Origin of the sequence: Pseudomonas sp. FP1742 (assembly GCF_030687145.1) — a bacterium.
GTDB lineage: Bacteria > Pseudomonadota > Gammaproteobacteria > Pseudomonadales > Pseudomonadaceae > Aquipseudomonas > Aquipseudomonas frederiksbergensis_D.
The window spans coordinates 6,460,468-6,518,138 of the sequence record NZ_CP117460.1 but is presented as its reverse complement, the minus strand read 5'-3'; the positions used below and the strand labels follow the sequence as shown (position 1 = coordinate 6,518,138).

Here is a 57,671-nt window from a genome sequence, read left to right as displayed (position 1 = left end):
TTGGTGGTCGGGACATTGTGGTGGGTCAGCTACCGCGCCAACCAGGCGTATATCGCGCAAGTCGATCAGAAAGTCGCGCCCCTGGGCCAGACGGTGCAGAACCTCAGCCCGGCACAGCGGGACGTGCTCGCTGTACTGCCGTTGCTCGACGCGGTGAAACATTTGGCCGGTGACGCGCCGAACTGGGCTGAAGGCCTTGGCCTGTATCAGGGCGACATGCTTGAAGCCGAGTCCGCCAGCGTCTATCGCAAGCTGTTGATCGCCGTCTTCGCGCCACGCTTGCTCACGCGTATCGAAGAGCAACTGCATGGCGGCGGCAATTCGGATTTCCTTTATGAGGGCTTGAAGGCCTACCTGATGCTGGCGGACAACGAGCATTACGATGCCGACTTCATCAAGGCATGGATCACCCTGGACTGGGACCGCAGCCTGCCGCGCGACTTGCCGGCCGAGCAACGTCTGGCCCTTGGCGAGCACTTGCAGGCGCTGTTCGAGCGCCATCCGCCCACCGCGCGTCTCGACCCGCGCCTGATCGATGACTTGCGCAGACAATTGCAACAGCTGCCAGTGGCCCAGCGTGTCTATGACCGGATCAAGCGGCAGAAACTGCCGGACGGTATCCCGGACTTTCGCCTCAATGAAGCGGCCGGGCGCGATGCTGCGCTGGTGTTCAGCCGCAAGAGTGGCAAACCCCTGGGTGAACCCTTGAGCGGCTTCTTCACGGCCAAGGGTTACCGCCAGGGCTTTTTGCTCGCCAGCCTGAACCAGACCGGTACCCTGGCCGAGGAACAGTGGGTGCTCGGTCACGACCAGGCAGAACAACAGAACGTCGCCAGCCTGGCTGCCGACGTACGCCGTTTGTACTTCCAGGATTTCCAGCGTCAGTGGGACGCCTTGCTGGCTGATATCGACTTCGTGCCGATCACCAGCGTGGCCCAGGCCGCCGATGTGCTGCGGGTGATTTCCGGGCCGACTTCGCCGCTGAAAAAACTGCTGGTGGCGGTGGCGAAGGAAACCGACCTGCAACAGGAAGAACGCCTGCTGGCCGCCAAGGGCGGGTCGGTGGAAGGCGGGGTCGACAAGCTCAAGGAGCGCCTGGGCACCTTGCTCGGCCAGGAGCAGGCGACGCAAAACACAGCGGAGGCCAGTGACGATCCCGTCACCGCGCACTTTGCCGAACTCAACGGTATCGTCAGCAAGAACGAAGGCGAGCCGGCGGCCATCGATGGCCTGTTGGCCGACATGAACGCCCTGTATGTGCAGGTCAGCGCCATGGTCGGCGCCAGCGGCGAGGCCTTGCTCGGCGAAGCCAAGAACCAGGCCGCGGCTGCCGCGACACGGGTCAGTCTCAACGCCGAGCGTCAACCGGCGTTGGTGCAGGGCCTGGTCAAGTCGGTAGTCAACTCCACCACCAACAGCATGATGGGCGGGGTACGCAATCAACTGAATGCGGCCTGGACCAGTGAAGTGGTGAACATTTATCGCCAGTCCCTGGCCGGGCGTTATCCGATGTCGCCGGGCAGTGCGCGGGACGCGACCCTCGACGACTTCGGCCAGTTCTTCGGCGTGGGCGGGGTGATGGACAACTACTTCCGCAAATACCTGCAGCCCTACGTGGATACCTCGACCCAAGCCTGGCGCTGGCAACCGGGCGCCGCGCAGAAGCTCGGTATCGCCCCGGGTGTGCTGCAAACCTTCCAGCGGGCAGCGACCATCCGGGACGCGTTTTTCCGCTCCGGAGGCACCCAGCCGATGGTGCGCTTCGAACTCAAGCCCGTGGCAATGGACGCTTCCATCACCCAGTTTTTGCTCGACCTCGACGGCCAGCAATTGAGCTATGACCACGGCCCGAGCCGCCCGACCGCCATGCAATGGCCCAACCCCGGCAGCATCGGCGTGGTGCGGATCTCGATCATGCCGCCGTCGACCAGCGGTCGGTCCGGCATCACCCTGGATGGGCCCTGGGCCTGGTTCCGCCTGCTGGAGCAATCGGACCTGACCGTCGGCAACTCGCCGGACCGCTTCAACCTGCGGTTGCGGGTCGACGGCGCCAGCGCCTCTTATGAGCTGCGGGCCAACAGCGCCTTCAACCCGTTCAAGAGCCGTGTGCTTAGTGGTTTCAGCCTGCCGGAGCGTTTATGAGCACGCCGGGCTTCTATGGAAAGTTGGCCAGTCGCGGGGACTTTGTCAGCCGTGGCTTGCCGCAGAGTTTTATCGGCCCCTGGGATTCATGGCTGGCGGCGGGGTTGCTCGCAAGCCAGAGCCTTGGGGACCGTTGGCTCAATGCCTATCTGATCAGTCCGTTGTGGCGTTTTATGGTCGCGCCCGGTGTATGTGGGCCGCAGGCCGTCGTGGGGGTGGTGATGCCGAGCGTCGATCGGGTTGGCCGGTATTTTCCGCTGACCGTCGCGGTGCTGCTGGAACACGATGCCGATCCGGCCTCGGTGGTCGGTGGTTCGGATGCCTGGTTTGAACAGGTCGAGCAATTGATGTTGAGCACCTTGAGCGTGGAGGCGAGCTTCGAAGCCTTCGGTGCGGGGCTGGAGACGCTGGGTAGCCCGGCGTACCTGCGGCGCATCCCGAGCAGCCGTTTTGCCGGCCTGCATCGCTTTGATGCCACCGCTCCGCAGGCGCGAATGACCGCCCTCGCCGAACAGGCCTGCGAAGGCGCCAGTGTGTGGTGGGGCCAGGGTTCGGAGCGCATCGCCCCCGGTTTATTGCGGTGCCAGGGCCTGCCGGCCGCCGCTGATTTTGCGCAATTTTTGCTCGGCCAAGAAGGTGTTGTGTAGATGTGTTCAAGCGTTGGAAGGACCCTCAAATCTGCAAGCAAAAGCCATGTCGGTATGGTCCGTCAGGTTAACGAAGACGCTTGCCTGGACCTGCCGCAAAAAGGCCTGTGGGTGGTCGCCGATGGCATGGGCGGGCACGCGGCGGGCGACTACGTCAGCAGCCTGATTATCGACAGTCTGCGTAGCGTGGCCGCGGGCCGCTCGCTGGATGAATACGTCGCAGCATTGAAAATCGACCTGCAGCGGGTCAACGCCGCCGTGCGTGAAGAAACGGCCAATCGCGGCGTGACCATGATGGGCAGCACGGTGGTGGTGCTGGCAGCGCGTGACTTGCGCGGGGTATGCCTGTGGGCGGGTGACAGCCGCTTGTATCGCCTGCGTGACGGTCGGCTCAAACGCATCTCGCGGGATCACAGTTACGTCCAGGATCTGCAGGACAGCGGCCTGCTCAGCGAAGCCGAAGCCCGGGTGCATCCACGGTCCAATATTGTCACCCGCGCCATCGGGGTCCAGGCGGGGCTGGAGCTGGCGATGGTCGAGCTGCTGTTGAAGCCCGGCGACAGTTACCTGTTGTGCAGCGACGGGCTGAACAAAACCGTTGAAGATCATGAGATCCGCGACGTGCTGAGCCACGATGAGCCTGGGGAAATCGCCAGCAGCCTGGTGTCCCTGGGCCTGATGCGCGGCGCTCCGGACAACATCACGGTCATCGTCGTGAAGGTGCCTTCATGAACGTCACCGCGAACATTCTGATCCCGGGCTATGACATCGACGGCGAGATCGGCGAAGGCGCCATGGCCAGTGTTTACCTGGCGACCCAGCGCTCGCTGGAGCGCAAGGTGGCGTTGAAGGTCATGGCCGCTGCGCTGGCGGCCGACCCGAGTTTCTGCGAGCGTTTCCTGCGCGAAGGCAAGACTCTGGCGCGCCTGTCTCACCCGCATACGGTCACCATCCATGACATCGGCAATGTCGGTGAGCTGTATTACATGGCCATGGAATACCTGCCCAACGGTACGCTCAAGGAGCGCATTGCCGCCGGCCTGACGCCGGAGCAGGGCCTGATTTACGTCCGCCAGATCGCCTCGGCGCTGGGCTATGCCCATGGTCTGGGGCTGGTTCATCGCGACGTCAAACCGGCGAACATTCTGTTCCGCGCCGATGGCACGGCGGTGCTCTCGGACTTCGGCATCGCCAAGTCGCTGGACGACCGCACCCAGTTCACCCAAGCGGGTTTTGCCGTCGGCACGCCCAGCTACATGAGCCCGGAACAGGCGCGCGGCCAGGACATTGACGGTCGGGCCGATCTGTATGCCCTGGGCGTGGTGCTCTACGAAATCCTCGTCGGCAAACTGCCGTATACCGGCAACGACGCGCTCTCCACGGCCCTGGCGCATTTGACCGAACCGTTGCCGGAGCTGCCGGTGCACCACGGCCGTTATCAAGAGGTGCTGCGCAAGCTGTTGGCCAAGGATCCGGCCGAGCGTTTCCCGGATGCAAAAGCGCTGTTGCAGGCGCTGGACAATCTGCCGCGCGAATCGGTTGAAGCGACTACGATCCGGCCGTTGCCCCTTCCGGTGGGCAATGACCTGGCGGGGCTGACGCCGGTGTCCATCGACATTCCGACGAGCCCCGCACAGCCACAACCCCAAGCCAAGCCTGTTGCGCCGGCTATGAAGTCGACGCCGCAATCCGCGCCTTCGGGACAACGGAAGGGGCCGGTATTCGCACTCGCCGCCGTCGCGGTAGCCGTGGTACTGGCCTTGGGCGGCGCGGGTTATTGGTGGTTGTCTGGTGACGTTGAAGAGGACGCCAGGACGCCGGTAGTTTCAGTGCCACCGGCCAACACGACGCCGGCAGTGGTTGCACCAGAGCCACCCGTAAAGACCCCTGTGGTGACACAAGTCGATGACGGTCAGCGTCCGCTTTTGATGGCCGGCAAAAAAACCTTGTTCCAGCGAGTGCTCAGCAAGCCGGGGGCCAAACTCGCCGGTGAACCGGGGGCCACACCTGGCAAGGCGTTGCCGGCGTTTTCCGTGCTGTACGTCTATCAGCGCAAAGAGGTTGATGGCAGCCCATGGCTGCGCGTCGGCGCCGCTACCGACGGGCGCAGTGACGGCTGGTTGCCGGCCGAGCAAGCCAGCGACTGGAAGCAAAGCCTGGTGCTCAAATTCACCGAACGCTCCGGCCGTGCGCCGGTGATGTTCCTGCGTCAACCTGGCGAAGTGGAGCGGCTGCTGGCCGACCCTTCGGCGGCAAAAAACCTGTTGCTCAAGGCCCAGCAGAACCACGAAGACAATCAGCAAGTGCTGGCCCTGGAACCGGCCGCCAGCGCGGTGCCGCAAAACCAGTTCTACCTGTTGCCGATCTTCGATTCGCGCGAGAGCCTCGATGAAAACGGCCAGCCGGTGCAGTTGCTGAACGTGGCCTCCATCGACCCCGGCAATGCACCGAAGGCCACTGTCGGCAACACTCCGATCAGCGCCGCCAATGCCGATGCATTTCGCACCGCCGTGGTGTTGGTCGTCGACACCACGGTGTCCATGCAGCCCTACATCGATCAGGTCCGCGACGTGGTACACCAACTGCAAACCCGGATCGCCGAGCGGGGCGAGCTGGACAGTGTCAGCTTCGGCCTGGTGGGGTTTCGCAACAGCATCCAGAAAACCCCGGGCCTGGAATACGTCGCCAAAACCTTGATCACTCTGGACCAGGGCCGCGACCCACAGCGCTTCATGGACCTGGCGCGGCAGGTCAAGGCGTCCACGGTCTCGAGCCATTCGTTCAACGAAGATGCGTTTGCCGGCGTGATGGAAGCGGTCGAGGGCATGGACTGGTCCGGCTATGGCGGGCGTCTGATTCTATTGGTCACCGATGCCGGCGCCTTGCGCAAGAACGACCCGTATGCCGCCACGCAAATGAACGAGGCCGAAGTGCGTCAGGCCGCACTGGGCAAACAGATCAAAATCTACGCCTTGCACCTGCTCAGCGACGCCGGCAAGAAAACCCACGGCGGTGCGCAAAGCCAATACCGCACCCTGACCGCCGACGCCAACCCGCAGATCGGCGACCTGTACATTCCGGTGCCGGGCGCCGATGTGCGCAAGTTCGGTGAGCGGGTGGACGAGATCGGTTCGGTGTTCGCCGACCTGGTGCATCAGGTGCGTAGCAACACGCCGCAAACCGTGCCGCTGCTGGGCGGCGCACCGAGCCTGACCGACAAGTCGGCGGCCGTCGGCTACGCGATGCACATGGACTTTTTGGGGCGTAAAGCCGCCAGCCAGGCGCCGCAACTGGTCAGCGCCTGGACCGCCGACCGTGACCTGACCAACCCGGCACTGCCAGCGTTCCAGGTGTGCGTGATGCTGACCAAACTGCAGCTCAACGACTTGCAGCAATCGCTGAAACTGATCGTCGATGCTGCCCGCAAAACCCAGACTTCGCCGAAGAATTTCTTCCAGGAAATCGCCAGCGCCAGTGCCTACATGAGCCGCGATCCCTCGGCCTTGCGCAAGGGCGGCAACCTGGCCGATGGCGGGGTTCTGGGTGAGTACCTGGAAGGGCTGCCCTACCGCAGCAAGTCATTGAACATGACCCAGGATTTGTGGCTTTCCCTGAGCGTGGCCGAGCAGGAAGACTTTATCGATGAGCTGGACTCGAAAATCCGCCTCTACGAAACCTTCCACAACGACCTGGCCAACTGGGTGCGTTTCGGCGATGCCGAGCCGGGTGATGCCTTGTACCGCGTTCCGTTGTCGACGCTGCCGTGATGCTGAACATGAGCGCAGTGCACAAAAGCCGGGGCGCCGGCAGCCAGCGCTACAGCCTGGTGATTCCACGGCTGCAATTGCGTGCCGGTGAACAACTGGCGGTGGTCGGGCCCAGTGGCTGTGGCAAAAGCACGTTGCTCGATTTGCTGGCGCTGGTGCTGGCGCCGGATCAGGCCGGGCAGTTTGACTTTACTCCCGGCCAAAGCAGGACGGACATTGCCGGGCTGTGGCGCACAGATGCGCACAGTACCTTGGCGGATTTGCGCAGCCGACACTTGGGGTACGTGCTGCAAACCGGAGGTCTGCTGGACTTTCTGGACGTGCGCCGCAATATCGACCTGTCACGTCAACTGCTCGGCTTGAAAGACGACGGCAGCGTGGACCGCCTGGCCGGGGCACTCGATATCGCTGATCAACTGGGGAAAAGACCGGGCGATTTATCCGTCGGCCAACGGCAACGGGTGAGTTGCGCCCGCGCCCTGGCCCATGGGCCGCGTCTGCTGCTGGCCGATGAACCGACCGCTGCCCTCGATCCGCTGAACGCCGAGCGCGTGATGCAATTACTGGTGACCCAGGCCCGCGAATTCGGTGTGTGTTGCGTCGTTGCCACCCACGACGAGTCCCTGGCCCGCGCCAGCGGTTTGCAGGTGCGGCGCATCGGTTGTCATCGCGACCTCGATGGCGGTGTCACGGCCACCCTCGGGGAGGCCTGCTGATGCGCCGCGCGCTGGTGGTTTCCCTGGCCTGGCAGGATTACCGCAACGATGCGTGGCTGTCGGCCTGCTCGGTACTGGCGCTGGTGGCGGTGGTCGCACCGTTGCTGGTGCTGTTCGGCTTGAAATTCGGCCTGGTCAGCAGTTTGACCGAGCGCCTGGAAAACGACCCGGCCACCCGGGAGATCATCCCCCTGGGGGGCGGCCGGTTCAGTGCGGCGTTTATCGAACAGTTGAGCCAGCGCAGCGACGTGTCGTTCGCCTTGCCGCGCACCCGGCAGATTGCCGCGACAGCGGATCTGACCGCTGGCGCTTCGACGGTGACTGTGGAAATGATCCCCACCGCCGCCAACGATCCATTGCTCGGCAGTCTGCCGGTGCCCCAGGGGCTGGATCAGGTGCTGCTCAGCCAGACCGCCGCTGAAAAGCTCGGGCTCAAGGCCGGTGATTGGTTGCAGGCCAGTTTTGGCCGGCAGGTGGCCGGTCGTGGCGAGGCGCAGCGCACTCGCGTTCAGGTGCTGCAGGTTCTGCCGCTGGAAGCCTTCGCCCGGGACGGATTATTCGCGCCGTTGACGTTACTGGAGGCGGCTGAAGATTACCGGGACGGCCGCGCCGTGCCAGCGTTCGGTTGGCCAGGTGATGCGCTGGGCGTGACGGAGCAGCGGGTGTATCCGGCGTTTCGCCTGTACGCCCGCAGCCTCAAGGATGTCGAGCCGCTGCGCCAGTACTTCGCGGCGCAGAACCTGCTGGTCTCGACCCAGGCCCAGACCATCGCCCAGGTGCAATCGCTGAGCCGCAACCTGTCGATCGTGTTCTGGATCATCGCCGGATTGGCCGTGGCGGGAGCATTCGCGGCGATCTTTGCTGGCGCGCTGGCGGCGGTCGAGCGTAAGCGCAGAGAGTTATCGGTGCTGCGCCTGCTGGGGTTTTCCACAGCGGCGTTGCTGTTGTTTGTGGTGGTGCAGGCGCTGTACAGCGCCGGCCTTGCCGCCCTGTTGAGTGCCGGGCTGTATGGTTTGGCGCAATCGGGCCTGAACCATTTATTTGCGCAGATGCCGGGCGAGTACGCCAGCCATCTGCTGGCGCGTCACTACGCGTTGGCCCTGGCGGCCGTGCTCGGCGTCAGTGCCGTGGCGGCAGTCTGTGGTGGCTGGCGAGTGGCGCGTATCCAGGCGTGTGAAGGAATCCGAGATGTATAAGTTACTAGGCGCCGCCGTGGCGCTGAGCCTGGCCAGCATGGGCATGGCTGGCCTGGTGGGTGCCGATGAAGGCGCCGACAAACTGGACAACCCCAAGCCGCTGGCCGATGACGTCAGCCTGCCGCTGCCGTGCGAAGGTCAGATGGTGTTCCGTTACGTCTACATCCTCGCCCAGGGCAGTCTGGACGACCGCGAAATCAGCCTCGGTTACCCGTTCAGCGAAGGCGAGGCCGGTTATCAGCAGTCGTTCATTTCCGGTTATCGGCGGGACTTCATCAATGGCCAGTTCACCCTCAAGGATCTGCCCAAGGACTGGAGCAAAAGCATCACCCCGCTGATGCCCAAGACTGACGTCGGCACTCCGCTCAAACCGATGCTCTACTTCATCGGCAAATACGAAGTCACCGCCCGCCAATACGCGCAAGTCATGGCCCAGGCGCAATCGTTGGCCAGCGGTGAACCGGCGCCAGCCTGCGAGGCTTTGCAGGCCGAGATCCCGCAAGGCATGGCCGGGCGTTTGCCCAAGGTGAAGCTGTCGCGATTCGAGGCTGAACGCTTCTCGGCGGTGTACAGCGCCTGGCTGATGAAATACCACAAAGACCTGCTGCCGGTGAGCGGCCGTGGCACCTCGGCCGAGGAGGGCGGGCTGGGTTTTGTGCGTTTGCCGACCGAGGTCGAATGGGAGTTCGCCGCCCGGGGCGGGCAAGCCGTCAGCCGTCAGGATCTGGAAGGGCGCCTGTTTCCCCGGCGCCTGGACGGCAGCGAAAGCGACGGACCGCTGGCCGATTGGGCGGTCTTCAATCAGGTCGCCGGCGGCACCGGCCAGGCTGCGCGGCTGATGCCGATCGGTACCAAATTGCCCAACCCCATCGGCCTGTTCGACGTGATCGGCAACGCCGCCGAAATGGTCCAGGAGTCCTTCCAGCTGGTGCACGCCGGGCGCCGCCAGGGCACCTACGGCGGCTTCGTGGTCAAGGGCGGCAACTACCTGGAAGGCGAGGGCACCTTGTTCACCGGGATGCGTCGCGAGTATCCGCTGTTCGCCGCCGACGGCACCGAGCAAAACAACGAAACCACCGGCTTCCGGGTCGCGATCGGCGCGTTGTCGGCGCCCCGTTCGCGCTACAAGGAACTGTTTGCCCAATGGCAGAAAGAAGGCCGGCTGGCTTCCCTGACCGACGCCATCGACGACGCCCAGGACCCGACCAAACGCCTGGACAGCATCATTGCCGCCAGCGTCGATCCGCGCCTGCAAGCCGAGTTGGGGCTGGTCAACGAAGAGCTCAAGCGCAACGTCTCGCTCATCGCCCAGCAGCGCGAGGAAGCGGCCGGCAACCTGATCCAGTCGGCGGCCCTGGTGGCCGAGACCGTCAACAACTACAACATTCGCCTGACCAATTTGCAGAAGAGTCGCCAGCAGGCCGTGGACGCCAAGGACGAGGCCAGCGCCAAGCTGTTCGCCATGGCCATCGACAACGGCCGTAGCGCGCTGGACGGCGCGGTGGCGATCTACATCGACAACCTGGCGACTGGCACGCGCTACACCGACGCCGTGATCCAGGCGCAGTTTCAACGCATCAAGGAAGAGTTGGAGCGCAAGCCGGTACTGGGCAAGAGCCTGGTGGCGCGCGCGACGTTATTCGTTCGCCATGTCGGTGATTATCGTCAGCAACGACGAGCCGACCCGGCGGCGATATTGAAGGAATTGCTCGCATCGAACGCTCAGCGGTCTTGATCGTTCGTTGTACAGCGAGCTTGGAAGGGACTCAGGCGGCGGTGGGCCGTGCTGAGCTGGTCAAACTTAAACGAGAACACAACTATGCTTTCCTCCCGTAAAGCTTTTGCTGCGGTTTCCAAGCGTCACTTGCTGATGATCGCCGTTGGCTTCAGCACCGTACTGACCGGTTGCGCGACGTCGCCGACCTCCAAGGTCGCTTCGAGCACCAAGGTCGAGTACTACCCCAACTGCTACGAGCCGGTGCAGCACCTGCGTGCCACCGATTCGAACATGACCAAGTCGGTGGTTACCGGCGCGGCTGTCGGCGCTGTCGGCGGTGCACTGTTGGGCGCCCTGACCGATTCCGAGAACCGTGGCCGCAACGCCGCCATCGGTGCGGCGGGCGGTGCCCTGGCGGGCGGCGCGGTCGGTTACTACAACGAGCGTCAGAAGCAGATCGCCGATGACAACCAGCGCATCGCGTCCTACGCCTCCGACGTCAGCAAGAGCGCCGCCGACATCGACCGCAGCACCGCATACGCCAAGGCGTCGCAACAGTGCTACCAGAGCGCGTTCACTAAACTGGTTGCCGACCGCAAAGCCAAAACCGTCAACGACATTGAGGGCCGCAAGCGCCTGGCAGAAATCGTTTCTGGCCTCAAAGAGTCCAACGACCTGATCGTTGCGGTGAACGGTAAAGCCAGCGAAGACCTGAACAACTACACCCAGGCCTACGAAAAAGACCTGCAGCAGGTAGGCGTGCAGCGCACCGACGTGGTCACCGTGGCGACCGCCGATACCACACCGGTCGTGACTCCGACCAAGGGCAAAAAAGCAGTGAAGCCGGCGAAAAAACCGGTGCTGCCAACCGTGCCGAAAGAAGCGGTCACCACCGAGAAAACCCTGCAGACCGCACAAGCCAAACAGGCGGAAAGCAAGCAAGTGGCCAGTGCAGGCACCACTCAGGTCAACAGCATGTGCAAAAACCCGGACCTGGGCGACTGGGCACCGGTACCTTGCCCGAATGTTTGATTGAGTTTCTGTAGGTCTTTGATCATTCCCACGTGTTGCGTGGGAATGATCTGCACTTGGCGCCATGCGCCGCCATCTCCTGCGCTGGCAAGTGATTCAGCGCTCGCTTCCTCTGGCAACTGCACGTCATCCGCCATTCTGCTTCCGTAACGTCGGCCAGATTCCGCGGCGTATCGGCTGAACAAATGCTCCGCCTCGAAATCAGGGTATTTGTTGTCCAGTTCAACCCCTGGATCGAATACAAAGTGCTGATGGCTTCAATCTCTTCAAAGGCCCGCCCTTTAAAATCATGTGAATAAACGAGATCAAAGTTCGAAACCTTGGCCGGCGAACATGTGCTTATCCTCAGCAAAAGGATTGATGTAGGAAGGGGGGGGGCTGACACATGGTCCGAAGTTTGATTATTTCAGTTTTTTGCGCCGGCGATGAGCGAAGGACTTTTTTGTTTCGGGGGGAGGTAATGAAGTTTTGGGCTGAGCCAAGTACACATCCGGGGATTGGTGATATATGAAAGTGCCATCATTTTGATGGCACTTTTTTAATATGCATTTTTCAGTCAACGCTTTGTTCGCGGATGGCTGTAACTTTCAGAAAGCTCCTACATTTTTCATTTTCTATTTTTGTCATGCTGGCGTCAGCGTCAGGATATGAATTCCTCAGTGATGATGAACAGGGTTGATGGGCCGCTCTGGCTCAATGGTTTCGGGGGGATCGCGTGGAGGGTGGAAAGGCCAAGCCTTGTGTCAGGGAATCCCCTGTCACATATAGGGAAATCTCCTACAAGCAACAGAGACGACGCTGTCTTGTTGTTTAATCGGGTGCTTGCTAATGGCCATCATTGTGATTAGGATGCGCGCACTTTAAAGAGCGCGAACTCAATTGGATGAGATTCATCGCAGCTCTTTGATACTGTCCGGCGCCATTGAAACTCCAAGGGCCGTATGACTGTAATCCTAATTAAAGGCCATGGATGTCCTACTCAAGCAAACTTTCCGCTCATTACCTTGAACTCGCAAAAGCCTCTGTTTCCAAAGAGAATTTCGCGGGCGAGGATGTTCGCTTTTCGAGCGAATATGAGGCATTGGAAAGCGAGCTGGCCAAAGCCCAGTCCATGCATGAAAGCGGTCAGATCGACTGGCTGAAAATCCGCGAAAACAGTGAAAACCTGCTGCGTACCCAGTCCAAGGATTTGCGTGTCGGCGCTTGGCTGACTTGGGCGTTGTACCAGCGCGAATCCTTCCAGGGGTTGCTGGCCGGCCTCGGTTTGCTACACCACCTCTGCGAAAACCATTGGGCCGAGGTTTACCCGAACAAGTCCCGCACCCGCTCCGCCGCCATCAGCTGGTTGGTGCCGCGTCTTGAGCAGGTGCTGAACGAAAACGTCGCGATCAAAGAGCAGCTGCCGCTGTTCCGCCAGTTGGTGGAGCACCTGGAAGGCCTCGACGCCGCGTGCACCGAGCACCTGGGCGATGACGCGCCGTTGCTGCTGCCAATCTCCCGCCGCTTGAAAAACATGGTCCAGCGTGCCGCCGACAACCAGCCGGAGCCCGGTGTGGTGGGGGCCGCAGTGGCCCAGGTCAAGCAGGCCGCGACCCAGCTGTTCACCCCCGGCGCGCCGATCGATAACGAGAAAGAGGCCCACAAGGCCTTGCGCGCTCAGCAGGAAAGCGCCCGTCCATTGTGTGCCTGGTGGCTCAAGCAGAAAGCCACCGACTTGCGCGCTCTGCGCCTCAATCGCACGCTGTTGTGGCTGCCCATCGACGCGGTGCCCGAGCGCAATGCCGAGCAGATCACCGTCCTGCGTGGCGTGCCGGCAGACAAACTCAAGGCCTATCAGGACCGCTTCGACCAGGGGAAATACGCCGATCTTTTGGTAGAGCTGGAGGCGAGCCTGGCGAAGGCGCCGTTCTGGTTCGATGGCCAGCGAATGGTCTGGGAATGCCTTCAGGGGCTGAACGCCGAGATGGCCATGCGCGAAGTGGAAATCCACTTCGCGCTTTTGGTTCAGCGCCTGCCTGGCATCATCGAGTTGCGTTTCCACGACGGCGCGCCGTTCGCCGATCCGGCCACCCGCGCCTGGATCAGCGCCCACGTCATGCCGCATCTGCAAAGCGCCAGTGCGCCGCGCAAGGTCGAAGTCGCCGATACCCAGCCTGCCTGGGAAGTGGCCCTGGAAGAAGTCATGCCGATTCTGCGCAAGGACGGCCTCAAGGCCGCCGTGCAGATTCTCAAGCAGGGCCTGCAAAGCGCCCATGGCGGGCGGGTTCGCTTCTTCTGGCAGTTCGCCCTCGCGCGGCTGTGCTTCATGGCCAAGAAATACGAACTGGCCAAGACCCAACTCGAAACCCTCGACCAAACATTACAGGACTCAGGCCTGCACGCCTGGGAGCCCGATCTTGCGCTGGAAGTGCTGCATTTGCTGCATAGCTGCTGCGAGTTGTTACCGCAGAACCATGCAGTGCGTGAACGCAAGGAAGAGATTTATCGCAGGCTGTGCCACCTCGATCTCGAAGTGGTACTCGAATAGGCCCCAGGGCCACAACCGCAAGGAGAAAAGCCATGGCCAAAGAAGGCTCGGTAGCCCCCAAGGAACGCATCAACGTCACCTTCAAACCCGCCACCGGCGGTGCTCAGGAAGAGATTGAACTGCCGCTGAAACTACTGGCAATCGGTGACTACACCCACCGCAAGGACGAACGCAAAGTCGAAGATCGCAAGCCGATCAGCATCGACAAGATGACCTTCGACGAAGTGCTGGCCAAGCAAGAGCTGAGCCTGACGCTGAGCGTACCGAACCGTCTTCAGGAAGAAAGCGACACTGAAGAACTGGCCGTGCAACTGCGCGTCAACTCGATGAAGGACTTCAACCCGGCCTCGCTGGTCGAGCAAGTGCCCGAGCTGAAAAAACTGATGGAACTGCGCGACGCGCTGGTGGCCCTCAAAGGCCCGCTGGGTAACGCGCCTGCGTTCCGCAAAGCCATCGAAGGCGTGCTCGCCGACGACGAATCCCGCGGTCGCGTACTCGGTGAGCTGGGCCTGAACGCCGCAGCCCAGGACGCCTGAGCCCCCATCAGCCAAGGAAGCCAACACAATGAGCACTAGCGCAGCACAGCAAAAGAGCAACGAGAGCGGCGAATACAGCATTCTCGACAGCATCATCGCCGAAACCCGCCTGACCCCGGACGACGAAGCCTACGACATCGCCAAACGCGGTGTGTCGGCGTTCATCGAAGAGCTGCTCAAGCCGCAGAACAACGGTGAGCCGGTCAAGAAGGCCATGGTCGACCGCATGATCGCCGAGATCGATGCCAAGCTCAGCCGCCAGATGGACGAAATCCTGCACCACCCGGACTTCCAGTCCCTGGAGTCGTCGTGGCGTGGCCTGCAGTTGCTGGTCGACCGCACCAACTTCCGCGAAAACATCAAGATCGAAATCCTCAACGTCTCCAAGGACGACCTGCTGGATGACTTCGAAGATTCGCCGGAAGTGATGCAGTCGGGCCTGTACAAGCACATCTACACCGCTGAATACGGCCAGTTCGGTGGTCAGCCGGTTGGCGCGATCATCGCCAACTACTACATGTCCCCAAGCTCGCCGGACGTGAAACTGATGCAGTACGTGTCCAGCGTAGCCTGCATGTCCCACGCGCCGTTCATTGCTGCCGCCGGCCCGAAATTCTTCGGCCTGGAAAGCTTCACCGGCCTGCCGGACCTGAAAGATCTGAAGGATCACTTCGAAGGCCCGCAATTCGCCAAATGGCAGAGCTTCCGCCAGTCGGAAGACTCCCGTTACGTTGGCCTGACCGTGCCGCGTTTCCTGCTGCGTAACCCGTACGATCCGGAAGAAAACCCGGTCAAATCGTTCGTGTACAAAGAAACCGTCGCCAACAGCCACGAGCACTACCTGTGGGGCAACACGGCCTACGCGTTCGGCACCAAGCTGACCGACAGCTTCGCCAAATTCCGCTGGTGCCCGAACATCATCGGCCCACAGAGCGGTGGCGCGGTTGAAGACCTGCCGTTGCACCACTTCGAAAGCATGGGCGAAATCGAAACCAAGATTCCTACCGAAGTATTGGTCAGCGACCGTCGTGAATACGAACTGGCCGAGGAAGGTTTCATCTCCCTGACCATGCGCAAAGGCTCCGACAACGCGGCGTTCTTCTCCGCAAGCTCGGTGCAGAAGCCGAAGTTCTTCGGCATCAGCGCTGAAGGCAAGGCTGCAGAGCTGAACTACAAGCTCGGCACCCAACTGCCGTACATGATGATCGTCAACCGCCTGGCTCACTACTTGAAAGTGCTGCAGCGCGAGCAACTCGGTTCGTGGAAAGAACGTACCGACCTCGAGCTGGAACTGAACAAGTGGATCCGCCAGTACGTGGCCGACCAGGAAAACCCGAGCGCCGAAGTCCGTGGCCGTCGTCCACTGCGCGCCGCCCAGATCATCGTCAGCGATGTCGACGGTGAGCCGGGCTGGTACCGCGTCAGCCTGAACGTGCGCCCGCACTTCAAGTACATGGGTGCCGATTTCACCCTGTCGCTGGTTGGCAAGCTGGACAAAGAGTAAGCGGAGCGACTCATGACTGGATACGGCAGCCTTTTCGAACGCCTGGGTGGCGACGCGGACAAACGCGTCGGCTGGAGCCGCGAGGTTTCCGCCATGGCGTCGGTGGCTGCCCATCTGGCCAAGATGCTCAGCACCCGTGCGGGCAGCGTGCAAACGCTGTCCGATTACGGGCTACCCGATCTCAATGACATGCGCCTGAGCCTGCACGACTCCCTGAGTCAGGCCCGCCGGGCCATCGAAAGCTTCATCGAAGCCTACGAACCGCGCCTGAGCAACGTGCGTGTCATCTCCCTGCCGCGTGACAACGATCAGCTTCGCCTGTCCTTCAGCATCGAAGGCCTGCTGGAAGTTGATGGTTTCAAGCGCCAGGTCAGTTTCGCCGCGCGCCTGGATGGCAGCGGTCAAGTAAAGGTCAACTAAGGAGATTCGTATGTCCGGCAAACCAGCAGCCCGCGTATCCGACCCCACCGCTTGCCCGCTCCCCGGCCACGGCACCAACCCGATCGCCGCCGGTTCCGGCGACGTGTTCTTCGACGGCCTCGCGGCCGCCCGCCAAGGCGATGCCTCGGCGTGTGGTGGTGCGATGGTTGGCGATCTTGCAACGACTGTTTTGATTAACGGTAAACCGGCGGCGACCGTGGGCTCCGTTGGTGCTCATGGTAATAAAGTTACGGCCGGGTCCGGGACAGTGATTATCGGGAATTCGCATACACCGGTACCGTTTATTCCACCGGTTCCATTGATGCTGTTTTCCCATTGTCAGCATGTTGTGATGGAAGATCAGGATGGAAATCCACTTCAGGATATTCCTTATCAGATTACAACCGCCAAAGGCGAAGTTATCTCCGGGCAAAGTGATGCAATGGGCAGAACCCAGTTGGTAGGGGGGAAAGAAGGTGAAACTTTTGATTTTCACGCCGCGATTGATGGAGCGTCGGTATGAGTGCCGAAATTTTGTCTACCTTGATGGCGCGCTCAATTGCGTTAACTCCAAAGTCAGATCCCGTCGGGAAAAAAGTTACCTATAAAGTATTCTGGAAAACGACTGCTTTCTGGACGGATGCAGATATTGCTGCTTATCACGACGAAGCACCATTGATTGCGGAAAAACTGATCAATGAAAAATATTGGGATAAAAACGGCGCTGTAAAAAATAATAAGTTTACGTGTGAAGACTTTGCTCTGAGGGTTTTATGCGAATTTGCGTCTAAGCGTGGATTGCCGGTAAAGCTGAAAACGGGTGTTAGAACTTACCGGAATATGGAGAATTACACCGCAGCGCAGCATGATCGTTACGCTTCCAATATGTACGGCTTTAGCGAAATGGTCATGTTGACCTATGGTGCTCCGGATATGCAGGAAGTGGGTGAAAATACTCTGGCTGTGGATGCAGTAGAAAGCCTGATGCCCGGGGACATCCTTGCGCAGGCTCTTGATCGTCCTGGAGATGTTGCGCACCATATCCAAGTCGTAGTCGGAATTAATACCTCCAGAATTGACATCAGGCAGGGTAATACTAGTGGTTGGAGTACCCGCCCTAATACAACATTTCAGAGATTGATTGGCTCTAACATGGCTGATCCGCAGAATGATGGATATGCGGGTATGTCGATTGAAAAAGGATTTTATGAGAAGGCGGTTGTTGGGTGGGATTATAAAAATATGGCTAAAGGCTCTACGGATGAAGACTTTTTGAAAAACTTCCAATTGTATCGTTGGAATTTCATGGGGTTTAATAAAAAATGAGTTTTGACGTCTATTTGGCAGTGTTGGCTGATAGTGATTTGTTTGGCACTTTGGCGATTTTTTGTTTTTTTGCGGCGATTGGTAATTTGTTTGTTAGGGTTAGAAACTCAAAGTGGCACCGAGTTTTGACTTTTTTGTGTCTGGTGTCCATTACATTGCTCGAAGTGGTTGGCAGTTATTATGCCAACTTACCGCCTGCGTGAATGCAGACTTTTTTCTGTGGTGTTTTGGCACTGAAACTGCTGCTGCTCTACAACGGAAGTTTTACTCAAGAGGATGTAAGGGATGAGCGGTTATCTGGCCGTATTAGCTGACAGTGACCTATTCGGTACGTTGGCCATTTTATCGCTGATTCTAGCCCTGACTGGGCTACGCAATAAAAGCCGTAACTCGAAGCTTCATAGGTTGCTGACGTTCATTGTCTTGATGGCGATACCGGTGATGCACGGCATTGGCACCTATTTCCTGAATTTGCCTCCCGCATAAATATGACCACTGAGCAAAAACACGTATCTAGCTCACCCAAATTCAAAACCAGGCAGCCCATCCATGTCCTTTAACCACTACTACCAAAGCGAACTCACCGCACTTCGCCAGTTAGGTCGTCGTTTCGCCGAGCGTAGCCCGGCGTTGGCGCCTTTCCTTGGTCAGGCCGGGCGGGATCCGGATGTGGAGCGGTTGCTGGAGGGCTTTGCCTTTCTGACCGGTCGTCTGCGCCAAAAGCTCGACGACGAGTTGCCGGAGCTCAGCCACTCGCTGATGCAGTTGCTGTGGCCGAACTACATGCGGCCGCTGCCGGCGTTCAGCATTTTGCAGTTCGACCCGTTGAAGCGTTCCGGGCCGGCGTTGAGGGTCGAGCGTGATACGCCGGTGGAGAGTGTGCCGGTCGATGATGTGCGCTGCCGTTTCCGTACGTGCTACCCGACCGAGGTGTTACCGCTGGATCTGGCCGCGCTGAATTACTCGGTGAAGGGTGACGGTTCGCTGTTGAGCCTGCGGCTGGAGATGAGCGCGGATGGTCACCTCGGCGAGTTGGAGCTGAGCCGTCTGCGTCTGCACTTTGCCGGTGAGCGCTACATCAGCCAGATGCTGTACCTGAGCCTGTTGCGCAACCTCGAAGGCATCGAGCTGATCCCGCTGGATGGCGCCGGCAAGCCCATCAACGGCGTAAGCGGTCAGCCGATGGCGTTCAAAATGCCCGGCGACCGCGTGCAGCCGGTGGGTTTTGCCGAAGAAGAAGCGTTGATCCCGTATCCGCTGAACACCTTCCGTGGCTATCGCTACCTGCAGGAATATTTCGCCTTCCAGGACAAATTCCTGTTCGTTGATATCAACGGTCTGGACCTGCTCAAGGCACTGCCGGAAGACACGCTCAAGCAGATGCGCGGCCTGGAATTGCGCTTCGATATTCGCAAGAGCGGCATCATGCGGATGCGCCCGACCCTGGACAACGTGAAGCTCTACTGCACGCCGATCGTCAACCTGTTCGAGCACGATGCGCTGCCGATCCGCCTCGACGGCAAGCAGGACGAATACCTGCTGCTGCCGGCCGAATACGACCTGGAAAACTGCGGCGTGTTTTCGGTGGAAACCGTGACTGGCTGGAAGCCCGGCGGCCTCGGTTATCAGGAATACGTGCCGTTCGAATCCTTCGAGCACGACCCGAGTTTCGACGTGCCCACCAGCCGTCCGCATTACAGCATCCGCCAGCGTTCGTCCTTGCTGCACGATGGCCTCGACACCTACTTGAGCTTCGGCATCCGCCATACCGAAGCCCACGAAACCCTGTCGATCGAGCTGATGTGCACCAACCAGAACCTGCCGCGCAAGCTCAAGCTCGGCGACATCTGCATGGCCTGTGAAGAGACGCCGGAGTTTCTGAGCTTCCGCAACATCACCCCGGCCACCTCGAGTTTCGCGCCACCGCTGAACCGCGACTTCCTCTGGAAGCTGATCAGCAACATGTCGCTCAACTACCTGTCGCTGGCCGACGTCAATGCGTTGAAGGTGATTCTCGAAACCTACGACCTGCCGCGCTACTACGACCAGCACGCGGAAAAAGTCAGCAAACGCCTGCTGGGCGGGCTCAAGTCGATCAAGCACCAGCATGTCGACAGATTGCACCGAGGGTTGCCGGTTCGCGGGTTGCGCACCGAGCTGACTATCGACCCGGAAGGGTATATCGGCGAGGGCGACCTGTTCGTGTTCGCTTCGGTTCTTAACGAGTTTTTCGCGCTTTACGCCAGTCTCAATTCGTACCACGAGCTGCGGGTAAAAAGCACACAGGGAGAGGTGTACCAATGGACACCACGTATGGGCCTGCAGCCCCTGCTTTAAGCGGGCTGACCCGGGTAATACGCGAGTACTCGCTGTTTCAGGCCGTGCTGCTGGTGATCGACCGGCTGCGCGATGCACACCCGCACCTGAGCGAAGACGACCTGTACGACCAGCTGGAATTCCAGGCCAACCCGAGCCTGGGTTTCCCTGGCAGTGACGTCGATCGCGTGGAGTTTTTCAAAGAGCACGGGCAGATGCGTGCGCGTCTGCGTTTCAACCTGATCGGCCTGGTCGGTTCCGGTTCACCGTTGCCTGCGTTTTACGGTGAACAGGCCTTGGGCGACAGCGAAGACGGCAACCCGACCCGTAACTTCCTCGACCTGTTCCACCATCGCCTGCAACGGCTGATGCTGCCGATCTGGCGCAAATACCGCTACCGCGCCAGTTTCCAGAGCGGCGCGCTCGATCCGTTTTCGGCGCAACTGTTTGCCCTGATCGGCCTTGGTGGCGAAGAGATCCGCAAGGCTCAGGAACTGAACTGGAAACGCCTGCTGCCGTACCTCGGCCTGCTCAGCTTGCGGGCGCACTCGGCGGCGTTGATCGAAGCGGTACTGCGTTACTACTTCAAGCACGCCGAACTGACTATCGAGCAGTGCATCGAGCGCCGCGTCGAAATCCTCGACGAGCAACGCAATCGCCTCGGTCGCGGCAACAGCATGCTCGGCGAAGACCTGGTGCTGGGTGAACACGTACGCGACCGCAGCGGCAAATTCCGCATTCACATCCGCGAGCTCGACTGGCAACGCTTTCACGAATTCCTGCCGATCGGTTTCGGCTACCAGCCGTTGTGCGCGCTGGTGCGGTTCACCCTGCGTGACCCGCTCGATTACGACATTCGCCTGGTGCTGCGCCAGGAAGAAATCCGCGAACTGCGCATCGGTGAGCAGAACGCCTGTCGCCTGGGGTGGACCAGTTGGCTCGGCCGCGAAAAAGCGGACGGCGTGGTGACCCTGGGCAGCAAAATTCATTAAGGACAGATGACACATGATCAACGTAGACCTGCAACAACTTATCCAGGCGCTGGACGCCGAAACCCGTCGTGATCTGGAAAGTTCTGCCGAGCGCTGCGTCGCCCGTGGCGGCAGCAAGATCCTCGTCGAAGACTTGCTGCTGGGCCTGCTGGAGCGCCCGCAAGGCCTGCTCGCACGGGCGTTGCAGGACGCCGAAGTGGACGCCGGCGAGCTGAGCGCCGCGCTGCAATCGCGGGTCGAGCACAGCGCCTCGCGCAATCCGGTGTTCGCCCCGGAACTGGTGCAGTGGCTGCAAGACGCCTTGCTGGTGGCCAACCTCGAACTGGGTCAGAGCCAGGTCGAGCAAGCCGCGTTGATCCTCGCGCTGCTGCGCAACCCGATGCGCTACGCCGGCAGCCGTTATCAGTCGTTGCTGGCCAAGCTGAACATCGAGCGCCTGAAAGAATTCGCCCTGTCGCAGAAAGAACAACCGGCCACCGGCAAACCGGCGGTGCCCGGCGAATCGCTGCTGGAGCGCTTCACCCACAACCTGACCCAGCAGGCCCGCGACGGCAAACTCGACCCGGTGCTGTGCCGCGATGGCGCGATCCGTCAGATGGTCGACATCCTCGCTCGCCGCCGCAAGAACAATCCGATTGTGGTCGGTGAAGCCGGCGTCGGTAAAACCGCGATCGTCGAAGGCCTGGCCTCGCGCATCGCCGCCGGCGAAGTGCCGCAAGTCTTGAAAGGCGTCGAGCTGCTGTCATTGGACATGGGCCTGTTGCAGGCCGGCGCCAGCGTCAAAGGCGAATTCGAACGTCGCCTCAAAGGCGTGATCGACGAAGTCAAAGCCTCGCCGAAACCGATCATCCTGTTCATAGACGAAGCCCACACCCTGATCGGCGCGGGTGGCAACGCCGGCGGTTCTGATGCGGCCAACCTGTTGAAACCCGCCCTGGCCCGTGGCGAGTTGCGCACCATCGCCGCCACCACCTGGGCGGAGTACAAAAAATACTTCGAGAAAGACCCGGCCCTGGCCCGTCGTTTCCAACCGGTGCAACTGCACGAACCGACTGTCAGCGAAGCGGTGACCATCCTGCGTGGCCTGGCTCAGGTCTACGAGAAGAGCCACGGCATTTACCTGCGCGATGACGCGGTGGTTGCAGCAGCCGAATTGTCCGCCCGTTACCTGGCGGGTCGTCAGCTGCCGGACAAGGCCGTCGACGTGCTCGACACCGCCTGCGCCCGCGTGCGCATCAGCCTCGCCGCCGCCCCGGAAAGCCTGGAACGCCTGCGTGGCGAACTGGCCGAAGGTGGCCGTCAGCGTCAGGCCCTGCGTCGTGATGCCGAAGCCGGTTTGCTGATCGATCACGAAGCGCTGGACGCTCTGGAAGATCGCCTGGCCGACGCCGAAGACGAAAAGGTCGCCCTCGAAACGCTGTGGACCGAGCAGAAAGAACTGGCCGAGCGCCTGCTGGAGCTGCGTCAGCAACTGGCCAAGGCTCGCGAAGCCGCCGCCGTCGAGCCGACCATCACGGTCGAGGAAGACGCCGAAGGCACCGTGATCGAATCGCTGCCCGTAGACGAAGCGCAAAGCGTCGAAACCCTGGAAGCGGCGCTCAACGAAACCCACAAAACCCTGACCGAGCTGCAAGTCAAAGAACGTCTGGTGAGCTTCGAAGTCTGCCCGCGTCTGGTGGCCGAAGTGATCAGCGCCTGGACCGGTGTGCCATTGGCGCAACTGGCCCGCGAACACAACGCCAAGGTCGCAAGCTTCGCCACCGACCTGCGCACGCGCATCCGTGGTCAGGAGCAAGCGGTTCATGCGCTGGACCGTTCGATGCGCGCCACCGCCGCAGGCCTGAACAAACCGGATGCCCCGGTCGGCGTGTTCCTGCTGGTCGGCCCGAGCGGCGTCGGCAAGACCGAAACCGCACTGGCCCTCGCTGATTTGTTGTACGGCGGTGATCGTTTCATCACCACCATCAACATGTCCGAGTTCCAGGAGAAGCACACCGTGTCGCGTCTGATCGGTGCGCCGCCGGGCTATGTCGGTTACGGCGAGGGCGGCATGCTCACTGAAGCCGTGCGGCAGAAACCGTACTCGGTGGTGCTGCTCGATGAAGTCGAAAAAGCCGACCCGGACGTGCTCAACCTGTTCTACCAAATCTTCGACAAAGGCGTGGCCAACGACGGGGAAGGGCGCGAGATCGACTTCCGCAACACGCTGATTCTGATGACCTCGAACCTGGGCAGCGACCGCATCAGTGAGCTCTGCGAAAACGGCGCGCGGCCGACCGCCGAAGTCCTCGAAGAAACCATTCGCCCGGTGCTCAGCAAGCACTTCAAACCGGCGTTGCTGGCACGCATGCGCGTGGTGCCTTACTACCCGGTGGGCGGCCCGGTGCTGCGCGAGCTGATCGAAATCAAACTCGGTCGTCTGGGCGAGCGCCTGAACCGTCGTCAGCTGGATTTCACTTACTCCCAGGACCTTGTCGATCACCTGGCCGAACGCTGCACCCAAAGCGACAGCGGTGCGCGCCTGATCGACCACTTGCTCGACCTGCATGTGCTGCCGCTGGTGGCCGACCGTTTGCTCGATGCGATGGCCACCGGTGAAAGCCTCAAGCGCGTGCATGCGACGCTAGACGGCAATGCCAGCGTGACGTGCGAGTTCGCCTGAGGTGGGTGTGATGTTCACTCAAGTGCCGCAACCGCTGGTCTATGCCGAAGCCTTGCTGGCGCAGTTCGCCAGCCTGTCGCGGGCGGCGGACAGCGCTGTGTTGCTGGGTGACTTCGTGCGCGGGGTGGCCGAGCTCAGCGGTTGCGAACTGACGCAGTTGTACCTGCTGGACGCGACCCACACCTGCCTGGGGATGAATGCCGAGTGCCTGAACGGCATTCTGCAACCCCGGGAAGGGGCGAGCCTGCCGGCGGATTACAACGGTGAACAACTGCTGCAATTCGCCCTGTGCCAGAACCGCGTGGTGTGCCTCGGCGAGCTGAGCGGCAGCCTGCACGAAACCAGTTTCCTGCCGCCCCAGGCCACGCCCTGGCAGTCGTTGCTGTGCGTGCCGCTGGTCAATCAGCAGAAGGCTGTCGAAGGTTTGCTGCTGTGCGCCAGTCGCCGCCAGATCGACCTGCAAGGGTTTGCCGATTCCCTCGGTCAACTGGGCTCGTTCGTGCTCGGTCAGTTGCACTTGCTGCAACGTTTGCGTCAGCCGACCGGTGATACACGCCCGGCGCTACTCAACGTCCCGAGCGCCAGCGGTTATGGCCTGATCGGCAAGAGCGCGGCGATGCGCCAGACCTACTCGTTGATCAGCAAAGTCCTGCACAGCCCCTACACCGTGCTGCTGCGCGGTGAGACCGGCACCGGCAAGGAAGTGGTCGCGCGGGCGATTCACGATTGCGGCCCGCGCCGGTCCCAGGCGTTCATCGTGCAGAACTGCGCGGCGTTCCCCGAGAACCTGCTGGAAAGCGAGCTGTTCGGCTACCGCAAAGGCGCCTTCACCGGTGCCGATCGCGACCGTGCCGGGCTGTTCGATGCGGCCAATGGCGGCACCTTGTTGCTCGATGAAATCGGCGACATGCCGCTGTCCCTGCAAGCCAAATTGCTGCGGGTATTGCAGGAGGGCGAGATCCGCCCGCTGGGGTCCAACGACACCCACAAGATCGACGTGCGGATCATTGCCGCGACGCACCGGGATTTGTCGGTGCTGGTCAGCGAAGGCAAGTTCCGCGAGGACTTGTACTACCGCCTCGCGCAATTCCCGATCGAGCTGCCGGCGTTGCGTCAGCGCGAAGGCGACATCCTCGACCTGGCGCGGCACTTCGCCGACAAGGCCTGCTCGTTCTTGCAGCGCGACGCGGTGCGCTGGTCCGACGCGGCGCTGGATCACCTGTCCGGTTATGCCTTCCCCGGCAACGTTCGCGAACTCAAAGGCCTGGTCGAGCGCGCGGTCTTGCTGTGCGAAGGCGGCGAGTTGCTGGCCGAGCATTTCTCGTTGCGCATGGAAGCCATGCCGGAGGACAGCAGCGGCTTGAACCTGCGCGAACGCCTGGAGCAGGTCGAGCGCAGTCTGCTGCTCGACTGCCTGCGCAAAAACGACGGCAACCAGACCCTCGCCGCCCGCGAACTCGGGCTGCCACGGCGCACGCTGCTGTACCGCCTCGGGCGGCTGAATATCAATCTGGGTGATTTCGATGGGTAGGCAAAAGACCGTCGGATCCGCCTCATTCGCTTCTAACAGCGCCACCCGAAAGGGTCGGCGCTTTGTGCTTTGTCTACCCCTGGAGACCCTCTGATGCCTGTTCGTCACTGGCAAGCCGTCCTGCTGACCCTCGTCGTTCTATGCGGCCTCGGCGGCTGTAGCGGCAATTACAAATACAACGACAACACCTATCGCCCATTGGGTGATCCGCAGGCGGTCAATCGCGGCAAGTGACCGCAAGGAGCATCATCATGGAACTGGTTTTCGAAATGCTGAACACCAAGCAGTTCGTGCCCACGGATTTGTGCCAGAAGACCTTCAAACAGGCCGGTGGCGTGATTGGCCGGGGCGAGGACTGCGACTGGATCATCCCCGACCGCAAGCGTCACCTGTCCAACCACCACGCGGTGATCAGCTACCGCGAAGGCACGTTTTTCCTGACCGATACCAGTAGCAACGGTATCCAGGACAGCGAAAGTGGCGCACGTCTGCGCAAGGGCGAGCCGATGCGCATCGAACATGGCAGCGTGTACGTGCTGGGCGACTTCGAGATCCGTGCGCGGCTGGTGCGCGACCCGGCCACGTTCGACGTCGAAGTCGGCCGCCCGCAAGCGGCAGGCAGCATCATTCCGGACGATGCGTTCCTCGACCTCGACCCGCTCAATGCCCTCGACCAGCAAGAACGCGTGTACTCGGAGATCGAGGAGCTGATTTCCCCGAGCACGGTGATCGAGGATACCCGTCAGCGCGCCGACTACGCGCGCATCGACATGGAAAGCCTGATGGTGCCGGAGCTGATCGACGCCCCGGCAGAACCTGCGCCAGCCCCGCCGCCAAAAGCGGTGGAGCGCCAGAGCGAAGGTTTCTGGGAGCACTTCGGTGCGGCGTTGGGCGTGGATCTCAAAGGCCTCGACCACGACGCCCGCGAAGCCCTGGCCCTGAACGCCGCGCGCCTGCTCAAGCAGAGCGTCGGCGGTTTGCAGCAGAGCCTGCGCACCCGCAGCGAGCTGAAAAACGAACTGCGCCTGGCCCAGACCACCGTGCAAGGCACCCACAAGAACCCACTGAAATTCGCCGTCGATGCCGGTGAAGCGCTGGGCATTCTGTTGCAGGGCAACAAGCCGGGCCAATTGCCGGCCGAGCAAGCGATCTCCCGTGCGTTCCGCGATTTGCAGGCGCATCAGGTGGCCTTGCTGACCGCCAGCCGCGCCGCCGTTCGCGGCACCCTGGAGCACTTCTCGCCGCAACAGCTGACTCTGCGTTTCGAGCGCGACAACAAGCCGTTGCTCGCCACCTCCGGCAGTCGCTGGAGAGCTTACGGGCGTTATCACCAGGCCCTGCGTCAGGACGATGACTGGAGCGAGCGCCTGCTGGCCCGCGACTTCGCCCAGGCCTACGAAGAACAGATCCGCTTGATTTCCACCCTTCACACCGACCACCAAGGATGATGCGCATGTCTCGCTGTTCCACCGCTTTTTTCAAGATGCTGACTGCGTTCGCTGCTTTGGTGCTGCTGGCCGGTTGCTCGTCGCTGTCGCCGTATTCCACCGTGACCAAACTCAACCTGAAGCTGACCGCCAGCGATCAATTGAACCCGGACCTCAACGGTCGTCCGTCGCCAATCGTTGTGCGCCTGTTCGAGCTCAAGCACCCGGTGGCCTTCGAGAATGCTGATTTCTTCAGCCTCTACGAGCGCGCCAAGGAATCCCTGGCCCCGGACCTGGTGGCCAGCGAAGAGCTGGAACTGCGCCCGGGTGAAACCGTCGAGCTCAAGCTCAGCGTGGAAGAGGGCAGCCGCTACGTCGGCGTGCTCGCCGCCTACCGCGACCTGCCGGAAACCAAGTGGCGCTACACGGTGCAAATCACTCCGGTGCAAGTCACCGCGGCTGACCTGACCCTCGATCAGGCCGGCATCCGCAACACCCACGAAACGCTCGCCAAGGCGGTTGACTGAACATGAATGCCCATAAAGTCATTTGGCAGGAAGGCATGCTGCTGCGCCCGCAGCACTTCCAGCACAACGATCGCTATTACGACCACCAGATGAAAACCCGTACCCAGTTGCTGGGCAGCTACACCTGGGGCTTCCTCAACCTGGAAATCGACTTGCAGTTCCTCAACATGGGCAAACTGGTGATCAGCCAGGCCTCGGGGATTCTGCCCGACGGCAGCCTGTTCGAACTGGGCGGCAACACCGAGCCGCTGGCCCTGGACGTGCCGCCGAATACCGGCAACACGCCGATCTACCTGGCGTTGCCATTGGTGACTGGTAACCACATCGAGGCCCGTCGCCCGGAGCAATCCGACGTGCTGGCGCGCTACACCGCGTACGAAGCGGAAGTGGCCGACTCCAACGCCGGCGACGACTCCGCCAGCCAGGTCAGCTGCGCCCGTCCGGACTTCAAGCTATTGCTCGGCGAGCAGCAGAGTGACCAGGCCTATGTGAAGCTGAAGATCTGCGAAGTGCTCGACACCACGCCGGACGGCGTGATCAGCCTCGACCCGGACTTCGTGCCGACCTACATTCAGGCGCACTCGTCCAGCTACCTGCTGTCGTGCCTCAAAGAAGTGATCAGCATGCTCGGCCACCGGGGCGACACCATCGCCGACCGGATCCGCTCCAACGGCAAGGTCGGCGGCGCGGAAGTCGGCGACTTCATGATGCTGCAACTGATCAACCGCACTGAATTGTTGCTGCGCCATTACCTCGGCCTGGAACAGGTTCACCCGGAAGAGTTGTACCGCACGCTGCTGACCATGCTCGGCGACCTGGCGACGTTTTCCAGCGACAGCAAACGCCCGCGTCTGGACAGCCGCTACCAGCACAGCGACCAGGGCGCGAGCTTCCGCAAACTGATGGAAGCGATTCGTCAGGTGCTGTCGATGGTGCTCGAACAGCACGCCATCGAACTGGTGCTGCAAGCACGTCAGTACGGGATCATCGTATCGCCGCTGCACGACCACAAACTGCTGGGCTCGGCCTCGTTCGTGCTCGCTGCCAGTGCCAACTGCGACTCCGAAGAACTGCGCCATCGCCTGCCGGCGCACCTCAAGGTCGGCCCGGTGGAGCGCATCCGCCAACTGGTCAACCTGCACCTGCCGGGCATCAAGGTCAAACCGTTGCCGGTGGCCCCACGGCAGATCGCGTTCCACTCCAACAAAACCTATTTCATCCTCGAACTCAGTTCCGAAGACCTGGCGCAACTCGAACGCTCCGGTGGCTTCGCGTTCCACGTGTCCGGCGAATTCGCCGAGCTTGAACTGAAATTCTGGGCCATCAGGAACTGACCGACATGATCAAGGACATGGAACACACCCAGGACGACAAAACCGTCCTGCTCGACCGCCAGGGCCACGGCCCGGCCTCGAGTCCGCTGACTGACTTCGCGGCACCGCCGCGTTTTGAACAGTTGGAAGAACGGATGATCTACGCCGCGCGCCTGCGCCCGGCCGAAGCGTTCAACATCAGCCTCAACTCGCTGGTGGCGGCGGCGTCCGAACTGCTGTCGGAAGTGGTGCGGCTCAAGCACAGCGACACCCGCGAAGACCTGTACGCGCTCAACGAGCGGCTGACCGCCGGGCTGAAACTGTTTGAAGTGCGGGCGCTGCACAACGGTGCCGAAAGCAGCCAGGTGATGGCTGCGCGTTACGTGCTTTGCACCGTGGTTGACGAAGCCGTCGTGACCACGCCGTGGGGCAACGAAAGCGAATGGTCGCAGATGAGCCTGCTCAGCAGCTTCCACAACGAAACCTTCGGTGGCGAGAAGTTCTTCCAACTGCTGGATCGCCTGTCGAAAAACCCGGTCAAGCACCTGCCGATGCTGGAGCTGATGTACCTGTGCCTGTCCCTCGGTTTCGAAGGCAAGTACCGCGTGCAGGCCCGCGGCATGCTCGAGCTCGAAGGCATCCGCGACGCCCTGTATCGGCAGATTCGCCAACTGCGCGGCGACGTGCCTCGCGAGTTGTCGCCGCATTGGGAAGGCTTGAACGATCAGCGTCGCAGCCTGGTGCGCATCGTGCCGGCGTGGATGGTGGTGCTGTTCACCGTGGTCTGCCTGGTGGTGATGTATTCGGGCTTTGCCTGGGTGCTGGGCGAACAACGCGAAACCGTTCTGCAACCTTATCAGCAGCTTGATCCGGCCACGGCTCAGCCGCAGTCGCAGCCGTAAACAGGGACGTGTGATGAAAAAGTTTTTCAAGAAAGTCGGCGCCTTCCTGCGCCAGACCTGGGTCTGGACCCTGCTGCTGGTGCTGTTCGTTGCGCTGCTGGTGTGGTTCGTCGGGCCGCTGCTGGCGGTCAATGACTACAAATTCTGGGAAGGTTCGACCTCCCGTTTGCTGACCATCAGTGTGCTGTTCCTGATCTGGGGCCTGACCATGGTCTTCGTCAGCTGGCGCGCCGGTGTGCGCAAAAAAGCTGTGGAAGCCACCGAAGACGGCCAGGACCGTATCCGCCGTGAAGAGCTGATCGACGAAGAAGAGAAAGAGTTGAAGGTGCGTTTCAAGGACGCCCTGAAAACCCTGAAAACCTCGAGCCTGTATCGCGGCCGCAGCGAACGCTGGCGCAGTGATTTGCCGTGGTACTTGCTGATCGGCCCCCAGGGCAGCGGCAAGACCAGCCTGCTGGACTTCTCGGGCCTTGAGTTTCCGATCAACAAGATCGACCGCAAACTCACCCGCGACACCCTCGGCACGCGGCATTGCGACTGGTACTTCGCCGACCACGGCGTGCTGATCGACACCGCCGGGCGTTACCTGACCCAGCCGGATGCCGAAGTCGATGGCAGTGCCTGGAGCACCTTGCTCGACCTGCTGCGCAAGCGTCGCCGTAACCGTCCGTTGAACGGCGTGCTGGTGACCATTCCGGTGGAAACCCTGCTGGGCGGCAGCGAGCAGGACCTCGAAACCCTGGCCCGCCAGGTGCGTGCGCGTCTTCAAGACGTGCATCAGAAACTGCACGTCGATGTGCCGATTTATCTGGTGTTGAGCAAGGCCGATCGCCTGCTCGGTTTCGACGAGTTCTTCGATCAACTGACCCGCGAAGAAAGCGATCAGGTCCTCGGCACCAGCTTCCGCAAAGAGCAGAGCGGCACCGACGTGACCGTGCTGCGCGCCGAGTTCGAAGAGCTGCTGCGTCGCCTCAACAGCCAGGTGATCATGCGCATGCACCAGGAGCGCGACACCCAGCGCCGTGGCCGCATCCTCGATTTCCCGCATCAACTGGGGCAGATCGGCGAGCGCCTGTGCCTGTTCGTCGACCTGGCGTTCACCGGCAACCGCTACCAGCGTGTCAGCCAGTTGCGCGGTTTCTACCTGACCAGCGCGCCGCACCTGACTCAACAGATGGACCAGACCACCGCCGGCATCGGCGCCAGCCTGGGCATGAACGCCGGCATGCTGCCGACCCTGCGCAGCGGCCGTTCGCGGTTCATTCACCATTTGCTCAGCCGGGTGATCTTCCCCGAGGCCGACCTGGCCGGTCTGGACAAGCGCGAACGCAGCCGCATCCACTGGGGCCAACGTGCCCTGTACGTGGGCGCACTGGCGGCACTGGCGCTGTTCGGCATGCTCTGGGCCGGTGGGTTCTCGGCCAACTATGAGCGTCTGGAAAGCCTGCGTTCCCTGGCACAAACCTGGAAGCAACAACGCTCGGCATTGACCGCACGCGATGACTCCATGGCGGTGCTCAAGACCCTCGACACCAGCTACGCGGCGACGCAAGTCTTCCCGAACAAAGGCGACGTGTCGTACCACGAGCGCGGCGGCCTGTACCAAGGCGAAGACGCCAATCCGGTGGTCAAGAGCGCCTACGAGCGTGAGCTCGAAGCGCAACTGCTGCCACGGGTTGCGACGCTGTTGGAAGGGCAGATCCGCGCCAACATGAAGGACCGCGAACGCCTGCTCAACAGCTTGCGTGCGTACCTGATGCTGAACATGAAAGATCGCCGTGATGCGGCATGGCTCAAGGATTGGGTCGCCACTGACTGGTCCCTGCGCTACGCCGGCAACACAGCGGTGCAGAATGGTTTGAACACCCACTTCGAGCGTTTGCTCAAGCAGCCGTTTATCTACCCGCTCAACGAACAACTGGTGGCGCAGGCGCGTCAGGTGCTGCGCAGCGAGTCGCTGGCCAACGTGGTTTACCGGATGCTGCGCGAGCAGGCTCGCAACCTGCCGGAATACCGCCTGAGCCAACACATCGGCCCGCAGGGTTCGTTGTTTGTCGGCACCGATTACGTGATTCCGGGGTTCTACACCCAGCAAGGCTATCAGCAGTACTTCTCGGTCCAGGGTGCCGCGCTGGTTACCGATATCCTGCGCGACAACTGGGTGCTGGGCGAAGGCTCGGGCATCAGCGGCATGGACTTACGTCGCCTGATGGTCGAACTGGAGCAGCTGTACTTCCGCGACTACGCCAACTTCTGGAGTGAAGCGGTCGGCCAGGTGGCACTGCCCGCGATCAGCGATTTCAGTGAGGGTGCCGAGCAACTGGCGGGCCTGACATCGGCCAATTCCCCGGTGCTGCAACTGCTGGTGGAAGTGCGCGAGAACACCCGTTTCCCGGCGGAAGCCGAACCGGTTGATGAAGCCGCCGATGCCGCCGCGAAACTGGGCGAGCAGAAGGGCAAGCTCGGCAAGTTGGGCAAACTGGCGTCGGCCGCAGCGGATGCGGCGTCTGACATGGCCGCGACCAAAAACCTGCCGGACACCGCGAAGAAATCCCTGCAACGTCGCTTCGAACCATTGCACCGCCTGCTGGATGACAACAACGGCCCGGCCGCTGATTTGACTCCGGCCCTGCAAGCACTCAACGACCTGCAAATGCAAATGGCCAGCCTGGCCCGCGCCAGTTCGCCAGAGCAGGCCGCGTTCGAAATGGCCAAGACCCGCATGAGCGGCCAGCGTGATGCGCTGAGCAACCTGCGCAATGCGTCGAACCGTCTGCCACGCCCGGTGAGCGTGTGGTTCAACGTGCTGGCCGAGGACACCTGGCGTCTGGTGCTCAGCGATTCCTACCAGTACCTGAACCAGCGTTATCAGAGCGAGCTGTACAGCTTCTACGGCAAGGCGATCAACAAGCGTTACCCGTTCAGTGCCCACAGCACCAGCGACGTCGCGATCAGCGACTTCCGCGAGTTCTTCAAGGCCCAGGGCATCGCCGATCGGTTCTTCGATACCTACATGCGTCCATTCGTCAGTGGCGATCCAGGCAACTACCGCCTGCGCAGCATCGACGGTCACAGCATGCCGATCTCCAAGGTCTACCTCGACCAGATGGCCGCGGCACAAGTGATCCGCCAGAGCTTCTTCGCCATCAACCCGGCCGAGCCGCAAGTGCAGTTCAAACTGGAACCGTACACCCTTGACCCGGCCGTCAGCCGTTCCGAGTTCAAGTTTGGCGACAAGACCATCGAATACCGCCACGGCCCGATCGTGCCGGTGTCGTTCAAATGGCCGACCGACGCCGAAGACGGTCGCACCAGCCTGGTCCTCGACAAAATGGCCGGCCGCCCGATTGGTATCGAGAAGAACACCGGCCCATGGTCGCTGTTCCGTCTGTTCGACCTGATGCAGACCGAGTACCTGACCGGTCGCGACGTGCTGGTGCTCAAGGCTGACGTGGGCGGCCTGCGCGCCAACTACTTGCTGTCGAGCCAGCGCACGCCGAACCCGTTCGACATGGGCGTGCTGCGCACCTTCCGTATGCCGGTGCAGCTCTGATGCTGGTTGCCAGCCCCTGGCGCAGCGCTGCGCGTACCGATCCGGGCAAGGTTCGGGCGCGCAACGAAGATGCTTTTCTCGACTGTCCACAGCAGGGGCTGTGGGTGGTCGCGGACGGCATGGGCGGTCATCAGGGTGGCGACATCGCCAGCCAGTTGATCGTCGCCAGCCTGGCGGAATTGCCGGTGCAGGATGACTTCGACGAACGACTCAAAGGTATTCGCCAGTGTCTGCACTGGCTCAACCGCCGCTTGGGTCAGGAGTTGACCGTCACCGCCGGCCGTCACGACAGCATCATGGGCAGCACCGTGGTGGCGCTGCTGGTGGAAGGTAATCGCGCGGCCTGCATCTGGGCCGGCGACAGCCGCTGCTACCTGTGGCGCGGCCAGCGTTTGTATCAGCTGTCCAAGGACCATTCGCTGCAACAACAACTGATCGACGAACAGAACATGAGCGTCGAAGACGCTCGCGCACATCCTGCCGCTCATGCGCTGACCCGTGCGGTCGGCGCTGCCGAGCAACTGACACTGGATGTGTTGGAACTCGAGGTCTATCCCGGCGATGCGTTTCTGTTGTGCAGCGACGGTTTGTATCAAGGGCTGACTAGTGATGCCCTGGGCAACGCCCTGAGCCTGACCGCGCCGCACGTTGCGCTGGAGCGTCTGTTCGACGGCGCTCTGCGTGGCTCGGCCCGGGATAACCTGACTGCCGTGGTGATCCGCCAATGACTGAATTCATGCCACCGATCGACGACTTGCTGGTGACCGAGGAAGAAGCCAATAACCTGACTTACTTCGCTTTCGCCACGTCGCTAAACGGAAAGCCGCATCAGGCCAAACCTGCGCTGGCGCCGACCCGGGCCAGCATCGGTGAACTGCCCGACGTGCTCGCGGGACGTTACCGCATCGAGCGTCTGCTGGGGGCCGGTGGCATGGGCGCGGTTTACCGTGCGCGGGATCTGCTGCGCGAACAGTTCGGCGATCCCGACCCTTACATTGCGCTGAAAATCCTCAGCGAAGAATTTGCCGAATCGCCGGACGCCAGTGCCTTGCTCTACAGCGAGTTCACCCTGACCCGACGACTGCGCCACAACAACGTGCTGCGTTTGCACACCTTCGAAGTGGACACCGACTGCCAGCGGGCCTTCATCACCATGGAACTCATGCGTGGGCTGACCCTGGACAAATTACTCTGCGAGCGGCCCCTGGGCCTGCCGTGGTTCGAGCTGCGCGACATTGCGCTGCCGCTGCTCGACGCACTGGCCTACACCCACGCTCGCGGCGTGCTGCACGGCGACATGAAACCGAGCAACGTGATGCTCAGCGAAGAGGGCGTGCGCCTGTTCGACTTCGGTCTTGGCCAGGCCGAAGAGGGCATCTTGCCCGGCCTGCCGCACCTGAGCCGCGACCGCTTCAATGCCTGGACCCCCGGCTACGCCGCCCCCGAACTGCTCGAAGGCCAGCCACTCTCGGCCAGCGCAGACGTATACGGCGTGGCCTGCGTGCTCTACGAACTGGCGGGCGGCAAACACCCGTTCCGTCGCTTGCCGTCGACCGAAGCCCGCGACGGGCGCCTCGACCGCGAGCTGCATGCACCTCGAAACCTACCCAAACACTGCTGGCCAGCCCTGCGAACGGCGCTGGCTTTCGATGCGGCCAAGCGCACCATCACCGCCGCCCAATTGCGTGACGCCCTGGGCGCCACTTCGTCTTTGCTGCAACGCCTGCGACTGCGGGCGTAACGGATGACTACCGAACAGGGAGCAAGCAATGTTCAACTCAGCTAACGAAACGCACTTCAGCCTGACCGTCGAAGACTATGTGGGCGACCTGCAAGTGCTGTCGTTCACCGGCACCGAAGGCATCAGCCAGCCGTATCGCTTCTACCTGGAACTGGTCAGTGAAAACCCCGACCTGGACCTGGAAAAGCTCCTGCACAAGCAGGCTTTTTTGGCCTTCGATCCAAAGGGTTCCGGCATCCACGGCCAGATCTACCGCGTCGCCCAAGGCGATGCCGGCAAGCGCCTGACCCGCTACAAAGTCTCCCTGGTGCCGCACCTGCAATACCTGCATCACCGCACCAACCAGCGCATCTACCAGCAGATGTCGGCGCCGAAAATCATCGCGCTGATCCTCGAAGAACACGGCATCAAAGGCAACGCCTACAAATTCCAGTTGAGCCAGCCGTGCCCGGACCGCGACTACTGCGTGCAATACGACGAAACCGACCTGCACTTCGTCCAGCGCCTGTGCGAAGAGGAAGGCATTCACTACCACTTCCAGCACAGCGAAAAAGCCCACCTGCTGGTGTTCGGTGACGACCAGACCGTGTTCCCCAAACTCGGCCAGCCCACCGCCTACGTGCAAGGCAGCGGCATGGTCGCCGACGAGCCGGTGATCAAAGGCTTCAAACTGCGCCTCGAAACCCGCACCGGCCGCGTCACCCGCCGCGACTACGACTTCGAAAAGCCCAACCTGCGACTCGAAGCCGGCTATAAACCCGACGGCGAAAGCACCGAACCGGACCTCGAAGACTACGACTACCCCGGCCGCTTCCTCGACCGTGCCCGCGGCAAATTCCTCAGCCAACGTGCCCTTGAACGCCACCGCGCCGACTACCAGCAAGCCGAAGGCCATGGCGACCAGACCACCCTCGTCAGCGGCCACTTCCTGGAAATCTCCGACCACCCGCGCACCGAGTGGAACGACCTCTGGCTGCTCACCGAAATCGTCCATGAAGGCAAACAGCCGCAAGTGCTCGAAGAGGCGGTGACCAGCGACACCACCGACAACAAAGACGACTTCCACCAGGGCTACCGCAACCGCTTCCTCGCCACCCCGTGGAACGTGTTCTACCGCCCGGCCCTGGAACACCCAAAGCCACGCGTCCTCGGCAGCCAGACCGCCATGGTCACCGGCCCCAAAGGCGAAGAAATCCACTGCGACCCATACGGCCGCATCAAAGTGCAATTCCATTGGGACCGCGAAGGCCTGGCCGACGACAAAACCAGCTGCTGGATGCGCGTCTCATCGAGCTGGGCCGGCGACCGCTACGGCGCCATCGCCATCCCGCGCATCGGCATGGAAGTACTCGTCACCTTCCTCGAAGGCGACCCCGACCAACCGCTGGTAACCGGTTGCCTGTACCACAAGGAAAACCAGGTTCCCTACGACCTGCCAGCGAACAAAACCCGCACCGTCTTCAAAACCCTCAGCTCACCGGGGGGCGGCGGGTACAACGAACTGCGGATTGAAGACAAGAAAGGGGCGGAGCAGATCTTCATCCATGCCCAGCGGGATTGGGATGAAAACATCGAGCACGACCAGAAGATTCGCGTGGGGAATGAACGCCACGACACGGTGGTGAAGAACACCTACACCGAGCTGAAGGCCGAAGAACATCGCACCACGATTGCCGACCGCAAGACTGAAGCGCGGATGGATGATCACCTGACGGTGGGGCAGAACCAGCACATCAAGCTGGGGACTGCTCAGCTGACCAGTGCCGGGAAGGAGATTCACCTGAAGGCTGGGGACAAGATTGTTATCGAGGCTGGGATGGAGCTCACGGTTAAGGCCGGTGGGAGTTTCATCAAGCTCGATGCGGGTGGGGTTACCGTGGTTGGGCCGGTGGTGAAGATTAATGCTGGTGGGTCGGCTGGGAGTGGGACCGGGATTGGGATTAAGCCACCGGTGCTTCCGGGGGCGGCGGATAAGGATAAGGTGGGGAGTTTGATGGATCAGGCGTTGGGGAATGCGGTGCCTGAGAAGGTTAAGCCAACTGTCGATTACCCTTTCTCGCTATGAACGGACTGACAAGCGTCAATATGAACAAGGAATTTTTTGAATGATCATTAGCCCTCCCTTTATTCCAGCTCCAGTTGCGGGAGAGACCGACGAGGCTTTCCTGGCGCGTGCCATGGTTGGCGGTATTCCTGGCGATGGCGGTTATCCGTTGAGCTTTGATCTTAACTGGCATGGAGGTATTCACCTGGTCGCTCCGCAGGACGGTCAAAGTGTTTTGCCCGTTCGCGCTATTTCTGATGGGACGTTAGCGTACTTTCGCAATCCAACGCCTGAGAGCAATGATCCGAATCACCCGCTGCGATATCGTGATAAATGGACTGATGACGGTTGTGTTGTTATTAAACATGAGACGGAGATAGGTGAAGGTGCGAAAGCGAAAGTTGTTTTTTATTCGATTTATATGCATCTCTCGAAAATTAACTTGGCTAGTCCGCAAAAGGGTAAAGTGATCTATCGTAAAGACTCTGTTGGAGAAGCAGGAAGTATTTATGGTGAAAAAGGAAGGATTCATTTTGAAGTAATCGCTGATCAAGGTCAGATCGCGAATCTTACTGGTAGAGATGTACGAGATTTAAACTATCAGACTGCGAGCGGAAGGGTCGATAGTTGTTGGGGGGATATGTATTTTTTTATACCGCCGGAAGTTAGAATTTATCAAAGTGCTCCGAATGATCGTGTTAGTTCACAGAATGGTTCTTCCATAATTTATCAATGCCCGGCAATGTCCGCCGGTCCTGCGCCGATTCAAGAGGGTGGCTCGCCCTCATCTTCACCATCTTCAACTCCTTTGGTTGATGGTTATGATTGGGCCGTGGCTTTAGAGCTTCAAGATGGCTTTTTTGTCCGTATGAGTTATGCAAAAGGACAGTGCCGATTGACTTCTTTTACACGCTCCGGTGTGGAGATAGGAGTGCAAGAGGAAGAGATCGATTATGAATATAATCTTTATAAGAAGTCCAAGAAGTTATACCCGCAGTCTCCTAGTGCTGGGTACGAGCTTTTGCGGTTCGGTAGAGTTTTAGGCAATGATGAACTTCAACCTTCCGACGCGGCTCACTGGAGGGAAATAAAATTCCCCGGAAAGGCTGGCGAGACAAGTAAAGTAGGATGGGTGGATTTTAATCATCTGACAGTTACCAAATTTAGTGATGCTGACTTTCCTCATTGGATGGGATGGCGACTTATTGATGATGATACTGACTCTGATAGTCATTGTCAGTCGCCATTCATTCGAGGCCTATTGAATCTAGATGCAGCCAAGGTAGTATCTGACTCAATCGATGCGGTAAGTATAGCTTCATCTCCTGTCTATGCAGGACTTTCTCCAGAAGAACAGCTAAGGTTGTCGGAAAGATATGTTGCTGAGAGAGAGCTAAATAAGGGAAGGTTGCAAAATCCAGAAGTACAAGAAAAGATTAGTCACCTTATTTGTAAATTCCCAAGTGAATGGAGCAAAAACGATTTCGATGTACGCTACGGCTGGTTGCAGAAAGTATGTGACGGCGGTCCAATGCCACAGGACAAATATCAAAAGCTAAAAGCTCATCAACAAGCGTTGGGTTTTTGGGAGGAAGCAGGTATTCCAGGTATTGAAAGCAAGCATTGGCATTTTCCACCCAAAGCTTTTATTTCATATTTCCGAAAGTGTTCATGGCTCAGTTTGGATGAGATTGCATACACGGTCCCGAAGTACCATTTTTATGATCATGTGGGCAGTACATGGGCTGTCCACATAGGAGGCGAAAATAGCCCATTTCAAATTTCACACGCTCGGGCGAAGACCCGCTTGAGTAAGTACTATTTAGAACTAAATAAGACAGCTATGAGGTACAATATTACAAGTACTTTAAGGCAGTCCCATTTTCTTGCTCAGACGATGTTGGAGACAGATCGCTGGCAAGTAGTTCATGAGTACGGCTCCGGGCATCCTAATCCCAATATTCCGAAGGCACAGTATTACACTGTTTTTTTTGGCCGCGGTATCATGCAGTTAACATGGGCTGGAAACTATGAGTCGTACGGGGAGTATAGGACTTTACAATCTCTTCCCGCACCAGGAAATAATCATTATCACGATGATAGGATTACAGCTACGTCTACCCATTATTGGGAAGATCCTGTTCATACGCAGAATGGCCAAGCTGTTGTCACTGGTATTCCGAAGCGCTGGTCGCCACGTTACGATCCGTATCTCGTAGAGAGTGTACCTTACAATGCGTGCGATAGCGGTGGATTCTATTGGGTGTCAAGAGTCGTTAAAATCGCTGGAGGTCTTATAAATATCAATCGCACCTGTGATAAAGGAATCACTCCTGAAATTGTAGGTGCTGTTTCTGTTTCGGTTAACGGCGGTGGCAATGGTTACCACGAAAGGCAGGCTTATGCGAAATACATATATCGTTATTTGAGCGATTCGCTTGAAGCTACAGTCTCGGAAACTTTTACAACTCCGCGACAGACCGTAATAATGAACTATTCAATGAGTAAACCATCGTGAAAAATATATTGCTTTTTGTGTGGTTGAGTTTTGCAGGTAGTGGTTATGCCAATGCGGTTGAAAAACTTGCAAAGGTTACTGAGCTTCCGAGTGCAGTGCTGGGCGCCATATCGGAAAGAAATAGCTCCGTCGTCGAGAAAATAGAAGTTGAAAACGCGGGTGTCTTGAAATGGGGGAGTGAGTATTTGGTTTTCATATCTCCAAAAAGCGACGAGAAAATTTGCTCGGTATATAAATATTCTAATGACACTTTGTTTTCGCTATTCGATGGCGTGCCCTGTGAGTTCAAAGGTGCGGCAGAGATAAATGAGTCAAGAAATACCTCCATGCCTGATGTTTTGTATAAGATTGAGTTATACCTTCCTAATCGCGGCGCAATGGCGGATGAAATGATCGCTTTGTATTTTGATGAGCAAAAGACCACATATTGCCTCAGTCGTTCTTTGTCTGACTGGTATCAGAACAGTGATAAGAAATATCCGCCGGATTTAAGCGATGGGCAGTGTGGCTATGGGCCTGGTGAGTAATATTAAAAGGAAAGCAAAGGGGGGGTTATTTGTTTGGCTCGACGGCTTTGAACTTGGCGTGGATCTTAAGTAGATCGGCCTTAAATAGATCTGTCCCTGAGAAATCCCCACTTTTTCCTACGAGAAATCAAGAAGTTGCGTAAAAAGGGGGGCGGATTTATTTGTGGGGGTAGATTTAACTTTCGATAAATAAACCTATCCCCTTTGTTTGGTTCGCTTTGTTCGTTGTCCAAGGAGATATTTTTGAGTTTTAACAGTCGTTGGTTATATGTAATTATATTGCTGGTGTCTTCAGCGTGGGGTGAGGGTAAAAAGCTCGCATGCGATGCGGATACCAATATTTGCTCTGTGGCCATTGCAGAGAATTATTGTGGGTCTCACGGTGTAGCCAAGTCCAGGTGGGACATCCGAAGTGGAGATTATGTGCTGAGCTGTGAATGTGACTGCACTACTCAAGAGAATAGCTTCTGGTTTGTCAGTCAGGATGGAAAAGTTAAAACTCTTGAGGCGAGCAAGGTTGTAAGTACGGTAGATATTGTAAAAAATAAATCGGGTGTTCCTGACTCATTCGGAACGGTACCCTACTGTAAAGCACTAAAAACAAATCAGGATCTACTTGTTTATTTGCAGAAGGGACCAAGTACCTCTGAGTCATCGCAACCTTACTGTTACTCAGTCATCGAACAAGATGCAGCGGAAGCCTGTACAACTGAAGACTGCATGCGGAAACAAAAACTGGTAGAGAAAACTGTTGCGAGCCTGAAGGGTGAGATTCTGACAGAGTTTAGGAATGCAACATCTCGGCTTTATAAAAATAAAGAAGTGTTCGTGAGTTTTCCGAAACGAGGTTTTATAGAGAGGTATGTAGCTGGCAATGGTTATTCAGGTGGTGACCAGCAAAGCTTCAATGATATTGCTTATTTTTGGCAGCAGGCCGGATTCAATGATGATGCTATTTGGTTGTTGGAAAAAGTCATTGTCGATAATCCGAAACGAGTTGTGGCCTATCTCAATACTGCAGATGCATATTGGTCGGAAGGCGACAAAGCTACCGCCGCGAAAAACTATAAAACGTATAACGAGCTTATGATCGCAGGCGGTAAGCAGCAAAAAATTCCTGAGCGTGCAAAGGAGCGTAGTGTTCTGAAGTAGAAAATAAAGGGGGGCGATTTGTGAGGTGGCTTTTGTTGAGGTCGGTATATAAATCGGTCCACTTATTTTCCAGTTAACGGTGAAAGGGAATTTTCCATGAATCAGCGTCTTCTCGCGGGCAGCCTTTCGCTGCTGCTCTCGTTTCCAGCCTTCGCCGCGCCTTCGGATGCCTACACCCAACGCGATGTCATGCAGTGTGACGGCGTTGAAGTGGTGTTGGTGTCGTCCTGTCGATCCGTGACGGTGCAGGACACTGAAACCCACGTAATCCCGGTCTGCTCCGACCAGACAATCAACATCGGCGGCAAAGTGCTTCGGCGCAACATCGACAAGGTTTCACAGCTCACGTCCGACGGTGCGAAGACGAAGATGCTGAGTAACGTGGTAGTGGCGATGGATTGCGTGAAAGGAACCACGGGCAGCCTGGTTTCAATTGGCGGTTATGGCGGGTGCGGATCCTGCCCTGAATGGCGCGGTTATTACTCGACGGCCGGACGGTTAGAGCATTACAGCTACAGCAATAGCTATCGGTCGTTTGGTTCGAAAGGTTCTTGGGAAGGGCTCATCGAGGCTTATGGCGTCACGAAGAGACAACTGCAATCGGAAAGCCCTGCAGTGAAAAGGATTGTTTATGGCCAGCCTTAAGTGGGTGTTGATATTCGGCTGCCTGTTTGCCGCCAGAGCCTTTGCCCAAGACCTGCCAATAGTCGGTGTCGGCGGGCACACAGTGACGTTTCGGGCGACAGAATGGACGATGCCCGGTGTGGAGTCGGCGACCGCTTGGTTCACCGCAAACGGCAAAACTTTCCCGCTCTTCGGCCCCGATATTGGCGCCGATGCACACCCCGATTTGCTCAGTCCTGACAAGAAAACCTTGGTGCTCGACCCGGTGAGCTTCGGCATGTTGTCGGTCGAGAGTGGTGAAGAAAAACTGGTGTCGCAACAGCATTGCGATGTGATCTCGATGGAGACCGGTTGCGTGCTGGCTGAGCGTTCTGCCAGCTTTTGTGTCGGTAAATGGGTGGGCAATCAGTGGGTTTCCAACGACGGTGAAGTGTTCAATCCCGTCCTGGAGACGAACCCCCCAAAGGACTTGTTGAGGCATGCCGTGGACATCGAGCCGGCGCAGTCCCGCGCGGAATCCATCGAATGGAGCCTGAGCTTTCTGAGTCCGGAGTCCTACATGGCGTGTCATCCCCCGGCGCGTAATGTTCAGGCGTTCAATGACTTGGGTTTCTACTTGGCCGAGGGTGGTAACGATGCGCTTGCACTGAAATTTTATCGAGGCGTTGAGGCGGTCGGTAAACGCACAGTGTTGATGTTGAACATCGCCGATTCACTGTGGCGCCTTGGTCGCAAAGACGAAGCGCAGCGCTATTACAGCCAATACCGCGACGCGATGAGCGCCGACGGCAAGGCGCAGAAAATTCCGCAACGTGCAGTTGAGCGATCTGTAATTCAGGGAATGAAAAATTGAATATGTTTGTGCGCTGTGTCGCGTTGTCCTTTGGATGCCTGTTTGCCTCCATCGCGATGGCCAAGGACGAATGCAAAGAGACCACCGTGAGCTGGCAGATCGATCTGTGCGTGGAAGCGGCACGCAAAGAAGCCGACGCACAGCTCAATGCTAGTTACAAGAAACTGCTAGCGCGGTTCGAGTCTCAGCAGCGGCGCGACCCTGAACAGGGCAAGGCGTTGATGGCGATGGCCAGAGAGGCCCAGCGCGCGTGGATCAAGCTGCGCGACACCACGTGCCCGCTCGAGGCCACGGAAAGCGAGCCCGGTGTGGCGCTGCATGTTACGACTATCAACAACTGCATGGCCAGAATGAGCCTGGAGCGTGCGGCTTATCTGGACACTATCGTCGCTGATGAGCCGGGTAATGTGGTTGATCTCAACAAGGTGTTCCTGTCCGGCTCCAAGCGCTTCGGCGATGTCGTGGCGCGTTATGTCAGCACCTTTGGCAGCCCTTGTTTGACGGTTCAGATTTTGGCGCCTAACGGCGGTTGGAGAGTGCTTTCCTCCAAGCGGTTTTGCAGTTTTGACGGCAAATCGTTTTGGGATGGCTATGCCAGTGCGTTGTTTGAGGATCATGCATTTGCTGCCGATGGTTTACACCTGACGCTCAGCTTGTTCGAGCTTCGTGGGGACGGAGAGAAGCGTCTCGCCTGCGTGATTCCGATTCAGAATGAGCAAATCAAAGAACTGAAGTGCGGCGCACCTGAGCCTGACGCCTAGTAGACCAGATTCTCCCATGGCTTATCTGGATACCATCTGAATATCAAGGATTGAAAAAAGTGAAACGCGTTTTGCAGGGCTTTCTCTGCGCATTAGCTTGCTACGTCAACGTGCCGGGCTCTCCCGCGCTTGCTGCGCCACAAGTCCTCAAGGAAATCCCGGCAAGCTTGCTGGGTGACGCATCACGCCAAAACGTGTTTGTGCTGACGGGGGATGCGGACGAGGCTTTCCACCGATTGCTGATCGCGCCGGTGCAAGCGCGCAGTGAGGACATATTGCTCGATACGTCCAAGGCACTGCCTCTGATCAAGAGTCAGTACTCGTCTGATCTTCTGGATGGTTTTAGTGTCCGGGTTCTCAAAGGTCAGTCTGGTGCCATGACGGTTGTTAATACACAGGATGAAGAGGTTCTGGTTAAGCAGCGGTTCGTTGAGGCGGGGGACTACATTGCACTGGTGACCAACGAGGAAGCAAACGCGGTTTACAACTTCAATCTGTTGTTCGCGTTCAATAGAAACTCAAAGCAGTTTGAGCTGAAAGATGTGCTGCTGGTGACCAACAACGACTCCTGTGATCGATCGCTTGTCAGCGTAGCGGAGCTGCCCGCTGAGACATTCAGCTCAGTCACTCTTGCTTCTTTTGATGGGCTCGAAGCCCTTCAAAAATTGCAGGCAGCACTCGTTGGCGCTCCTCAGGGCGGTTACAAGAAACTGATGACCGTCGATTCGGCTGACCTACTGGATATGGCGTTGGAAGCCTTCCGAAAGGGTGATAACAGTTCCTTCAAGGATGTGATGGGTTATGCGTTGATGGGTGGTGGCGAGCATGACACCTGCTCTCCGGAAAGTTATATCGTTGGAAAGTACTACTATCCGCAGCGCCCTGGGTGGTCCAACGATCTCGGCTTTCTACTGGGCGAGGCGGGTTACCACCGTGAGTCCATTGAGCTGCTGAGTGCGGTGATTGCGAACAATCCAGAGCGGACGGTTGCTTACCTGAATCTCGCTGATAGCTATTGGGCTGTGAACGATAAAGAGCGAGCGGTGGCGGCATACAAGCAATATGCATCGAGAATGTCTGGTGTGGGAAAAGCTTCGAAGATTCCTTCGCGGGTGGCTGAACGTAGCGCTGGAGTACCCGAATCATGATCAAATTTAAAACACTCTTTGAGCTGGTCGCAGGTGCATCATTGGCTGCTTTGTTAGTTCCTGCGCATGCCCAGGAAGCCTGCAACCCCGACAGCTTCACCAATCGCGATTTGATCATTTGCGGTCAGCAGACTTTCGAGAAAGTCGATGCCTTGTTGAATGAGCAATACAAGAAGGCGCTGGCCAGTTTGGCGCCAGCCGACAAGAAACAACTGACCGATGTGCAGAAGAAGTGGGTGCGCTTCAAAGAGGCTTATTGCGAGGATATCTATCAATCCGCTGTGCCCGGCGCAGAGGCGCCCATCGAAAGGCTTGGGTGTCTGGTGCAAACAACCAATGCCCGGTTGGGTGAGTTGGTTTCTCTACAGACTGGCGTGCCAATTGATGGTTTTTACAAAGCTGCATCCGTCATGGCTGGGGAGAACCGGGAAAAAGGGTTGGTGGCCTCTATGCAGCGATTGGGAGGGGCTGATTTCGACGATCCGCTTTGGAGGCAATACTCTGATGGGCACTGTGAAATGAGCGAACGTGTGTTCCGGGAAGACTTCGCTTCTTGCACTGTGCGAATGCGCTTTCAGCTACCTCTGAACCATTAAAGGAATGATCGGATTGAAATCAATGCAAGTGTTGTTTGTTGCGCTGTTGTTCCTCTTTCCTCTGGCGGCTCGCAGTGAGGTCACAACGGAGGTTTATTGCTTCCGCTCGCAAGAGGGTAAAAGCATCAATTTCGAATTCAGAACCTATTACGATTCGGTCGCCAAATGGGGCGGCGCGAACGTCAAATACAGTAAATCGAAGGAGGTTATTTCTCTCGTTTATAAAGACTCCGAGGAGGAGGTTCTAGATCCGAATCGGCCTTCTCAGTTCACAACAAAATGGATTGAAGTGTCCGAAGGTCTGGTCACTGGAGATTATGCAATGGTCAGTCAAGGTGCTCTGATTTACGCCATGGTCTATACCAACTACAAATCCGGTAAGAGATACATTTTCGAGCACGATAGCAATATGGACTTGCCCCCGGAGACAGGCTGTCAGTGGTGAGTCGAGATCATCGAGAAAGGGGACTTAATGTCCCCTTTCTCTTTCTGCGTCCCTTTATGCCTTCGCCCGATGCTCCGCCGGATTCGGCGAATCAATATGATCCAGCGCTCGCTCCACCAACAATTGCACCCCATCGGCCATTCTGCTGAGTGCCAGGGCGACTGAGCGGCGGGTGCCTTCGATGTCATCGGCCAGGTCGGCGGCGATGGCGCTGATGGACTTCAGGTCTTCTGAGGCGTTGGCCAGGAGGGCTTCGGTGTCGATGTCGGGGGAGACGGTGAAGAGTTTGCCTTTGCGCTTGGGTTTTTCTTTGGGGGGTGGGGCGAAATGGTGGTCGAGGGCGCGTTCGGCGGCTTCGTGGAGTTTTCTGGAATCTAAGGATTCGTAGGGGGATGTAGCTGGGTTTTCTGGGGGATTCGGTGTTGGCTTGAACATAAAGTGTTACTCCAAAATTTAAGGAGCTGACACCGTTTCGCGTGCACTTCGAAAGAGGTGGCAGCTGTGCATAGGTGTGCAAGACCGGTGGAGTCACCCGGCAGACCCGAAGGTCTCCCATACACAGCAGCCATAACGATTCGCGAGCATAGGAAAACGCTCGATGAATTGCCATAACCGAATGTGTACTCCATCGGACTTGCACGTCCGAATCACCGATTTTTGCGGTGACGGATAGAGGTTATCGGTGAACGCCAAAGTCGCCTAGTTCACGGACAGCCCGGCGTCTTGAAGGAAATGTCCGAGAGGTTTGAGGGCATCAAGATCAAAAGATCGAAGCCTTCGGCAACTCCTACAGAAATGTGTTTCTTCAGGTGTAGGGCGGGTGTGGGAGGTGACACGCGGCGTCACGGGATGCATTCCCACGCGGGAGCGTGTGAACGATCAAGGTTGAGGCGGGAAAGCGTGACTTGGTGGTCATCATGCGGGAAAAGCAGCTCATCTTCTTCTAACGCAACCCGATGGTGGCGTTCTGGCTTGAAGCGGCTACACTGCGCCGGCCGTTCATTTTTCTTTTGAGGCTGTGCGCATGAAATTTCGTTTTCTTCTGTGGATGCTGGGTTTGTTGATGGGTAAGGCCAGTCGGACTAATCCTGCGTTTCAGCAGCAGTTGGGTGACAAGGCGTTGGTGTTTCAGCTACAGACCCTGGACGGGAAGGTGGCGCGGCATTTCGTGGTGAAGGATCAGCGCATTACCAGCAAGTCCGGTGTGTATGCCGAGCCTGCGTTTGCGATTGCCTTTAAAGACGCGGCGTATGGCTTTGCCACGATGCAGGCGAAGAACAAGCAGTTGGCGTTTATGCAGGGGATTCAGGACAAGTCGATTCAGATCAAGGGCAACCCGGCGCTGGTGATCTGGTTTCAGGGGTTGATCAAGTATTTGAAGCCCAAAAAGAAGGTTGCCGCCCCCCGTTGAAAGTAACGGTGCTTATTTGGGGTCTGGTTTGATAAGTCATTACTGTGTCTCGTAAAGACATCAGGACTATCATTTTTTACAGGCTGTAAGCAGTGCCATCAGATGCTCTACTGGGGTTAGTGGTCCATAAACGGACTTTCAGAAACCTCTAATGGAGCAAGACAATGGTGAATACACAAGTAAGCACAGAACCGGGCACACTGGATCCGTCCTTTGGCAGCGGCGGCGACGGCAAGGTGGTCCTGCCATTCCCCGGTGTATCCGGTGCCGTTCCAACCGCTGTTTATGCTTTACCTGACAACAGGCTATTGGTTGCGGTGGGAGCAAGCCCTGCTGAGGGAGCTCCGGCTAAAATTGTCATGTTGAATGAGAAAGGGGATATAGATACGACTTTTGCCTTCGAGGGGGTCGCTGACCTGCCATTAGATGGAAGCGACTGGTTTTTTCCGCAGGCGATCTATCCTCTAGACAATGGATGGATCATTACCGGTGAAGTTACTAAGGGGACAGATGACGATCCAGATTTAGCTGTTGTGAAGCTGAAAAGCAGCGGTCAATTTAATGAAGCTTTTGGAGTGAGAGGTAAGGCGATCTTCCGTATCGTTGACTTTATCGGCTCTGAAGCCGCGGAAGGCGTCAAATTCATATCTCGTCAGGATTATGAGAAAAGGACGGGTGACAACGCCATGGCGAAAAATGCCAGCGGTGGGGCTCATAGTCAGTTGCAGAGTGACAAGATCATACTGGTCAGTACTGTCTTTTTTAAATTCAATGACTTGAGAGTGTTAGTGCTATGTCTGGGGCCTGATGGCTCTTTAGACAGAAGTTTCAATGGGACTGGTTTTAGATTCGTCGATGTGCCTAATTATGTGGGGCGCGCAACTTATGTTAACGGTGTGAAAGTTCAGCCTGATCTAAAAATACTGATCTGTGGCAGCGTCGCTTCTGAGCAGCCAGGCGAGTATTTTGATGCCTATGTGATGCGCTGTAATCCGAACGGTACTGATGACATCTCATTTGGAGATGCCAAGACTGGCGCGGTGATCATTTCCAAAAGCGGTGAGTGGCTGTCAGTTAACTCAATGACGTTGAAGCCTGACGGCGGGGTGATCGCTGTCGGTAGTTCAGGCGCGAATTCAGCCTTGATCGTCGTATTTAACCAAAGTGGCAGCTTTAATAAAGTATTTAATCAGGGGCAGCCGTTGTTCTCTCATTTTTTGAGAAACCTTAGTTGGCATAAGTGCGTCTTGCAGCAAGACGGAAAAATAATTACCAATGGAATCGCCAATTCAATGGAGTTCCCTGCCAAGGCAGCAACTGTTATTGCGCGCTTTGATGCTGGTGGTAACTTGGATCTAAATTATGCGAAGAAGGGCTGGGTTTCGATTGAGGAGGCGCTCGCCCATACCATTCTTGAAGATGTAGCACTGACGCAGTCTAATAAGGTGGTGGTAGCGACTTACGCTTTTGAAATTGGTCAGTCCATTTCGGGCCGTGTAACACGTTTCTTGAATCAATAGTAAGTGTGGCCGAAGACGGCGACGTCTAGCCAAATTCCGTACGCTGAGTCGGATTCCTTGTGAGCAGGCTTGCTCCCGCAAAAGCCAGTTCCATAAAAAGCCGCTGCCACACTCGATTGAGTGTGGCAGCGGCTTTTTATGCCTGGCTGAATTGCGAAGCCAGTTCGCGCAGCAGCACTTCGGCTTCAAGCACTTTACTGACTACATCGTTAGCCTTGTCGCGAGTCAGGCCCACACGCTCCAGCAGCGCGTCGGGAATGTCTTCATCCGGCCCGGAACCAATCCCACGACTACGCAGCAACCGCACCGCCAGACACACGAGGTTCGGGTATTCGGCATAGTCACCGTCATAGCTCGGGTCATGCTGGAAGCGCAGGGCGGTGGCCAGTTCTTCGGGCATGTCCCAGTAGCGCATCAGCCATGAGCCGATCTGTTCGCGGCTGATGCCCAGCAGGTGTTGCTCAACATAGCTGTGGCACAGGTGCGGGTTGACCTCCAGGTGGCGGCAGATCAGCGAGAAGTGCGGCGGGAAGACGTGGGCCAGTAGCAGGTAGCCGAAGTTGTGCAGCAGGCCGGCGAGGTAGGTCAGGCCGGCTTCCGGGCGCTGGGCGCGGGGCATGGCGCGGGTCAGGCCTTCGATGACGGCGGCGGTGTAGATCGATTGCTGCCAGTACGGCGTGGTGTGTTGCGGGTGGTCTTTGGGCAGGCTCAGGGTTTTGCCCAGGGCCAGGCCCAGCGCCAGGTTGATCACCAGGTCGAAACCCAGCACGCGGACGATGGCGTCTTCCACTGAACGAATCTTGCCCGGTGAGGCGTAGTACGGCGACGCCGCCCAGCTGACGACTTGGGCGGCCAGGGCCGGGTCGGTTTCGACCACGCCGGTGATGTCGTCGATGGTGGCGTTGGGGTCGACCCGCAGTTTGATGATTTTCTGCGCGGTTTCGGCCAGCGGCGGAATCTCGATGGTCTCTTCCAGACGTTGCTGAATACGCCGCGCGGTGAACGCTTGCACGGCCTGGGTGATTTCCTCGCGGTCATCATCGGGGCGGTCAAGGTTCGGGCGGATGCTGTGCACGGCTTCGCCGAAGTTGCCGGCGCTGGCCTTGGTCAGCATGGTTTTGAAATCTTCGCTGGTGATTTCCAGCAGCACGCCCGGCTCGCCCGAGTTGATCAGCAACTTCGGTTCGCGCAGCAGGCTTTCGTCATACAGACACGGCGAGCTGGTGAGCGCCGGCAGGCCGGGCAGCAGGCTCAGGCTGTGTTTGCCGAGCATTTTTACCAGGCGTTCGGTGGATACGGCGGTCAACCGGCGGCCAGTGAGTTCGGCGAGGCGGTTGAGGTCGAGCAGTTGGCTTTGCGGGAACAGCACCATGAGCGCGCCGACGGCATCGTCCAGCAAAACCGCCTGCACTTTGCGTGAGGCGTTCAGGCCGTGATGGTCGAGGACTTCCTGGTAGGCGATGCCCAGTTTGCCGAGCAGCAACCGAATAACAGACGGAGCGTGCGGGGTTTCGGGGGCGAGGGCAGCTTCTGTCATGGTCTGTATCCGTTTGCAAACAATTGCAGGAGTATAACCAGCTTGTTTAAGGCCAGGGTCCAGAAACTGCGACAGTGCTCACACTTGGCCGTATTGCTGCCCATGGCGTAGCCAGCGGTCGAGCAGCGGGCTGACGTGATCCGGCCAACGCTCGAGCAAGGCCTGGGCGGCATCGCGCACGGCGGGCAGTAAATCGGCGTCGCGCATCAGGTCCGCGACCTTGAATTGCAGCAGGCCGGTCTGGCGTGTGCCGAGCATTTCGCCGGGGCCGCGCAGTTCGAGGTCTTTTTCGGCGATGACAAAACCGTCGTTGGTTTCGCGCATGATGCCCAGCCGCTGACGGCCGATCTGCGACAGCGGTGGATGGTAGAGCAGCACGCAATGGCTGACGGCGCTGCCCCGGCCGACGCGGCCACGCAACTGGTGCAGCTGCGCGAGGCCGAGGCGTTCGGGGTTTTCGATGATCATCAGGCTGGCGTTGGGCACGTCGACGCCGACTTCGATCACGGTGGTGGCGACCAGCAGTTGCAGGTTGCCGGCCTTGAATTCGGCCATGACGGCAGCTTTTTCGGCGGGTTTCATGCGGCCGTGGATCAGGCCGACTTTCAACTCGCCGAGGGCGGCGGTGAGGTCTTCGTGTGTGGTTTCGGCGGCTTGGCAGGTCAGCTCTTCCGATTCTTCAATCAGCGTGCACACCCAATAGGCCTGACGGCCCTCGGCACAAGCGCCGCGCACCCGTTCGATCACTTCGACGCGTCGGGTATCGGTTACCAGCACCGTGTTCACCGGGGTACGGCCGGGGGGCAGTTCGTCGAGGATCGAGGTGTCGAGGTCGGCGTAGGCGCTCATGGCCAGCGTCCGCGGGATTGGCGTGGCGGTCATGATCAGCTGGTGCGGACACATCCGCCCGCCGACGCCTTTCTGTCGCAATGCCAGGCGCTGCTGCACGCCGAAGCGGTGCTGTTCGTCGATGATCGCCAGCGCCAGGTTCTTGAACTGCACTTCGTCCTGGAACAGCGCGTGGGTGCCGACCACCATCGGTGCGCCGCCCGCGATCTGCTCCAGCGCGGCCACGCGGTTTTTGCCCTTGAGCTTGCCCGCCAGCCACGCGACTTCGATGCCCAGCGGTTCGAGCCAGCGCTTGAAGGTGATGAAGTGCTGCTCGGCGAGAATTTCGGTGGGCGCCATCAGTGCGACCTGATAACCCGCTTCCAGCGCCTGAAGTGCGGCGAGGGCGGCGACCACGGTTTTGCCCGCGCCAACGTCGCCCTGAATCAGCCGCAGCATCGGTTCGTGCTGGCTGAGGTCGTAAGCGATTTCGTTGCCGACCCGTTGCTGGGCGCCGGTCGGGGTGAAGCCGAGGTTGGCCAGATACTGTGCTGGCAGCTTCGTGGCTTTGGGCATGGCCGGCGCGCGCAGGGCACGCATGCTTTCGCGCAGGCGTTGCTGGGACAGTTGATGGGTCAGCAGCTCTTCGAAGGCCAAGCGGTGCTGGGCCCAGTGATGACCGAGGGCGAGTTCGTCGACGTCGGCATCGGCGGGCGGGTGATGCAGGTAGCGGATCGCATCGGCCAGCGGCGCCAGTTGATAGTCCCGGGCCAGTTCGGTTGGCAGCCAGTCGGGCAGGCTGCTGGGGCCGAGCAGGGTCAGGGTTTGCATGCATAGTTGGCGCAAACGCTGCTGGGTCAGGCCTTCGGTGAGCGGGTAGACCGGGGTCAGGGTTTCATCCACCGGCGGCGGCTCGTCGCCGGTGATGGCGCGGTATTCCGGGTGGTAGATCTCCAGCCCCGAGGCTCCGGGCCGGGCTTCGCCGTAGCAACGAATCCGCGTGCCGCGTTTGAGGCCTTCTTTCTGGGCGTTGCTGAAATGGTAGAAACGCAGGCTGAGCCCACCGGTACCGTCCTGCAGACGGACAACCAGGCTACGGCGTCGGCCCATGACCACGTCGGCACCGCTGACGGTGCCTTCGATCACCGCGTCTTGCCCGGGTCGCAAATGGCCGATCGGGACCACGCGGGTGCGGTCCTGATAACGCAACGGCAGGTGGAACAGCACGTCTTGGAGATTCTCCAGGCCGACCTTGGCCAGTTTCTCGGCCATGGCTTCGCCGACACCCTTGAGTGCCGTCACCGACACTTGCGACAACTCGGTCATGACAGCGACTTAACCGGCCACCACCGGCGCGGGCGGCTTGGCCACCGAGCACAGGCGAATGGAGTCGGCGAGGATTTCAATCGCCTTGGGCCGTGGAAAGCTCGCGCGCCAGGCGATGGCCACGGTGCGGAACGGTACGGGCGCGCTCAGTGGGCGCACTTCGATCACGCCGGGGGCGTAGTGGTGGCTGTCCACCGCCGACAGCGGCAGGATCGAAATGCCCAGGCCAGAGGCGACCATGTGGCGGATGGTTTCCAGCGAGCTTGATTCCACCGTGGTGTGCTTGGCGCCGTCGTTGCCTTTGGCCAGGGTCGGGCAGGCTTCCAGCACTTGATCGCGGAAGCAGTGGCCTTCGCCGAGCAGCAGCAGGCTCTTGTCGTTGAGCAGAGCGGCGTCGATGGATTCTTTTTGCGTCCACGGGTGCTGGGCCGGCATCAGGACGTAGAACGGCTCATCGTAGAGCTGCAAGGTCAGCACGTCGGCTTCGTTGAACGGCAGGGCGATGATGATCGCGTCGAGCTCGCCGTTGCGCAGTTTGTCGCGCAGCACGTGGGTGAAGTTTTCTTCGATGTACAACGGCATCTGCGGGGCGACCCGGTGCAGTTGTGGAATCAGGTGCGGGAACAGGTACGGGCCGACGGTGTAGATCGCGCCGACTTTCAGCGGGGCGGTCAGCTGGTTCTTGCCGGCCTGGGCCAGTTCGCGGATGCCTTGGGCCTGTTCCAGGACTTTTTGCGCCTGGGCGACAATGCCTTCACCCACCGGGGTCAGGCGCACGGCGCTCTTGCTGCGCTCGAAAATCAGCACACCGAGCTCGTCTTCAAGCTTTTTCACGCCCACCGACAGGGTTGGCTGGCTGACGTGGCAACGCTCGGCCGCGTGGCCGAAGTGCTGCTCTTGGGCGAGGGTAACGATGTAGCGTAATTCTGTGAGAGTCATAGCAAGCGTCCATGAAGTTGCGGGCCAAGCATACCGGCTGCAATCGATAGACGCACGTTATCAGACTGAGTGTGCTAAGTGACACTGGGCAATGCAGGTTTGGCGTTTCCAGATATGCAAAAAGGCACCTTTTGGTGCCCTCACAGGTTTTGTAGCCGCCAAAGAACCTGTGGGAGCGGGCTTGCTCGCGAATACGGTGTGTCAGTCAAAGTTGATATCGACTGTCACACCGTATTCGCGAGCAAGCCCGCTCCCACATTGCTTCGGCGGTGTTTTAGCGGCGTCGTTCCAGCGAGTAAACAAACGGTGCAACGATTTCGATGGTGCCGTTGTTCAGCATGTCGGCCGGTGGCTTGGGCAGCGGTTGGGCGCGGCGGATCATCTCCAGGGTGGCCCGGTCCAGGTCGGCATTGCCGGAGCGGCCCACCAGTTCGAACGACAGCACGTTACCTTCGGCATCCACCACAAAGCGCAGACGGTTCAAACCTTCCTTGCCGCGTTGCTGTGCGCTGGCCGGGTACTTTTTGTACTTGGCCAGGTGCGCGAGCAGGGTGCCTTGCCAACTGGCCTTGGCGGCTTGTTGCGCGGGCGATGGACCGGGAGCCGGCTGAGCGGACTTCTCCGTTGGCGCCTGGGTTGGCTGCGTGTCGCTAGGCTTCTCCTCGGAAGGCTTTTCCTTCGGTGGCTCCGGCTTTTTCTCCACAGGCTTGGGCGGTTGAGGCTTTGGCTTGGGTTTTACCGGCTTGGGCACGGCAATCTCGGCCTTCGGCGCTTCAGCGAGTTTTGGAATCGGCAGTTCTTCCACCGGTGCCGGTGGCTGCGGAGGCGTGATCACCTTCGGCGGTGCGGGCGGTGGCGGGGCCGGAAGCGGCGCCAGCTCGACCATCATCGCCTGCGGCGGCAGTTCGATCGGCGGGCGCGACGTCCAGTTCAGCGCCAGCGCAATGGCCAGCGCATGGACGCCCAGCACCACGGCCAGGCTTGCGCTGTAACGCGTCAGCTTTTGGCGCGTGTTGATCATTTCTTGGCTGCCGTCTCGAGTCCGACCAGGCCGACCTTCAGGTAACCGGCGGCGCGCAGGGCGTCCATCACGCTCATCAGGTCGCCGTAGTCCACGCCTTTATCGGCCTGGAAGAAGATCGTCGTGTCTTTCTTGCCCTGGGTCTTGGCGTCGAGTGTGGCGCCGAGGGTTTCGGCCTTCACTTCGTCTTCGCCGAGGAACAGGCGCTGGTCAGCTTTCACGCTGAGAAATACCGGTTTCTCTGGTCGCGGCGCCGGTTTGGCGGTGGAGGCGGGCAGGTCGACCTTGATGTCCACGGTGGCCAAGGGAGCGGCCACCATGAAGATGATCAACAGCACCAGCATCACGTCAATGAACGGGGTGACGTTGATTTCGTGGTTCTCGGCCAGATCGTCGTCTGCGCCTTCTTTCAAATGCAGGCCCATGGCCGATTACCCCACTTTCACCATGTGCGGTTGCGAGCTGCGCTCGGGCGGCAGGTGGTCGAGGTCGCGGCTGACCAGCAGCAGGACTTCCGCCGAGGCGTCGGACACTTGCGCCTTGTAACCGGCGATGGAGCGGGCGAAGACGTTGTAGATGACCACCGCAGGAATCGCTGCCACCAAGCCCAGCGCGGTCGCCAGCAGGGCTTCGGCGATGCCGGGAGCCACGACGGCGAGGTTGGTGGTCTGGGTTTTGGCGATGCCGATGAAGCTGTTCATGATGCCCCACACGGTGCCGAACAGGCCGACGAACGGCGCGGTTGAACCGATGGTGGCCAGCACGCCGGTGCCGCTGCTCATGTTGCGCCCGCAGGCTGCGACGAGGCGCTCCAGGCGGAAGCTCACGCGTTCCTTGATGCCTTCTTTCTCGCGGCTGTTGGCCGACAGGCGCATTTCTTCCAGCGCGTCATGGACCAGCAGGTTGGCCAGGGTGCCTGCCTTGGCCGCCGTCGTGCTGGCTTCCTTAAGGGTGGCGGCTTTTTTCAGGTGGGCGATTTCAACGCGCAGACGACGCTTGGCGCCTAACAGCTCGAAGCCCTTGGCGATCCAGATGGTCCAGGTGATGATCGAGGCGATGGCCAGGCCGATCATCACGATTTTCACGATAATATCGGCGTTCTTATACATGCCCCATGGCGACAGGTCGTGGGCCATGCCCAGGGAGTTGTCGGCTTCGAGAGCTTGCGGCATGTCAGCGGCGTCTACGGCCTGGACCGGATCGGTCGCGGCAGGTGCGGCTTGAGCGGCTGGTGTTTGAGTGGCCGCAGGCTGTGTGGCCGGCGCTTGCGCATCGGCGTATACGGCGGTCGGCGCCAGCATCAGGCTGAGCAGCAGGGCGGCTACCGTGCTCCAGGCGCGAGGTCGTTTGGTAGGCGAAGCGGGGAATTGATTGGGTGTCATGCTGGCCGGACCTGAGAAAGAAAAAACGGTAGATGCTCTTCCAGGCCTCGTAAGGCCGAGAACAAAAGTGGCTGGCATTATTGCAATTAATTCTTGTTAACAAAAGTAATAGCGTCTCTTTTTTTCCTCCATTGTTAGCTGCTCATCCATTTCGGGCGCTAGTCTGTACCTTTCTTGAGGGAGTTTTCTGATGTCCGCGCCTTCTGTTTTGATCGCCGGCTGCGGTGATGTCGGCAGCCGTCTGGCCACGCAATTGCTGGCCGGCCACTGGCAGGTTTATGGTCTGCGCCGCACTGTGTCGCGCTTGCCGAGCGGTGTGGTGGGCGTTGCGGGTGACTTGTTCAGCGCGCAATGCCCGGCTGACTGGCCGACCGCGCCGCTGGATTATCTGGTGTACAGCGCCGCCGCCACCGACCACGACGAGGCGGGGTATCGCGCTGCTTATGTTGAGGGTTTGCAGCATGTGCTGGGGTGGTTGAAACAACATGGCCAGCAGCCAAAGCGCATTCTGTTTGTTTCCAGCAGCAGTGTTTACGGACAGCAGGAAGGTGAGTGGATCGATGAAACCTCGCCGACGGTGGCGGGCGGTTACTCGGGGCGTTTGATGCTGGAGGCCGAGCAAGTGGCGCGTGATAGTGGCATCCCCGCCAGCATCGTGCGCCTGACCGGTATTTATGGACCGGGTCGAGAGTGGCTGCTGACTCAGGTTCGTCGCGGTTATCGCGTGGCAATCGATCCGCCGTTGTACGCCAACCGCATTCACGTCGACGACGCGGCGGGGTTGCTGGCGTTCCTGCTGCAGGCGGATCGGCGCGGCGTGACGCTGGATGATGACTACATCGGTGTCGACGATGCGCCTGCGCCAATGGCAGAGGTGGTGGGTTGGTTGCGTGAGTACCTGGGCGTGACCGAATGGGCCGATGACGCCAGTGTGCGTCGTGCCGGCAGCAAGCGCTGCAGCAACGCCCGGGCGAAGGCGTTGGGCTGGACGCCGAAGTATCCGAGTTTCCGTGAAGGTTATGCGGCGATCCTTGAAGGCCGCTGCTGACTTCCAGTCACCACAAACCAAAAGTGGGAGCGGGCTTGCTCGCGAAGGGGCCATAACATTCAACATCATCGCTGACTGTTACACCCCTTTCGCGAGCAAGCCCGCTCCCACATGGGTTCTGCATTGGCCTCAGGGCCGGGTTACTGCTTTTCCAGCAACCATTTGCGATCACCCGGCGTAAACGAAGGCATCTCGTCCGCCAGAGCGGTATTCACGGTCTGGAAAATCTCCAGTTCCTTGCCCTTGCGCGCAAAGATCCAGGTATTGCCCTGGCCGTTCGCCTGCAGCCAGATGTTATCGTTGCCGCCGCTCATCGACGCGCAATCGCCCGCCAGGCACAGGGCATAGCGATCTGCACCGGGCAGGCCGGCAACCTGGCCATCGGCCTGGAATTGCACGGTGTTGCCTTCGCCTGGGCCGCTGAGGATTTTCCAGCTGCCGCCCATGTAAGCCGAATACAGCGCCCGCTCGAAACTGGCGCCAATCGGCGCGCCTTCCGGAACCTGGACCGATGCACGGTCGAAGATTTGCTCGGGCTCGTTGTCGTTGGCAGCCTGGCTCAGTCGCTTGCCATCACGCTTCAGCTCGCTGGCGGAGCTGCCATAAAAGTCGACATTCCAGGCGCCGGACTTTTCGCCCAGCAGCTTGCCTTCGACGTTTTCAAAACCATTGGTGTAGCGGGCCTGACCGGCTCTGGTGTTGACGTTCCATTCCAGATTCGGGCCATAGGCCTGGAGCGCTTCACGCAGGGGGCCGCCTTTGGATGCGGCATCGATCGCCACCTGGTTGATCCAGGTGCCGCTGATATCACGGTCGGCAGGGTTGCTGGCACATCCGCCCAAGAGTAGGGCGACCAGCGAGAGAGCTAGCGCGTGGCGCATGGTGGAATCCTTTCAGAACCCTTTGTACAAGATCAGTCGGCGCAGCCTCGCAAGGCTGCGCCAGACACATTACTCGATGACCAGAATGGCATCCATTTCAACCTGCGAACCCTTTGGCAGGGCTGCAACGCCGATGGCGGCGCGGGCTGGGTAAGGCTGGTCGAAGTACTTGCCCATGATCTCGTTGACCTTGGCGAAGTGGCTCAGGTCGGTCAGGAAAATGTTCAGTTTGACGATGTCTTTGAACGAACCACCGGCGGCTTCAGCCACGGCTTTGAGGTTCTCGAACACCTGGACGGTCTGGGCTTCGAAGCCTTCGACCAGTTCCATGGTTTTTGGGTCCAGAGGAATCTGACCCGACATGTAGACGGTGTTGCCAGCCTTGATCGCCTGGGAGTAAGTACCGATGGCGGCCGGGGCCTTGTCGCTGTTGATAACGGTCTTGGTCATGTATGACTCCTTGTGAAGGGTGGGCTACGCGCGCATGCGGGTGATGCGGATGACCCCGGTCAGGGCGCGCAGTTTCTTGATCACGCGGGCCAGGTGCACGCGGTCGTGCACGCTGACCACCAGTTGGACCACGCTGATACGACCGTCGCGTTCGTCCATGCTGATT

Annotated in this window: 50 protein-coding genes (2 of these 50 only partly in view); 40 read left to right on the top strand and 10 right to left on the bottom strand. The window is 59.3% G+C overall.

Annotation, left to right across the window (positions count from 1 at the left end; all coding sequences use genetic code 11):
- From tssM (PSH64_RS29665) to PSH64_RS29485, 37 genes are all read left to right on the top strand, one after another.
- Positions 1 to 2,142: the 3' portion of a type VI secretion system membrane subunit TssM gene (tssM, locus tag PSH64_RS29665; RefSeq protein WP_305479403.1), read on the top strand. Its footprint begins 1,359 nt before the window's first position; 2,142 of the gene's 3,501 nt are visible here — the last part of the coding sequence; its start codon lies beyond the left edge, outside the window; the stop codon is at positions 2,140 to 2,142.
- Positions 2,139 to 2,789: a type VI secretion system-associated protein TagF gene (gene tagF / locus PSH64_RS29660; protein ID WP_305479402.1), complete on the top strand. Its 651-nt coding sequence runs from the start codon at positions 2,139 to 2,141 to the stop codon at positions 2,787 to 2,789. Before tssM (PSH64_RS29665) ends, tagF begins: the two co-directional genes overlap by 4 nt.
- The gene (locus PSH64_RS29655; protein WP_181150661.1) at positions 2,790 to 3,521 is read left to right on the top strand and encodes a PP2C family serine/threonine-protein phosphatase; all 732 of its coding nucleotides are present in this window, start codon (positions 2,790 to 2,792) and stop codon (positions 3,519 to 3,521) included.
- On the top strand, positions 3,518 to 6,556 hold the full coding sequence (locus PSH64_RS29650; RefSeq protein ID WP_105342364.1) for a serine/threonine-protein kinase: 3,039 nt from the start codon (positions 3,518 to 3,520) through the stop codon (positions 6,554 to 6,556). Before PSH64_RS29655 ends, PSH64_RS29650 begins: the two co-directional genes overlap by 4 nt.
- Positions 6,556 to 7,272 (top strand): ABC transporter ATP-binding protein, encoded by a 717-nt coding sequence (locus PSH64_RS29645; protein ID WP_305479401.1) that lies wholly within the window; start codon positions 6,556 to 6,558, stop codon positions 7,270 to 7,272. The genes PSH64_RS29650 and PSH64_RS29645 overlap by 1 nt, the downstream gene beginning before the upstream one ends.
- A complete protein-coding gene (locus tag PSH64_RS29640; RefSeq protein WP_105342360.1) occupies positions 7,272 to 8,468 on the top strand; it encodes an ABC transporter permease in 1,197 nt (398 codons plus the stop codon). Before PSH64_RS29645 ends, PSH64_RS29640 begins: the two co-directional genes overlap by 1 nt.
- 37 nt (positions 8,469 to 8,505) lie before the next feature.
- On the top strand, positions 8,506 to 10,203 hold the full coding sequence (locus PSH64_RS29635) for an SUMF1/EgtB/PvdO family nonheme iron enzyme (protein ID WP_244914219.1): 1,698 nt from the start codon (positions 8,506 to 8,508) through the stop codon (positions 10,201 to 10,203).
- Between the two features lie 84 nt (positions 10,204 to 10,287).
- Complete coding sequence (tagQ, locus tag PSH64_RS29630; protein ID WP_105342355.1) at positions 10,288 to 11,217, top strand: type VI secretion system-associated lipoprotein TagQ; 930 nt, start codon at positions 10,288 to 10,290, stop codon at positions 11,215 to 11,217.
- Positions 11,218 to 12,187: 970 nt separating this feature from the next.
- Entirely contained in the window at positions 12,188 to 13,744 is a 1,557-nt protein-coding gene (tssA, locus tag PSH64_RS29625) for a type VI secretion system protein TssA (RefSeq protein WP_305479400.1), read from the top strand.
- 32 nt (positions 13,745 to 13,776) lie between these two features.
- A complete protein-coding gene (gene tssB / locus PSH64_RS29620) occupies positions 13,777 to 14,280 on the top strand; it encodes a type VI secretion system contractile sheath small subunit (RefSeq protein ID WP_007934526.1) in 504 nt (167 codons plus the stop codon).
- A 28-nt stretch (positions 14,281 to 14,308) separates the two neighbouring features.
- Positions 14,309 to 15,784: a type VI secretion system contractile sheath large subunit gene (gene tssC / locus PSH64_RS29615; RefSeq protein ID WP_105342351.1), complete on the top strand. Its 1,476-nt coding sequence runs from the start codon at positions 14,309 to 14,311 to the stop codon at positions 15,782 to 15,784.
- A 12-nt stretch (positions 15,785 to 15,796) separates the two neighbouring features.
- Positions 15,797 to 16,204: a type VI secretion system baseplate subunit TssE gene (gene tssE, locus PSH64_RS29610; RefSeq protein ID WP_018927433.1), complete on the top strand. Its 408-nt coding sequence runs from the start codon at positions 15,797 to 15,799 to the stop codon at positions 16,202 to 16,204.
- Between the two features lie 10 nt (positions 16,205 to 16,214).
- Positions 16,215 to 16,727: a PAAR domain-containing protein gene (locus tag PSH64_RS29605; RefSeq protein ID WP_105342347.1), complete on the top strand. Its 513-nt coding sequence runs from the start codon at positions 16,215 to 16,217 to the stop codon at positions 16,725 to 16,727.
- Entirely contained in the window at positions 16,724 to 17,530 is an 807-nt protein-coding gene (locus PSH64_RS29600; protein WP_064621121.1) for a hypothetical protein, read from the top strand. Before PSH64_RS29605 ends, PSH64_RS29600 begins: the two co-directional genes overlap by 4 nt.
- A 285-nt stretch (positions 17,531 to 17,815) precedes the next feature.
- Positions 17,816 to 18,016 (top strand): hypothetical protein, encoded by a 201-nt coding sequence (locus tag PSH64_RS29595; RefSeq protein ID WP_019650072.1) that lies wholly within the window; start codon positions 17,816 to 17,818, stop codon positions 18,014 to 18,016.
- A 63-nt stretch (positions 18,017 to 18,079) separates the two neighbouring features.
- Positions 18,080 to 19,867, top strand: coding sequence for a type VI secretion system baseplate subunit TssF (gene tssF / locus PSH64_RS29590; protein WP_105342345.1), 1,788 nt, complete (start codon positions 18,080 to 18,082; stop codon positions 19,865 to 19,867).
- Positions 19,831 to 20,838, top strand: coding sequence for a type VI secretion system baseplate subunit TssG (tssG, locus tag PSH64_RS29585; protein WP_105342343.1), 1,008 nt, complete (start codon positions 19,831 to 19,833; stop codon positions 20,836 to 20,838). Before tssF ends, tssG begins: the two co-directional genes overlap by 37 nt.
- Positions 20,839 to 20,851: 13 nt before the next feature.
- Complete coding sequence (gene tssH / locus PSH64_RS29580; protein WP_105342340.1) at positions 20,852 to 23,500, top strand: type VI secretion system ATPase TssH; 2,649 nt, start codon at positions 20,852 to 20,854, stop codon at positions 23,498 to 23,500.
- Between the two features lie 10 nt (positions 23,501 to 23,510).
- On the top strand, positions 23,511 to 25,031 hold the full coding sequence (locus PSH64_RS29575; RefSeq protein ID WP_305479398.1) for a sigma-54-dependent Fis family transcriptional regulator: 1,521 nt from the start codon (positions 23,511 to 23,513) through the stop codon (positions 25,029 to 25,031).
- 93 nt (positions 25,032 to 25,124) lie between these two features.
- Positions 25,125 to 25,265 carry a hypothetical protein gene (locus tag PSH64_RS29570; protein WP_007894589.1) on the top strand — a complete coding sequence of 47 codons (141 nt, stop codon included), beginning with the start codon at positions 25,125 to 25,127 and terminating at the stop codon, positions 25,263 to 25,265.
- A 17-nt stretch (positions 25,266 to 25,282) separates the two neighbouring features.
- Complete coding sequence (gene tagH / locus PSH64_RS29565; protein ID WP_105342336.1) at positions 25,283 to 26,479, top strand: type VI secretion system-associated FHA domain protein TagH; 1,197 nt, start codon at positions 25,283 to 25,285, stop codon at positions 26,477 to 26,479.
- A 5-nt stretch (positions 26,480 to 26,484) separates the two neighbouring features.
- Entirely contained in the window at positions 26,485 to 26,985 is a 501-nt protein-coding gene (tssJ, locus tag PSH64_RS29560; protein ID WP_105342333.1) for a type VI secretion system lipoprotein TssJ, read from the top strand.
- A 2-nt stretch (positions 26,986 to 26,987) separates the two neighbouring features.
- Positions 26,988 to 28,319: a type VI secretion system baseplate subunit TssK gene (gene tssK / locus PSH64_RS29555; protein WP_018927446.1), complete on the top strand. Its 1,332-nt coding sequence runs from the start codon at positions 26,988 to 26,990 to the stop codon at positions 28,317 to 28,319.
- Positions 28,320 to 28,324: 5 nt separating this feature from the next.
- A complete protein-coding gene (icmH, locus tag PSH64_RS29550; RefSeq protein WP_105342331.1) occupies positions 28,325 to 29,200 on the top strand; it encodes a type IVB secretion system protein IcmH/DotU in 876 nt (291 codons plus the stop codon).
- Between the two features lie 13 nt (positions 29,201 to 29,213).
- Entirely contained in the window at positions 29,214 to 32,753 is a 3,540-nt protein-coding gene (gene tssM / locus PSH64_RS29545; protein WP_305479397.1) for a type VI secretion system membrane subunit TssM, read from the top strand.
- Positions 32,753 to 33,481: a PP2C family serine/threonine-protein phosphatase gene (locus PSH64_RS29540; RefSeq protein WP_019580447.1), complete on the top strand. Its 729-nt coding sequence runs from the start codon at positions 32,753 to 32,755 to the stop codon at positions 33,479 to 33,481. Before tssM (PSH64_RS29545) ends, PSH64_RS29540 begins: the two co-directional genes overlap by 1 nt.
- Entirely contained in the window at positions 33,478 to 34,494 is a 1,017-nt protein-coding gene (locus tag PSH64_RS29535) for a serine/threonine-protein kinase (RefSeq protein ID WP_305479396.1), read from the top strand. Before PSH64_RS29540 ends, PSH64_RS29535 begins: the two co-directional genes overlap by 4 nt.
- Before the next feature lie 28 nt (positions 34,495 to 34,522).
- Entirely contained in the window at positions 34,523 to 36,559 is a 2,037-nt protein-coding gene (locus PSH64_RS29530; protein WP_305479395.1) for a type VI secretion system tip protein VgrG, read from the top strand.
- A 40-nt stretch (positions 36,560 to 36,599) separates the two neighbouring features.
- A complete protein-coding gene (locus PSH64_RS29525; RefSeq protein WP_305479394.1) occupies positions 36,600 to 39,056 on the top strand; it encodes a M23 family metallopeptidase in 2,457 nt (818 codons plus the stop codon).
- Positions 39,053 to 39,583, top strand: coding sequence for a hypothetical protein (locus tag PSH64_RS29520; protein ID WP_305479393.1), 531 nt, complete (start codon positions 39,053 to 39,055; stop codon positions 39,581 to 39,583). Before PSH64_RS29525 ends, PSH64_RS29520 begins: the two co-directional genes overlap by 4 nt.
- A 243-nt stretch (positions 39,584 to 39,826) precedes the next feature.
- Positions 39,827 to 40,735, top strand: coding sequence for a type IV pilus biogenesis/stability protein PilW (locus PSH64_RS29515; protein ID WP_305479392.1), 909 nt, complete (start codon positions 39,827 to 39,829; stop codon positions 40,733 to 40,735).
- A 96-nt stretch (positions 40,736 to 40,831) separates the two neighbouring features.
- Complete coding sequence (locus PSH64_RS29510; RefSeq protein WP_305479391.1) at positions 40,832 to 41,380, top strand: hypothetical protein; 549 nt, start codon at positions 40,832 to 40,834, stop codon at positions 41,378 to 41,380.
- Positions 41,367 to 42,212, top strand: coding sequence for a type IV pilus biogenesis/stability protein PilW (locus PSH64_RS29505; RefSeq protein WP_305479390.1), 846 nt, complete (start codon positions 41,367 to 41,369; stop codon positions 42,210 to 42,212). Before PSH64_RS29510 ends, PSH64_RS29505 begins: the two co-directional genes overlap by 14 nt.
- 2 nt (positions 42,213 to 42,214) lie before the next feature.
- Complete coding sequence (locus tag PSH64_RS29500; protein ID WP_305481219.1) at positions 42,215 to 42,973, top strand: lysozyme inhibitor LprI family protein; 759 nt, start codon at positions 42,215 to 42,217, stop codon at positions 42,971 to 42,973.
- A gap of 59 nt (positions 42,974 to 43,032) precedes the next feature.
- Positions 43,033 to 44,121 (top strand): M48 family metallopeptidase, encoded by a 1,089-nt coding sequence (locus tag PSH64_RS29495; RefSeq protein WP_305479389.1) that lies wholly within the window; start codon positions 43,033 to 43,035, stop codon positions 44,119 to 44,121.
- Positions 44,118 to 44,717 carry a lysozyme inhibitor LprI family protein gene (locus PSH64_RS29490; RefSeq protein ID WP_305479388.1) on the top strand — a complete coding sequence of 200 codons (600 nt, stop codon included), beginning with the start codon at positions 44,118 to 44,120 and terminating at the stop codon, positions 44,715 to 44,717. Before PSH64_RS29495 ends, PSH64_RS29490 begins: the two co-directional genes overlap by 4 nt.
- 22 nt (positions 44,718 to 44,739) lie before the next feature.
- Positions 44,740 to 45,162, top strand: coding sequence for a hypothetical protein (locus PSH64_RS29485; RefSeq protein WP_305479387.1), 423 nt, complete (start codon positions 44,740 to 44,742; stop codon positions 45,160 to 45,162).
- A gap of 54 nt (positions 45,163 to 45,216) precedes the next feature.
- Here PSH64_RS29485 and PSH64_RS29480 read toward each other — a convergent pair whose 3' ends face one another.
- Entirely contained in the window at positions 45,217 to 45,597 is a 381-nt protein-coding gene (locus tag PSH64_RS29480) for a DUF6124 family protein (RefSeq protein WP_305479386.1), read from the bottom strand.
- Between the two features lie 589 nt (positions 45,598 to 46,186).
- Between PSH64_RS29480 and PSH64_RS29475 the strand changes: the two genes are divergently transcribed.
- Entirely contained in the window at positions 46,187 to 46,573 is a 387-nt protein-coding gene (locus tag PSH64_RS29475) for a helicase (protein ID WP_305479385.1), read from the top strand.
- 164 nt (positions 46,574 to 46,737) lie between these two features.
- Positions 46,738 to 48,093 carry a hypothetical protein gene (locus PSH64_RS29470; RefSeq protein ID WP_305479384.1) on the top strand — a complete coding sequence of 452 codons (1,356 nt, stop codon included), beginning with the start codon at positions 46,738 to 46,740 and terminating at the stop codon, positions 48,091 to 48,093.
- A gap of 136 nt (positions 48,094 to 48,229) precedes the next feature.
- Here PSH64_RS29470 and PSH64_RS29465 read toward each other — a convergent pair whose 3' ends face one another.
- The 6 genes from PSH64_RS29465 to exbB all read right to left on the bottom strand — a co-directional run bounded on the left by PSH64_RS29465 (position 48,230) and on the right by exbB (position 55,126).
- Positions 48,230 to 49,630 carry an aminoacyl-tRNA deacylase and HDOD domain-containing protein gene (locus tag PSH64_RS29465; protein WP_305479383.1) on the bottom strand — a complete coding sequence of 467 codons (1,401 nt, stop codon included), beginning with the start codon at positions 49,628 to 49,630 and terminating at the stop codon, positions 48,230 to 48,232.
- A 78-nt stretch (positions 49,631 to 49,708) separates the two neighbouring features.
- Positions 49,709 to 51,784 (bottom strand): ATP-dependent DNA helicase RecG, encoded by a 2,076-nt coding sequence (gene recG / locus PSH64_RS29460; RefSeq protein WP_019650087.1) that lies wholly within the window; start codon positions 51,782 to 51,784, stop codon positions 49,709 to 49,711.
- A gap of 9 nt (positions 51,785 to 51,793) precedes the next feature.
- A complete protein-coding gene (locus PSH64_RS29455; protein WP_008007618.1) occupies positions 51,794 to 52,723 on the bottom strand; it encodes a hydrogen peroxide-inducible genes activator in 930 nt (309 codons plus the stop codon).
- A 274-nt stretch (positions 52,724 to 52,997) separates the two neighbouring features.
- A complete protein-coding gene (locus tag PSH64_RS29450) occupies positions 52,998 to 53,744 on the bottom strand; it encodes an energy transducer TonB (protein WP_105342305.1) in 747 nt (248 codons plus the stop codon).
- Positions 53,741 to 54,169 (bottom strand): TonB system transport protein ExbD, encoded by a 429-nt coding sequence (exbD, locus tag PSH64_RS29445; RefSeq protein ID WP_007894651.1) that lies wholly within the window; start codon positions 54,167 to 54,169, stop codon positions 53,741 to 53,743. The genes PSH64_RS29450 and exbD overlap by 4 nt, the downstream gene beginning before the upstream one ends.
- Positions 54,170 to 54,175: 6 nt before the next feature.
- On the bottom strand, positions 54,176 to 55,126 hold the full coding sequence (gene exbB, locus PSH64_RS29440) for a tonB-system energizer ExbB (RefSeq protein WP_305479382.1): 951 nt from the start codon (positions 55,124 to 55,126) through the stop codon (positions 54,176 to 54,178).
- A 190-nt stretch (positions 55,127 to 55,316) separates the two neighbouring features.
- Between exbB and PSH64_RS29435 the strand changes: the two genes are divergently transcribed.
- On the top strand, positions 55,317 to 56,174 hold the full coding sequence (locus PSH64_RS29435; protein ID WP_305479381.1) for an SDR family oxidoreductase: 858 nt from the start codon (positions 55,317 to 55,319) through the stop codon (positions 56,172 to 56,174).
- Positions 56,175 to 56,314: 140 nt separating this feature from the next.
- On the opposite strand, the gene PSH64_RS29430 is transcribed toward PSH64_RS29435, so the two are convergent.
- The 3 genes from PSH64_RS29430 to spoT form a co-directional block, all read right to left on the bottom strand.
- Positions 56,315 to 57,055, bottom strand: a complete 741-nt coding sequence (locus PSH64_RS29430) for a hypothetical protein (protein ID WP_305479380.1) — start codon at positions 57,053 to 57,055, stop codon at positions 56,315 to 56,317.
- A 69-nt stretch (positions 57,056 to 57,124) separates the two neighbouring features.
- Positions 57,125 to 57,505, bottom strand: a complete 381-nt coding sequence (locus PSH64_RS29425) for a RidA family protein (RefSeq protein ID WP_003177257.1) — start codon at positions 57,503 to 57,505, stop codon at positions 57,125 to 57,127.
- A 24-nt stretch (positions 57,506 to 57,529) separates the two neighbouring features.
- Positions 57,530 to 57,671, bottom strand: the final stretch of a protein-coding gene (spoT, locus tag PSH64_RS29420; protein ID WP_007894658.1) for a bifunctional GTP diphosphokinase/guanosine-3',5'-bis pyrophosphate 3'-pyrophosphohydrolase. It continues 1,964 nt past the right edge of the window; 142 of the gene's 2,106 nt are visible here — the last part of the coding sequence; the start codon falls outside the window, past its right edge; the stop codon is at positions 57,530 to 57,532.

What these genes read in the sequence shown, in the direction of transcription:
- PSH64_RS29655 (WP_181150661.1), top strand. Translation starts at nt 2,790, where the DNA reads ATGTGTTCAAGCGTTGGAAGGACCCTCAAATCTGCAAGCAAAAGCCAT.
- tagQ (WP_105342355.1), top strand. Translation starts at nt 10,288, where the DNA reads ATGCTTTCCTCCCGTAAAGCTTTTGCTGCGGTTTCCAAGCGTCACTTG.
- tssA (WP_305479400.1), top strand. Translation starts at nt 12,188, where the DNA reads ATGTCCTACTCAAGCAAACTTTCCGCTCATTACCTTGAACTCGCAAAA.
- PSH64_RS29490 (WP_305479388.1), top strand. Translation starts at nt 44,118, where the DNA reads ATGATCAAATTTAAAACACTCTTTGAGCTGGTCGCAGGTGCATCATTG.
- recG (WP_019650087.1), bottom strand. Translation starts at nt 51,784, where the DNA reads ATGACCGAGTTGTCGCAAGTGTCGGTGACGGCACTCAAGGGTGTCGGC.
- PSH64_RS29535 (WP_305479396.1), top strand. Translation starts at nt 33,478, where the DNA reads ATGACTGAATTCATGCCACCGATCGACGACTTGCTGGTGACCGAGGAA.
- exbD (WP_007894651.1), bottom strand. Translation starts at nt 54,169, where the DNA reads ATGGGCCTGCATTTGAAAGAAGGCGCAGACGACGATCTGGCCGAGAAC.
- icmH (WP_105342331.1), top strand. Translation starts at nt 28,325, where the DNA reads ATGATCAAGGACATGGAACACACCCAGGACGACAAAACCGTCCTGCTC.
- tssC (WP_105342351.1), top strand. Translation starts at nt 14,309, where the DNA reads ATGAGCACTAGCGCAGCACAGCAAAAGAGCAACGAGAGCGGCGAATAC.
- PSH64_RS29540 (WP_019580447.1), top strand. Translation starts at nt 32,753, where the DNA reads ATGCTGGTTGCCAGCCCCTGGCGCAGCGCTGCGCGTACCGATCCGGGC.
- exbB (WP_305479382.1), bottom strand. Translation starts at nt 55,126, where the DNA reads ATGACACCCAATCAATTCCCCGCTTCGCCTACCAAACGACCTCGCGCC.
- tagH (WP_105342336.1), top strand. Translation starts at nt 25,283, where the DNA reads ATGGAACTGGTTTTCGAAATGCTGAACACCAAGCAGTTCGTGCCCACG.
- PSH64_RS29650 (WP_105342364.1), top strand. Translation starts at nt 3,518, where the DNA reads ATGAACGTCACCGCGAACATTCTGATCCCGGGCTATGACATCGACGGC.
- PSH64_RS29635 (WP_244914219.1), top strand. Translation starts at nt 8,506, where the DNA reads ATGGGCATGGCTGGCCTGGTGGGTGCCGATGAAGGCGCCGACAAACTG.
- PSH64_RS29480 (WP_305479386.1), bottom strand. Translation starts at nt 45,597, where the DNA reads ATGTTCAAGCCAACACCGAATCCCCCAGAAAACCCAGCTACATCCCCC.
- PSH64_RS29475 (WP_305479385.1), top strand. Translation starts at nt 46,187, where the DNA reads ATGAAATTTCGTTTTCTTCTGTGGATGCTGGGTTTGTTGATGGGTAAG.
- tssF (WP_105342345.1), top strand. Translation starts at nt 18,080, where the DNA reads ATGTCCTTTAACCACTACTACCAAAGCGAACTCACCGCACTTCGCCAG.
- PSH64_RS29595 (WP_019650072.1), top strand. Translation starts at nt 17,816, where the DNA reads ATGAGCGGTTATCTGGCCGTATTAGCTGACAGTGACCTATTCGGTACG.
- tssB (WP_007934526.1), top strand. Translation starts at nt 13,777, where the DNA reads ATGGCCAAAGAAGGCTCGGTAGCCCCCAAGGAACGCATCAACGTCACC.
- PSH64_RS29465 (WP_305479383.1), bottom strand. Translation starts at nt 49,630, where the DNA reads ATGACAGAAGCTGCCCTCGCCCCCGAAACCCCGCACGCTCCGTCTGTT.
- PSH64_RS29600 (WP_064621121.1), top strand. Translation starts at nt 16,724, where the DNA reads ATGAGTGCCGAAATTTTGTCTACCTTGATGGCGCGCTCAATTGCGTTA.
- tssG (WP_105342343.1), top strand. Translation starts at nt 19,831, where the DNA reads ATGGACACCACGTATGGGCCTGCAGCCCCTGCTTTAAGCGGGCTGACC.
- PSH64_RS29530 (WP_305479395.1), top strand. Translation starts at nt 34,523, where the DNA reads ATGTTCAACTCAGCTAACGAAACGCACTTCAGCCTGACCGTCGAAGAC.
- PSH64_RS29425 (WP_003177257.1), bottom strand. Translation starts at nt 57,505, where the DNA reads ATGACCAAGACCGTTATCAACAGCGACAAGGCCCCGGCCGCCATCGGT.
- PSH64_RS29525 (WP_305479394.1), top strand. Translation starts at nt 36,600, where the DNA reads ATGATCATTAGCCCTCCCTTTATTCCAGCTCCAGTTGCGGGAGAGACC.
- PSH64_RS29435 (WP_305479381.1), top strand. Translation starts at nt 55,317, where the DNA reads ATGTCCGCGCCTTCTGTTTTGATCGCCGGCTGCGGTGATGTCGGCAGC.
- PSH64_RS29505 (WP_305479390.1), top strand. Translation starts at nt 41,367, where the DNA reads ATGGCCAGCCTTAAGTGGGTGTTGATATTCGGCTGCCTGTTTGCCGCC.
- PSH64_RS29575 (WP_305479398.1), top strand. Translation starts at nt 23,511, where the DNA reads ATGTTCACTCAAGTGCCGCAACCGCTGGTCTATGCCGAAGCCTTGCTG.
- PSH64_RS29510 (WP_305479391.1), top strand. Translation starts at nt 40,832, where the DNA reads ATGAATCAGCGTCTTCTCGCGGGCAGCCTTTCGCTGCTGCTCTCGTTT.
- tssE (WP_018927433.1), top strand. Translation starts at nt 15,797, where the DNA reads ATGACTGGATACGGCAGCCTTTTCGAACGCCTGGGTGGCGACGCGGAC.
- PSH64_RS29645 (WP_305479401.1), top strand. Translation starts at nt 6,556, where the DNA reads ATGCTGAACATGAGCGCAGTGCACAAAAGCCGGGGCGCCGGCAGCCAG.
- PSH64_RS29500 (WP_305481219.1), top strand. Translation starts at nt 42,215, where the DNA reads ATGTTTGTGCGCTGTGTCGCGTTGTCCTTTGGATGCCTGTTTGCCTCC.
- PSH64_RS29640 (WP_105342360.1), top strand. Translation starts at nt 7,272, where the DNA reads ATGCGCCGCGCGCTGGTGGTTTCCCTGGCCTGGCAGGATTACCGCAAC.
- PSH64_RS29450 (WP_105342305.1), bottom strand. Translation starts at nt 53,744, where the DNA reads ATGATCAACACGCGCCAAAAGCTGACGCGTTACAGCGCAAGCCTGGCC.
- PSH64_RS29605 (WP_105342347.1), top strand. Translation starts at nt 16,215, where the DNA reads ATGTCCGGCAAACCAGCAGCCCGCGTATCCGACCCCACCGCTTGCCCG.
- PSH64_RS29455 (WP_008007618.1), bottom strand. Translation starts at nt 52,723, where the DNA reads ATGACTCTCACAGAATTACGCTACATCGTTACCCTCGCCCAAGAGCAG.
- PSH64_RS29470 (WP_305479384.1), top strand. Translation starts at nt 46,738, where the DNA reads ATGGTGAATACACAAGTAAGCACAGAACCGGGCACACTGGATCCGTCC.
- PSH64_RS29430 (WP_305479380.1), bottom strand. Translation starts at nt 57,055, where the DNA reads ATGCGCCACGCGCTAGCTCTCTCGCTGGTCGCCCTACTCTTGGGCGGA.
- PSH64_RS29485 (WP_305479387.1), top strand. Translation starts at nt 44,740, where the DNA reads ATGCAAGTGTTGTTTGTTGCGCTGTTGTTCCTCTTTCCTCTGGCGGCT.
- tssK (WP_018927446.1), top strand. Translation starts at nt 26,988, where the DNA reads ATGAATGCCCATAAAGTCATTTGGCAGGAAGGCATGCTGCTGCGCCCG.
- tssJ (WP_105342333.1), top strand. Translation starts at nt 26,485, where the DNA reads ATGTCTCGCTGTTCCACCGCTTTTTTCAAGATGCTGACTGCGTTCGCT.
- PSH64_RS29570 (WP_007894589.1), top strand. Translation starts at nt 25,125, where the DNA reads ATGCCTGTTCGTCACTGGCAAGCCGTCCTGCTGACCCTCGTCGTTCTA.
- tagF (WP_305479402.1), top strand. Translation starts at nt 2,139, where the DNA reads ATGAGCACGCCGGGCTTCTATGGAAAGTTGGCCAGTCGCGGGGACTTT.
- tssM (WP_305479397.1), top strand. Translation starts at nt 29,214, where the DNA reads ATGAAAAAGTTTTTCAAGAAAGTCGGCGCCTTCCTGCGCCAGACCTGG.
- tssH (WP_105342340.1), top strand. Translation starts at nt 20,852, where the DNA reads ATGATCAACGTAGACCTGCAACAACTTATCCAGGCGCTGGACGCCGAA.